Genomic DNA, 56,018 nt, shown 5'->3' on the forward strand with positions numbered 1-56,018 from the left:
CGAAGATGACGGCTCGTTCTTCGAGGCCGAACATCTGGAAGGCTCCACCGATATGGCCGCGGTGATCCTGGCGCTGATGAAGGAAGAGGTGTGCCGGCGCAAGGAAGGCAGGAGCGACTGGCGCATTCCCATGCGTCCGGACCATGGCCATCTGCTTGCCGACGACATCGGCAAGACCAGGATAAACCCCGGCTATTCCCTGATCGGCCGCCTCAAGGGCCTCGCTGAACTGCGCGGCATCATGCGGGCCGTGGAGCGCTTCGGGCTGGCTTGAAGAAGAAAATCGGCAGAACTTTCAATATTTTATAACGCGACGCTCAACGAGAACGACGATTGCGAACAGCGCGATCGACAGCGATGACGACAGCACGATCGCCGCATAGAGCCGGTCCGACTGGTAGTTGAAGCTTGCCTGGATGATGAGCGCGCCAAGCCCTTTGTCCGAGCCGATCCATTCGCCGACGATGGCGCCGATGACGGCGGTGGCCGACGCGATCCGCAGCGAGGAGAACAGCATCGGCAGCGCCCGCGGCAGTCGCAGGCTCCAGAAGACCTCCGAGCGTGTCGCCGACAGCACCCGGAACAGCTCATGCTCGTTGCTGCTCGCCGAATCCAGTCCGCGGATCATGTTGACCAGCGTCGGGAAGAAGCAAATCACTGCTGCAATGACGATCTTCGGTGTCATGCCCAACCCGAAGATCAGGATGATGATCGGCGACAGCGCCAGGATCGGGATCGTGTTGAAGAACAGCACGATCGGAAAATAGGCGGCGTGCAGCACGCGGCTGTGCACGAAGACCACCGCCAGCAGCACACCGGCGAGGTTGCCGATGACGAAGCCGGCCAGCGCTTCGACCAGCGTCGGCCAGAGGTTGCTGAGCAGCAGCGCAAGGCTCTTCTGGAACACGCCGAATATGGCTGTCGGCGTCGGCACGATGTAGCGCGGCACGCCGAGCCATGGCAGCAGAAACTGCCAGGTGAACAGGATAGAGACCGCACCCAGGACGGGCAGGGCGATCGCCAGCCCCGGCGGCAGGGGCGCCTGTCTCATGAGGCCCGCTCCAGCGCGCCGCGCAGTTCGGCCATGGCGGCGACGATCGCGGCATCCTCGCGTGAACAGCGGTTGCCGTCCTGCTTGAACGGCCGCATGTCCAGGTCCTTGACCAGGCGTCCGGGATTGGCGGCGAGCACGATGACGCGTTCGCCAAGATAGGCGGCTTCGGCGATCGAGTGGGTGACGAAGAGGATCGTCGTGCCGGTGCGCCGCCACAGCGCCAGCAATTCGTCGTTGAGGCGGTCGCGCGTGATCTCGTCCAGCGCGCCGAACGGCTCGTCCATCAAAAGCAACTTCGGTTGTCCCAGCAGCGCCCGGGCGATCGCCACGCGTTGCCGCTGGCCGCCCGAAAGCTGATGCGGCAGTCGCTCGCTGAGGCCGCCAAGCCCCATCAACTCGAGCAATTCGTCGCTGCGATCCTCGATCTCGCGGGTCAGACTGCCTTGCCCGACACCAAGCGGCAGGCGGACATTGTCGCGCACGCTGCGCCAGGGCAGCAGGGTCGAATCCTGGAAGACGAAGCCGACATCGCGGCGCGAGCGCACTGCATGCGGCGTGTCGCCGAGCACGTTGATCGTGCCGCCGAGTGGGTCGAGCAGGTCGGCGACCACCCTGAGCAACGTCGACTTGCCGCAGCCCGACGGTCCGAGGATCGACAGGAAGGAGCCGGCCGCAACCGTGAGGTCGAGGCCGGAGAGCACTTTCACCGCCGTCTGCCGGCCGCCATAGCCGACATCCAGTCTGCTTGCCTCGATCGCGTTCGCCATCAGGCGGCGGGCGCGTCGAGTTTGGGCCGGTCGGCGGCCGAGAGTTCGAGGATCTTGGTGGTGTAGACATCCGCCGCCGCCGGCCGGCCGTTGGGGTATTGGCCGACCTTGTCGAGCAGCGCCAATTGCTCCTCGATCGAGGCGGGGTCGAACGTCCCCCAGCCATCCTTTGCAGTCGCGCCGTCGAAGGAGAGTTTCAGCACCAGATTGACGGTCTTCTCTTCCCAGCCGAGATCCATTTCCGGATAGGCGGCGACCATCTTCTTCACCGCTTCCTGCGGGTTGGCATGCACCCAGCCCCAGCCCTTGGCGACGGCGCCGATGAACTTGGCCAGCGTGTCGGGATCCTTTTCGATCGCTACATCGGTGGCGAAATAGACATCGGCATAGGAACTCAGCCCGAGGTCGCGCACCAGAAGGTCGATGCGGTCGTCGCCGACGACGCTCAGCGCCTGCGTATTGGTGATCCAGCCGCCGATGGCGTCGACGTCGCCACGCACCAGCGGCGCCTTGTCGAAGCCGACATTGACGATGGTGACCTCGGACGGATCGATGCCGTTCTTGGCCAGGATCTCGTCGATGACAAAGCGTGCCGTCGGCTGGATGCCGATCTTCTTGCCCTTGAGGTCGGCGACGCCGCGGATCGGCTTGGCCGGCTTCGAGGTGAAGGCATAGGGACCAGTGCGGAAACCGCAGGCGATGATCTTCACCGGCACGCCGCTGGCGCGCGCCGCGTAGAGCTGCGGCGTCTCGGAGAACTGGCCAAGTTGGGCAGCACCCGAGACGACCGGCGGCACGGTCGCGGCATTCGGCCCGCCGGGGCTGAATTCCACTTCGAGCCCGGCGTCCTTGAAATAGCCGTTGGCGACGGCGGCGATGTCGCCGATCTGTCCGTTCGACATCAGCCAGTCGTACTGGATGACGACCTTTCCGGCCGCCCTGGCGCCTGGCGTCAACACCAGCTGCATGCCGGCCGAGGCTGCGGCGAGGCCGGCAAAACCGGCTTTCACGAAGCTGCGGCGGTTCATGTCGTATTCTCTGTTCCCACTCATTTGTCGCTCCTGTTGCAAGACTTCTTGTTTCTTCTTCAGGCGCCGCTCCCACGGCGCGGCGTCGTCTACGGCTGTTCGTCGTGGTAGTCGCCGGGGCCGCCGTCGAGCCAGGCGTATAATTCCCAAAGCGTGTCGTCGGGATCGGTGAAGTAGGCGCAGCGCGCATTCCAGACATAGTCTTCGGGCGGGCCGTAGAAGGGCACGCCTTTGGCGCTCAGCTCGCCATGCAGCCGGTCGATCTCCGCGGGCGTGTCGACCCGTACCGCCACGCAGACCTTGTGCGCCTGGCGCGGCGATCTCAGCTTCGACACGCCGGTGTGGCGGTTGATGTGGTCGATCTCCCACGCCGCAAGTGTGACGCCCTCGCCATGGAAATCGGCAAAACCTTCGGCGCGCCGGCGCAGCCGAAAGCCGAGTTTCTCGACATAGAAGTCGACCGTCCGCCCGATATCCTCGACGAGCAGGCAGATATCCGAAATCGCGTATGCGCCTCCGATCGGCATGGTCATTTCCCCTTGCCTAAGTGCTTGGCGCGCGCGGCGGGCAGCTTGACGCCGACACGCTCGGCGGCGCCGATGATGTGGGCGCGCATCGCGGCTTCCGCCGCCGCCGGATCGCCCGCCACCAGCGCCTCGTAGATGCGCACATGCTCGCCGACATTAACGTCGACCAGGTCGTGCAGCGGGTTGGTCAGGCGGGCGTAATGGATCGAGCGGCGGATCTGTTCGCAGACGAAGGAGATGAACGTGTGGATGTAGCTGTTGCCGGTGGCGCGTGCGATCTCGCGATGGAACAGAAGATCGGCGTCGATGCTGCCTTCTTCCCAGCGTTCCTCGCCGCTCATGCGATCAAGCGCTGCCTTGATGGCGTCGAGGTGCTCTTGTCCACGCCGCTCGGCGGCAAGCGCTGCCGACTCTGCCTCGAGGATGCAGCGCAGCTCGAACAGCCGCTCCATATTCTCGGTGTCTTTCAACGCTTCGCCGTCGATGCGGATCGAGGCGCGCTGCTCCGGCGCCAGCACGAAGGCGCCGACGCCTTGCCGCGCCTCGATCATGCCGTCGGCGCGGAGCTGCGCGATTGCTTCGCGCACCACGTTGCGGCTGACACCGAATTTTTCCGAAAGCTGCAGTTCCGTCGGCAGCCTTGTGCCCGGATTGAGCTCGCCGGAGTCGATCTCGCGGCTGAGGAAGGCGGCGACACGGTGCGGCAGCGCTTCTATGGTGCCGATGGCGGCCAGTCTTTGCTTCATGAAGAGGTCTCCGTCAAAGGCAGAAGGCAGCCGGGGTTCATCAGCCCTTGCGGGTCGAGCGCATCCTTCAGCGCGCTGACGAGCCGGCGATGGGTCGGCGCCAGGCCGGCCCAGAAGGCGCGGTGGCGGGTGCGGCCGATGCCGTGCTCGGCGCTGATCGAGCCGCCGAGCGCGCCGGCGATCCGGTATAGCCCGGCGGTAATGTCGGCGCCCCTGGCACGCGCCTCGCTTTCGGCAAGGCCTGCTGGCGGCAGGACGTTGAAATGGATGTTGCCGTCGCCGGCATGGCCGTAGGCCTGCGGCAGCCAGCCGGGATGGTTCAGCGCAACGAAGCGGCGGGCTTGATCGACGAGGGCAGGGACGTCCGATATCCTGACTGCAAGGTCGGTGCGTACATGATAGCCGCGTTTTGCCTGGCCCTCGACCAGCCCTTCGCGGATCGCCCAGAAGGACCGGGCTTGCGCGCCGCTCTCGGCAAGCACGGCTGCCGTGACCAGACCGCTCTCCATGGCGCCGGACAGGAAGTCGACCAGCAGGGCGCGCAGATCGACCGCGGCACTTGCGGACAGTTCGATCAGCACATGGACTGGAGCTTCGACCGGTGAGGCGATATCGGCGTCGATCAGGCGCGCCAGCGCGATGCACTCCGAACCGATGATCTCGAAGGCCGACATCAGGTCGGCCGAGGCCCGGCGCGCCTGCCGGAACAGCGCGACGGCTGCTTCGAACGAGGCAAGACCGAGATAGGCCGTTTCGACCCGAATGGGTTTTGGAAACAGTTTCAGCTCGACGCCGGTGATGATGCCGAGCGTCCCCTCGCTGCCGATGAAAAGCTGCTTCAAGTCATAGCCGCGATTGTCCTTGCGCAGACCGGAAAAGCCGCTCCACAGCTCGCCGTCCGGCAGCACGACTTCGAGGCCGAGGATGAGATCGCGCGCCATGCCGTAGCGCAGAACATTGATGCCGCCGGCATTGCTGGCCGCATTGCCGCCGATCTGGCAGCTGCCCTGGGCGCCGAGCGCCAGCGGAAACAGGCAGTCCTGCGCCTCGCTCGCGTTCTTGATGTCCTGCAGGATGCAGCCAGCATCGGCCTGCAGGACGAAATTTTCGGCGTCGACGAGGCGGATGGCGTTCAGCCGTTCCAGACTGACGACAACGGCGCCACGCGTCTCGATGTCGATCGCTCCCGCCACCAGCCCGGTATTGCCGCCTTGCGGGATGATGCCCAGCCCAAGCGCGCCGCACAGCCGCACCACCGCCTGAACCTCGGCAACCGAAGCCGGCTTCAGCACGGCAAGGGCGCCGCCATGGTGATCGCCCGACCAGTCGCCAAGGTATTTCGCCATGTCGCCGGCATCGACGGCGACATGGCTTTGCCCGACAGCGCCTTCCATGGCGCTGAGGATTTTTGGCGAAAGGCGGTGAACGGTCATGAACAACAATGTCTGGAGATAGGGTGATACATATCATCCTACAACTAAGGTCGAGTCAACGGCTCTTCCCCGAGCGGTGGGGCAAATCACCGACGTCGCTTGGGATGAAGGTATCGGGAGCCGACCATGCCGCCGGCAAAGGGAAAGTCGTGTTTGGACGTATCGGGTTTAGGACCTGCTTATGCGCCGCCTTGGCCGATTGCCGCCAGGTCGAAAGCATTTCAATGGTGAGCGGCGGCTCGCCCGCGACCGTTGATCCAGCAAGGCATGGGGACAAGATGATCGAATTGCCGTTTACGCGCGACGAATACCAGCAGCGGCTTCGAAAGATCCGCACCGAGATGGCAAGGCGCGGCATCGAACTTCTGGTCGTGAACGATGTCGCCAACCAGCACTACATTACCGGCTATGATGGCTGGTCATTCTACACGCCCCAAATGGTGCTCGTTCCGATCGAAGAGGTCGAGCCGGTCTGGATTGGCCGCGCCATGGATGCAGCCGGCGGTCTCCTCACCGCCTGGATGAAGGCCGAGAACGTGGTCGGCTTCCCGGAAGATTATGTTCAACGCGCCGATCGCCATCCCATGGACTGGATAGCAGGCTGGATCGTCGCGAAGGGCTGGGGCAATCGTCACATCGGCATCGAGCTCGAAGCCTACTATTTCTCGCCGAAAGGGCATGCCCGGCTTGTCGCCGGATTGCCCAATGCCAAACTGCATGACGCCGATCTTCTGGTGAACTGGATTCGCGCGGTCAAATCGGCGCCCGAGATCGATTATTTGCGAAAGGCATCGTCACTGGCTGAAGCGGCGGTCGCGCGAGCCTTCGAAATTATTGCACCAGGCGTTCGCGAATGCGATGCGATCGCCGCCATCCAGGCGGCGCAGATCGCCGGCAGCCCGGACTTCGCGGGCGATATCACCGCCCTGCCTCCGACGATTCTCGGTGGCGAGAATGCCTCCGCCCCGCACATCATGTGGAGCGACAGGCGGTTCGGGGAGAACGAGACGATTGCCCTGGAACTCGCCGGGGTTTGCCGTCGTTACGCCGCCGGGCTCGCAAGAACGCTGCAGCTTGGCAAGACGCCGACAAACGTTTCGGACACGGCAAAGGCGGTGATCGAGGGCATGGACGCGGTGCTCGATGCGGCCAGGCCAGGAACGACCGCCGAGGCGGTCGAAGCTGCGTGGCGCAAGGTCATTCAACGCTACGGGCTGAAGAAGGAGTCGCGTATCGGCTATTCCATCGGCGTCGCCTACCCGCCGGATTGGGGCGAACACACGATCAGCCTCAGGCCGGGCGACAAGACGGTGCTTGCGCCTGGCAACGTCGTGCATTCCATTCTTGGCATGTGGATGGATGGTTGGGGCATCGAGATCAGCGAGACCATCCTGGTGACCGAAACCGGCAATGAGACCCTGACCAAGTTCCCGCGAGACATCCATGTCAAAGCCTGATGAACCAAGGGCGGTCGGCGGAGCCGCGGCTCCCGTCCCGATCAATATCGATGCCGGGATTCTCGATCGGATGATCGAGATTCGCCGGCATCTGCATCGCAATCCGGAGCTTTCGAACCACGAGGCGAACACGCAGCGTTACCTGCGGCAGATGCTGGCTGCTCAGGGGATTGCCGACATTCGCGACGTCGCGGGCTTCGGTCTGGCCGTCGATATTGTCGGCACCGGCAAGCCTTCAAATCGCAAACTGGTCATTCGGGCAGACATCGATGCCTTGCCGATCGAGGAGGAGTCCGGTGTCGACTATGCGTCGATAAATCCAGGCGTGATGCACGCATGCGGTCACGACGCGCACGCATCGATGGGCTTTGCGGTTGCCGCGCATCTTCATCGGTCGCGGGATGACTTTGGCGGAACCGTGCGCCTCATCTTCCAGCCCGCGGAGGAAGACGAACCGTCGGGCGGGAGACGGGTGGTGGAAGAGGGGCTACTCGACGATGTCGACGCCGCCATCTGCGTTCACGTCGATCCGTACACGCAGTCCGGCAGGATCGCCGTCCGCTCCGGTCCGTACACCCTGGCTTGCGATACGTTCGATGCGATCGTCACGGGCTCGGCCGCGCATGCGGCAAAGCCGTATGAAGGGATCGATGCGATAGCCGTGGCATGTTCGATGGTCACGGAACTGCAGAAGATCGTCTCGCGCGAGACCGACCCCTACGACCCGTTGGTCATATCCGTTACCACCATCAACGGCGGTAGCGCCTACAATGTGATCGCCGGCAAGGTCACATTGAAAGGGACCATTCGCAGCGGCAGCGACGCAACCCGCGAGTGGGCCTGGCGCCGCGTTCGTGCGATACTCGAGGGGATAGCAGCGAGCCATGGAGCGAGTGTTGAGGTCGACATCCATAAGGGTGAGCCGGGGGTCGTCAACGATGTCGAGATGACTGAGCTGGTTGTCGCCAGCGCCAAGGCCTGCGTCGGGGCCGACAATGTTCTCAACACGCCCGGATGGACCATCGCCGACGACTTTGGCTACTACAGCGAGAAACGCCCGTCGGTCTATTTCCGGCTCGGAATCCGCAATGAAGAGATCGGATCGGTCTTTCCACTCCACCATGCCAGGTTCCGCATCGACGAGGCCGCCCTGAAAGTCGGGGCGGCCACTCTGGCCTCGGCAGCGACGATGTTTCTGTCGACGCGGCGGGAAAATCCCGACGCACAGTGAAATCCTAGAGGTACTGCTCGACCTTCTTGCCGACGGTGAGAAAACGCAGCGGGTCGACCGCCTCGCCATTGTGGCGCACCTCGTAGTGCAGATGCGGGCCGGTCGAGCGGCCGCTGCTGCCGGTCTTGCCGATGACGTCGCCGGCCGCGAGCTTCTGGCCGACGGTGACGTCGATTTCGCTGAGGTGCCCGTAGCGCGTGGCAAAGCCATTGCCGTGATCGACCTCGACCATGCGGCCATAGCCGCCGTTCCAGCTGGCCTTGACGACGACACCAGGCGCCGTGACCTTGGCCGCCATGCCGATCGGGGCCCTGAAATCCATGCCTGAATGCAGCGCCGCGGTGCCGAGGATCGGGTCGGTGCGCACGCCGAACGGGCTGGTGACGGAATGGCCGGGGGCGGGGTTGGCGAGCGGCAGCTTCCGCGCTTCCTTCTTCAGATGGTCGAGCGCGTCCAGCGCCTCGTCCAGTTCCTTGACCTTGCTGTCGAAGATCATCGAGCCATCGACCGGGATCAGCGGGCCGCCGGCATCGCTCTTGCCGAAGTCGCTGTCGACCGGCAGCCCGGCTGCCTGCAGCGCCTGGGTTATGGCATCGGCACTCTTGTAGGCGTTGTCGGCAAGCGTGGCGACGCGGGTAAGCTGTTCGGTTTCGATGGCCTTGAGCGACAGGTTGATCGACACGAACAGCTTGTCGGCACGGTCGGCGGCCGAATCGCTGGGCAGCGGGTCGGAGCGCGTCGACCACAGCGAGAACGGCCTGGTGTCGCCGATGCCCGGATTGGCGGCAAGGCTTGCGACTGAATAGGTACCTGGCTGATCGATGCTGCCGGTCACATCGGCATGTTCGTCGGGCTTGGCGACGGCATCGCTTGCTGAGGGCGCGGTGCCGACTTCGCTCTCGGCGCGTTCGAGGATCGGACCGAGGCGGCCGTGGCGCTGGCTGAGCTGGGTCTGCCGCTCGAGAAGCTCGCTCACCTTGGTTTCCATGAGCTGCTGGTCGAGAAGCTGACGGCTGGTGATGCGATCGACCTGGGCGCGAAGCGCCGAGATGCGGTCCTCATAGGCCTGCTGCATGCGTGCCTGGCGTGCCGTGGTGGCGCCAATGAGATCGTCGCGCAGCACCAGATAGGAGGTCGCCAGCAGGTAGCCGATGGCGATCGCCGCCAGCGCCGAGCCGATGAAGGCGGCAAGCCAGGGGCGGATGGTGAAATGTCTTATCTCATTGCCCCGGGCGATGATGACCGTGTGGGGCTCTTTGCGCCTGCCGAAGACCGCTGACTGACCGGTTAGGTTCACGGGACCAAGCTTTCGTTACGACATCAACGACGAGCCTGATTACACATTATTAGGGTTAACAAAGCTTTGCCGGACCGAGGGTGCCGGTAACGAATGCCCGCAGGACGCGCATCGGGTTGCGGGGAAGGGAACAGCCTGCGCTTGCGTGCGCCTCAAAGCGCGCGCACCGCCTCCAGCACCTCTTCGGCATGGCCCTTGACCCGGACCTTTCGCCAGATCCTGGCGATCCGTCCGTCCTTGCCGATCAGGAACGTCGCGCGCTCGACGCCCATATAGTTGCGGCCGTACATCGTCTTTTCGACCCACAGATTGTAGGCCTCGATCACCTTGCGCTCCTCGTCGGCTACGAGGTCGACGGTCAGATCGTATTTTTGCTTGAACTTGTCGTGCTTCCTGATGCTGTCCGGCGACAGCCCGATCACCACCGCGCCGGCCTTCTCGAATTGCGGTTTCAGCTGCGAGAAGCTGATCGCCTCGGTGGTGCAGCTTGAGGTGTCGTCCTGCGGGTAGAAGTAGAGTACAACAGGCTTTCCGGAATACGCGGCGAGGCTGAGCGACCCGCCACCGTCGCGCGGAAGGTCGAATTGCGGCGCATGGTCGCCCACGTCGAGATCAGCCATATCGATGCCCTTGTTTGCGGTTACGCGCCAAGCCGCATCGATATAGTGTCGAGCGGGGATTCGTCCACGATCGAATTCGCTACAACGGAATATTGCGTGGATCAGGAAGAACCGCAGCACGAGAAGATCAGGTTCAGGCGTGACGAGATCACCGACCTGGGGGCTTTTCCGTCTGCATGCAAGGTACCGCCGCTCGGCCGCGCCAAGATCGGCCGCGGCTTTCGAATTCTTGGGCGGCTGGTTGCCGGCCTTTGCGTGCTGGTGCTGCTGGCCGCGGCCGGCGTCTATGTGCTCGGTTCGTCGGGCTTCGGCACCGAACGGCTTCGGGCCGAGGCCGAGACGGCAATCGAGAAACTGGCCGGCGTCGATGTCGATGTCGCGGTCGGGCCGGCACGACTGACTCTCGATGGTTCGAGCTTCATCGCCTTGCAGGTGAGCGACGTCGTCTTGAAGACCGCCGACGGCAAGCCGATGGCCGATGCCGGGCGTGTACGTTTCGGCATAAGGCTGATCCCGCTGCTTTCGGGCGAGGTGCGGCTGACCAGCGCCAGGATTTCCGACGCGCACATCATGGCTGCGACGATGCCGTCGGGTGGCGGCGACTGGACGGCAGCGCTGCGCAACGAAGACGGGCTCGTCGATCCGGAGAAGCTCGCCGACGCGGTGTTCGCCAACGTCAACCACGCGCTCGACGCCGTGCGCGAGGATTCGATGCGTCAGATCGACCTCAGGAATGTCGAGTTCGTGCTGCCGGACACCGGCTCCGTCACGCGGGTCACCGTCGCCGACGCCTCGGTTCTGCAGACAGGGCCGGGCAGCATGCAGTTTTCAGCCAAGGCCGATATCGACGGCAGGGCGCTCACCGTCGCCGCCACGGCCACGCGCGACACCACGACACGGCGCGTTAGCGCGCTGGACGCCAGCGTGGAACTGGCCCAGGCTGAAGGTGCCGCCACGGCCGCCGGCGGAAAGCTGGGCACGGTGGCGCTGAAATTGACGGGATCGGAAGGAGCGGGCGAGACCGCCTCACGGCTTGTGGCTTCCCTGTCACTTGCCGGTTCCGTACTCGATCTCGGCACGCGCGGCCTGCTTCCGGCCGACGTCGATGCCAATGCCACGCTCATCTCCGGCTCGAACAAGGTCCAGGTCGACAGGCTGCTGCTCAAGACCGGTCGCTCGACCTTCGACTTCGCCGGTTCGATCGGACCGAAGCCGGCCACCGGCACGGCGGGCGAGGAGCCATCCTACCGCTACGACCTGACCAGCGACCGTTCGATCTTGTCGCCTTCCGAGTCGCCGGAGCCGGCGCTCAACTTCGTCGCGCGCGTTGCCGGCGTCTACCAGACCAGAAGCCACAAGCTCGTCGCCGAGCAGATCGGGGTCCGGTCGGGATCCACGAGCGAGGTCATGGGCACGGCCTCGGTTACCTTTGTCGACGGCAAGGCGCCGGGCATATCCGTCTCCCTCAACATCCACGACATGCCGGTCTCGCATGTCAAGCAATTGTGGCCCTGGTTCTCCGCCCGCAACGCCCGTCTGTGGGTGCTGAAGAATTTGTTTGGCGGCCGTGTCGTCAACGCCAGCATGGGATTCCAGGTCGTGCCGGATCGTCTCGGCAACGGCGTTCCGCTTTCCGCCAATGAGGTGTTCGGCCGCTTCCAGATCGAAGGGTCGCGCTTCGACACCGCCGGCCGCATTCCGCCGATCCGCGATGCCGTGGGCGAGGTTTCGTTCCATGGCAACGACGTCGACGTCGCACTCACCTCCGGCAGCGTCTTCATGCCGAGCGGCCGCACCGTGGCGGCCAGCAACGGTACGCTAACGGTCAAGCAGGCCAACCGCCCGCCAGTGATCGGCGCGCTCGACATCGACGTCGCCGGCGAGGCGCCGGCGATCGCGGAACTCGCATCCTACGAGCCGATCAACGCCATGCGCCATGTCGGCCTTGCGCCGGAGGATCTGTCCGGCGAGATAACCGGCCACGTCAAGGCGGACATTCCGCTGCAGTCGGGTGTCGACACCTCGAAACTGGATTGGCTGGTATCGCTCGACTACACGGACCTGTCGCTCGCCAAGCCGTTCGAGGACCAGACGGTGACCGAGGCCGACGGGTCGATCACGGTCAGGCCCGATCAGGCGGTGATCTCCGCCAAGGCGCTGCTCAACGGCATCCCGGCCGAACTCGACCTCGTCGAGCCGCTCAAGGACGATGGCCCTCCGCGCAGCCGCAAGGTCGCGCTGGTGCTCGACGACAAGATACGCGCAGCCGCCATGCCCGGCCTGTCGCCGCTGCTTTCGGGAACCATAAAGGTGGCGATCGACAAAAGCGGCGCCGGCGAGCAGAACGTCTCGGCCGACCTCACAAATGCCAGGCTGGATATCCCCTGGGCAGGTTGGAGCAAGGGTGCTGGCGTTCCCGCCAAGGTCACCTTCGTCATGGCGAAGTCCGGCAGCACCACGACGCTGTCGGATTTCGATCTCGACGGAAAGAGTTTTTCCGTCAATGGCAACGTGACGCTGGTCAACGGCGCTCTGTCGTCGGCCCGCTTCAGCAACGTCGCCCTGAACAGGGGCGACGATGTCGCCGTCTCGGTCAAGCGGTCAGGCAGGGGCTACGCCGTCGACGTCAGCGGCGAGGCGCTCGACGCCCGGTCGCTGATCAAGCAATTCACCTCCGACGTCGACACCGCCACCAAGACCACCGGCTCCGATGCGATTTCGGTCAGCGCCGATGTCAACTCCCTGACCGGCTTCCATAACGAGGTGCTGTCCAATCTCAAGCTGGACTACAGCGCCGCCGGTTCCAGGGTGAACGGGCTGAAAGTGAGCGCAACGGCAAGTTCGGGCGCCGCGATAACCATCAGCAACACGGCCGGCGACGGCCAGCGCATGCTCAACATGAAGTCGGCCGATGCCGGCGCCATCCTGCGCTTCCTCAACATCTACGAGCACATGGAAGGCGGCTCGATCGCGCTGTCGATGGCAGGCGCGAGCGACGGGCCGATGAAGGGCCAGGTCGATTCCAGCAACTTTTTCATCGTCAATGAGCCGAAGCTTGCCTCGATCGTCTCGACGACGCCGGCCGGCGACAGCCGCAATTTGAGCCAGGCGGTCAAGGCCGACATCGATACGTCACGGGTCAAGTTCGAGCGCGGCTTCGCCGAGATCGACAAGGGCGCCGGCTATCTGAAACTGGCGAACGGCGTGCTGCGCGGCCCGCGCATCGGCACCACCTTCCAGGGCACGCTCTACGACCAGAGCAACAATATGGACATGACCGGCACCTTCATGCCGGTCTATGGCCTCAACCGCATCTTCGGCGAGTTGCCGCTGTTCGGCCCCCTGCTCGGCAATGGCCGGGATCGCGGCCTGATCGGCGTCACCTACCGGCTGAAGGGCAACGCCAACAAGCCGGTGCTGGACATCAACCCGCTGTCGGTGATCGCGCCCGGCATATTCAGGTCGATCTTCGAATATCGCTGAGGTCAAACCCCGATCAGTTTGAGCGACTGAATTCGATCCTAAGCGGCTACGCGTTTGCCTCGAGCATGTTCACGCCCATGGCACGATGCTGACGTTCGCCTTGTCCATTCCCCTGCCGGACGACGCTCAAGAATCACCAGCCGCCGCATCGGTCGCCGCATGACGAAGGAGATAATGCGCACCAGGCTTCCCATCAGATGGTTGCGTCGCACCTTCGCAGGCGCCGCCCGCGTCTCGATTTGTTCAAAACCCCATCGTGAATAGGCGCCGACATTGGGCTCGGCTGTGATCAGCCAAACGGGCTCCCGATCTTCGGCAAGCAGCGTATCGATCAGCCGCGAAGCAATCCCACGGCCTCGCGCCTCCTTCGCCACGACAAGCGATCCGAGTTCGCGCGAGCCGTCCGTATGTTTGCGCATCTGCACCGCACCGATGATGCTGCCTCCGGTTAACGCAACCAGGAAGTTCGGCCAATTGAGGCCGTTTGGGTTCAGACGCTCAGAACGCACCAACGCGCGAATGGCTTGCTGATCCCGCTCCGTCGCGCGACGAACGACAATAGCCAACTGATCCATGCAATACGCCTCCTGCACCGCGATCTGATCGCATTTCGGCGGCAGGAAGTAGCACGACGTGTGTTTCTACCAAATGTCGTTACAACCGAGCTTATGTTTCCGCGGGCAGTTGATCGCCTCAGGTCGGTCGCGCCAGGACGTGTTTTTTCTTGCCGAGTGAAAGCTTTATGACGTTTTCCGGACTCAAATCCTGAGGTGTCACCATGCGGCGGTCGTCCGAGATCGGCTGGTCGTTCAGGCGCACGGCGCCGCCCTGTATGTGCCGCCGCGCCTCGCCGTTGGAGGCCGCCAACCCGGCGGTGACCAGCAGCGACAATATGCCGACGCCGGTTTCCAGCGCCGCCTTGTCCACGTCCACGCTCGGCAATGTGTCGGCGAGCGCACCTTCCTCGAAGGTCTTGCGCGCGGTCTCGCTCGCTGTCTCCGCGGCTTCCCGGCCATGCAGCATGGCGGTGATCTCGGTGGCGAGGATCTTCTTCGCCTCGTTGATCTCCGAGCCGCCGAGTTGTTGGAGCCGCGCCACCTCGGCGAGCGGCAGCGTCGTGTAGAGTTTCAGGAAGCGGCCGACATCGGCGTCCTCGGTGTTGCGCCAGTATTGCCAGAACTCGTATGGCGACAGCATCTCGGCATCGAGCCAGACCGCGCCAGAAGCCGACTTGCCCATCTTGGCGCCCGACGACGTGGTGAGCAGCGGCGTGGTCAGCGCATAAAGCTGCGCACCTTCCATGCGATGGCCGAGATCGATGCCGTTGACGATGTTGCCCCACTGGTCGGAGCCGCCCATCTGCAGCCGGCAGCCGACGCGCTTGTAGAGTTCGACGAAGTCGTAGGCCTGCAGGATCATGTAGTTGAATTCGAGGAACGACAGCGACTGCTCGCGGTCGAGCCTGAGCTTGACGGAATCGAAAGCCAGCATGCGGTTGACGGAAAAATGCCGGCCGACATCGCGCAGGAAGTTGACGTAGTTGATCTCCATCAGCCAGTCGGCGTTGTTGACCATGACCGCGTCGTGCGCGCCGCTGCCGAATCTGAGGTAGGGCGCGAAGTTGCGGCGGATGCCGACGAGATTGTCCTCGATATCCTGCGGCGTCAAAAGCTTGCGCGCCTCGTCCTTGAAGGACGGGTCGCCGATCATCGAGGTGCCGCCGCCCATCAGCGCGATCGGCCGGTGGCCGGTCTGCTGCAGCCAGTGCAGCATCATGATCTGGATCAGCGAGCCGGCATGCAGGCTCCTGGCGGTCGCGTCGAAGCCGATATAGGCGCTCACCGTTTCCGTGGCGAAAAGCTGGTCGAGGCCGGCATCATCCGAGGTCTGGTGGATGAAACCGCGCTCGCTCATCGTGCGCAGGAAATCGGATTTGAAGGCGAACATTGTTTCTTTCCCGAAAGCACCCGGCGGCGGCCGCCGGGCGTGATATGAACGCGGGCGTTTAGCATCCGCGGGCGATCAGCAAAAGTGGTTTCCGGTTTTGCGTCCGATCGCCCGCCAACAAAAGACCGGCGATCAGCAAAAGTGGTTTCCGGTTTTGCGTCCGATCGCCCGCCAACAAAAGACCGGCGATCAGCAAAAGTGGTTTCCGGTTTTGCGTCCGATCGCCCGCCAACAAAAGACCGGCGATCAGCAAAAGTGGTTTCCGGTTTTGCGTCCGATCGCGCTTCATCTGGCAAGCGCGATCAGCAAAAAGTGGAATCCGGTTCGCGGCCCGCGCGGATGCCATTTGCGAATCCTTGCCTCATCGTTTTGGCTGGCGTAATGAGGCGCCGCGCAACGGCTTCGCCCGAAGCGCCGCGACGAGGCCAATCGACCGCCCCGCAGATCAAGTCAGGAATCCGGCCTCCCGCACATGAACAGGAACTACCTCATCCTCTTTCTGTTCAGCCTGCTGATGACGGTCGGCGGGTTGATGAGCCTTCCGCCCGTCGATCGCGACGAGTCCCGCTTCGTCCAGGCCACCAAGCAGATGGTCGAGACCGGCGACTATGTCGATATCCGGTTTCAGGATGTCTCCCGCTACAAGAAGCCGATCGGCATCTACTGGCTGCAATCGGCGGCGGTCGCGCTGAGCGGGCAGGGGGCCGAAGCCCCGATCTGGGTCTATCGCCTGGTGTCGGCCCTGGGTATCGCCCTGGCCGTCGTCGGCATGGCCTGGACGGGCACAAAACTCTTCGGCGCCAAGGCCGGTCTCGCCGCCGGCCTGATGATGGCCGCGATCTTTGCCACTGCCTTCGAGGGCCGCGACGCCAAGACAGACGCCATGCTTCTGGCCTGCTGCGTGGCTGCGCAGGGTGCGCTGGCGCAGATCTACCTGGCCTCGCGCCGGAACGAACCGGTTGCCGGCCATCTGCCGTGGGTCTTCTGGATCGCCCAGGGCGCGGGAATCCTGATCAAAGGCCCCGTGAGCCCGCTACTGTCGGTCCTGACGGTCGCAGCGCTGTTCGCCTTCGAGCGTGACTGGCGCTGGCTGTTGAAGCTGAAGCTTGTGCGCGGTGTTACGCTTGTTCTGCTGATGGTGCTGCCTTGGGTCGCGCTCATCACCTGGAAGAGCGGCGGCGCCTTTCTGCAGGAGGCCGTCGGCAAGGACATGATAGCCAAGGTCGCGCAGGGCGAGGAGTCGCACGGGCTTCCGCCCGGCTTCTACATGCTGACCTATTCGTTGTTCATGTGGCCGTTCGGCCTGATTGCGGTTGGCGCCGGGTTGCAGGCAATCAACCGCTTCTGGGACGACCCGCGCCTGCGCTTCTGCCTCGCCTGGTACATCCCGTTCTGGCTGGTGTTCGAGTTGATCCCGACCAAACTGCCGCATTATGTCATGCCGGCCTATCCGGGCATGGCGCTGCTGATCGGCTGGCTGCTCACCTTGCCGGCCGAGGAGGCGAATGCGCCGCTCCGGCGCTGGCAGTCCTGGCTGTGGTGGTCGACCGCCTTTGGGCTTGTCGTGGTCTCCATAGGCCTGGCAGTCGTCTGCATCGGCGCGCCGCTCTATCTGGCCAAGGCATTCTCCTGGTGGAGCATCCCGACGGCCCTTGCCGCACTCGCCGCCGGCTATCTCGCCTTCCCGCGCCAATTGCAGGTGCCGCTCGCCCGTATCGGCGCCATCGCCGTTTGCGCCGGCATCACCTTCTCCCTGCTGTTCGGCGTCATCGCCCCATCCTTGAAGCCGATCTGGCTGAGCCCGGCGATCAAGGCTGCCGTCGAGGCAAACCGCCCGTGCGAGACGAGCGTGCTCGCCTCCGCGCCGTATCATGAGCCGAGCCTGGTCTTCCTGGTCGGCACGAAGACGATCCTGACCGATGTCGATGGCGTCGGAAAGCACTTGCTCGACGACCCGGCTTGCGCGCTCGGACTGGCGCCTGTCGGTGACGAGAAGAAACTGAACGACGCTCTGGCCGGACAAGGCAAATCTGCGCGCCGGCTGGCCGAGATCGACGGCCTTAACTACTCGTCGGGAGACAAGCTGGCGCTCGGCCTCTACCGGGTGGACCAGTGAAGACGTCGATGGCCCCGCCCGCGGTGTTCCGCCGGTCGCTCGGCAACTTTCTCGACACGATGCGGATCGTGCGAAGGCGCTTTGCCGTGCGCAAGGCCGACTATCCGCGCATAGCGTGGCCGGTCTGGCTGCTCGCCTGGATCATGCTCACGGCGGCAGTCTTCTTCCGCCTTGACCATGCGGCAGGGACGCTTTGGGGGGAATGGCCTCACGGGCTTGCCCGCTTCACCGAGTTTTTCACCGACTTCGGCCTGGGCGGCTGGTATCTCATCCCGGCCGCACTCTGCCTTGTCGCCGCCAACCTCACCGACTGGCGAAGCCTTTCCCGGCGCGCGCGGATGCTCGTCTACAACTGGACCTGCTTTGCCTTTCTGGTGCTCGGCGCGGTCGGTCTTTCGGGCATTGCCGTCAATCTGCTGAAATACGGCATCGGGCGGGCGCGTCCGCGCTATTTCGACGATTTCGGGGTGTTGTCGTTGCATCCCTTCGCCATGGATGCGCGCTTTGCCGGCTTCCCGTCCGGCCACGCCACCACCATGGGCGCCGTGTTCGGCGTCGCGCTGCTCTTGTTTCCGAGACGCTGGTACATCGCGCTGGCAATCACCGCGTGTATCTCCTCGACGCGGGTGTTCGTCGGCGCGCACTATCCCAGCGACACCGTCGCCGGCTTCGGCCTCGGCTGCGCCAGTGCGATCCTGTGCGGACTGGTCTTTGCCCGGCTCGGCTTCATCTTCCGCCGGACGTCGGCCAAGCTGCCCATACGCAAGACGACCTTTCGGCTCGCAGGCTATGGCGGGGCAGGCAACAGTCGAGTGGCGTCCAGACAGGGCGAAGATCGCGTCGCCGCGGACCGACCTTAGGGTCAAAACTCAATCGTCAGGGTCGCCAATGGCCGGGATGGGTGGGAAGTTGCCGTTCGGCTCAATAGCCAGAATGCGCAGGTTGCGCCAGAAACGGTCATCCACCGCCGTTTCTCGAATGACCGCAGTTTGGCCGGAAGCGGACTTTCCGTTTTCGGGTGACTGGGCTAGAAAGCGGACTGGGTCCAGGGTGTCGCGAACCGGCTTTGCCCGGTCAGTTAAAGCCTGCCTGGCAACACGTCTTTGGTCCTTCGTTGATCCGTCGTAGGGTTCGTGGCCAAGCGGAGGGTCCAGACGATGTCCAGTGCCGACTATTTGCTGTCGGACAGCGCTTCAGAGCTTGAGCGCCTGCGCCTCCAGGCGCGCGTATGGGAGCCGGAGACAGAGGCGTGGCTTGACAGCCTTGGCCCGATGGAGGGCTGGCACTGCTTGGATCTCGGTTGCGGGGCCATGGGCATCCTTGGGTCTCTGGCGCGGCGCGCCGGGGCTTCAGGGCGCATCGTAGGTGTCGACATCGATGCCATGCAGCTTCGCGCCGCCCGCGCCTTTATCGCCGAAAACAATCTGCCGAAGGTTGAGATCCTGGAAGCTGACGCCTACGCCTCCCCGCTTCCCGCCAACTCGTTTGACCTCGCGCACGTCCGTTTCCTCTTTGCGCCGGTCGGCCGGGATGCGCAGCTGATGGACGAGCTTTGGCGGTTGACGAAGCCTGGCGGCATCATTGCGATCCAGGAGCCGGACAGCGCGGCGTGGCGCTGCTACCCGCCGTCTGACGCGTGGGACCGGCTGAAGGCCGCAATTCTCGAAGCATTCCGCCGCGGCGGAGGTGATTTCGACGCAGGCCGACGTACTCACAAGATGCTGCGCGAGCGGGGAGCTGAGGACTTGCGCGTGCGCGCGGCCGTTGTTGCCCTAGCGCCCGGTCACCCGTACCTGCGGCTGCCTATCCAGTTCGCGACGTCGCTAAGGAACCGAATTCTGGACGCTGGCCTGATGACCAAATCCGAGCTGGATGAGGCGATCGTTGAATGCGAGCAAGTTGCAGGTGATCCGCAAACCACGGGCCTGACATTCGTCGTCACTCAAGTGTGGGGTCGCAAGCCGGTCTGAAATCGCGCCCAAACGACACTTAGCTGCGCTCGCTTGCCGACAACAAAGTGCCTCCAACCCGGCGCTGGGCTTGGTTCGAGGGGCAGATCGATCTCGACCCTGACCGGATGGTGTTCAGTTCGGCGCCTATGGTCCAGCGACGACTAAGGGTTGCCCGGTAATCTCCATATCGAATTGGGCCGCGATCGCTTTGACTTCTACGAGATCGCGCGGAATCTCCAACCCCTGTGCGGCAACCGTCGGGAAAAAGCTTTCGAGACCACCCGGGGACAGAACGGGCGATCCATCGTGCACGCTCAACGACGACGAACGTGTGCTCAACGCCAGCGGGAATGTAGAATAGTTCTCCGGCGGTACGTTCGGAAGCTTCCCCGGCACACCAGAAGCGTAGCCGCCCTTGGAGAATGACGAAGACTTCGTCGGACTTGGGATGGCGGTGGCGCGGCGGTCCATCGCCCGGACCAGCACCGGATGCAAATGCCCCAAACTTTCCGCCGGTCTCGCGCGGCGTCAGAAGCACTTCGTAGTGCGTACCATTCCAATCGGCTTGAGTACCAGGTGCTACTCGCGCGCCCGCGGCGAAAGCCGTTGACGGCGTATAGGTGGAGGGCAAGCCGGCATCGGAGGTGCCCCGCGACTAAAATCTCAATACCCAGGCTTCCACTTTTCCCTTGCCTTTGACTTCGATAGCGCCGCGCGGCTCGAAGACGAATTGGTCCTTGAGCTGTTCGTAGACGGGGCGCGTCACCTGAACGGAGTCGGGAATTCCGCCAGACTCCATGCGGCTCGCCAGGTTCACTGTGTCACCCCATAAATCATAGATGTACTTACTCTTCCCAATGACGCCGGCGACCACTGGCCCGCTGTTGACGCCAACCCTGAGCTTCATCGAGACGTTGTGTTCCATCGCGTGCTCGCGGGTAATGTGGACCATGCGGATGGCCATGCGGACCATGCGCTCGGCGTGGTTGGCCACCGGCACGGGTAGGCCGCACACCGCCATATAGGCGTCGCCCACCGTCTTGATCTTCTCGATACCGAGATCATTGGCGGCAACGTCAAAGCGCGTGAAGAGTCCGTTGAGAAACGTCACGACATCGTGCGGCGGCATCTCCGATGTCAGCGCCGTGAACCCGACCAGGTCTGCGAAGGCGACCGTGACCTCGGCGAAGCCGTCGGCGATCCCCTCCTCGCCACTGCGCAGCCGATTGGCGATCGGTGCCGGCAGGACGTTGAGCAGCAGCAGCTCGTTCTCGCGGTTCTTGTTCTCGATCACGACATTCTTTTGGTGCAGATCCTCAACCATGCCATTGAAGGCTGAGCAGAGCTCGCCAATCTCGTCGCGCGTGCGGACCGGCACGCTGACCGCATAGTCGCCAGCAGAGAAGCGTTTCACCCCGGCAGTGAGATCGCGGAGCGGTCCGAGCAGCGCGCGCGAAAGCCAGGCGGCGGTGGCGGCCACCACGAGCAGCGCCAGTCCCCCGACGAGCAGCAGATCCCGGCGGAGTTCGGCGATCGGTGCGAAGGCCTCGGCGCTGTCGATCTTGGCGACGAGAGCCCACTTGACATCGGAAATCGCGAGCGGTCCCCATGAAGCGAGCGTCGGGACGCCACGGTATCCGATGATCTCGCCCGTGCCCTCGACACCGGCGAGCGCGGCACGGGTGGCCTTGGTGTCGATGCGCTGATGCAGCACTGGTGTCCGGTAACGCTGAATGGCGGCGATCTCCTCGTCCGAAGCGCCGACGGATTTGAGGTCGGCGAAGTAGTTTTCCCGGTTCTCGTAGAACGCCCGCGGGCCAGAGCGCACCAGATAATCGGGTCCGACGAGATAGGCCTCACCCGTGTCGCCGAACCCTTCCTGCCGCCAGCGGCGATCGCCGGTGACAACGTTGTCGATCTCATCATTCGACAATTGCGCGACCAGCACGCCGATGACGACGCCCTGGGCGATCACCGGTGCTGCCATGAAGGCGATCGGTGCGCCGCCTGATGGCGCATAGGAGGCGAAATCTTCGAGGCAGATGGCTGACGGGTCTGCGATCTGCGAGCAGCGGGCGACGGCGGCCGCGACGTTGGTGCGGCGGTACGGACCGAACTGAAGAGACGTGGTGAAATCCAGCTCCTTCTCGACCGTATAGATCAGGCGACCTGATTTGGGATCGGCAATCATGAAATCGAAAAAGCCGACCGTGGTAGCCGCAGCGCGCATCAATGGATGATATATGGCATGAAGCCTGGAGTATTCGCTTCGGTCGCCGGCGTCGTCGACAAGCTTGCGCCGCTCCGCCGGGTTGGGATTTTCCACAATGTAGTGATACTGCAGATAGTAGGGGGCACCACCGACCGGCAGGTAGTCCGACAGGGCTGGTTCCCTGCCCAGGGTGCGCGTCATTCCGGGGATGAAGTTCTCAGCGTACCAATCGCCGACCTTCTGCCGCAGTTCAGGCGGCGCGCCTGCCCGGTCGAGCTGGTCGACCGCGATCCGGAACTCGCGTGTCGCATCGACTACCATCTTGGAAGTGGCAAGCAGGCGCAGCTCCGCCTGGATCGTGCGGAAGTAGTTTTCAACCTGGCGCGTCTTGGTCTGACGGGCGGCCGTGAGTTGGTCGAAGACTGCTTTTTCGAGAGCGTCGCGGGCGCGGAAGTAACCGAGCGCCCCGGTCACCAAGACCGCGATCGCGCCAAGAAGGACGAGGGTTGTAAACAGCTTTGCGGCCAAGCCCCAGCCCGCGGGGCGGGATGAGCCGGTCACACCTGGAGAAGACATGAGATCTGACTTTGCTTTTGCATCACGTCTTCGGAAACAGGAGCGTCGGCGTCGCGTCGGACGGTTGCGGCAAGCCGAGATTGTGTTTCATCTGTTACCCTCTCCTCGCATATGCATACCAACTTTACTGCGAGACGTGTGCGGGAATGCGTTGTCGATTTGCCCGTGGGACCGCACGGCGCAGAAGCGTCGCGGTCTCACGGACACAGTCCCCTCGTTTAATCGCTAGGGCTACCAGCTATACGCACCAACTGCATAGCGCCGCACCGTGCGCCGCGCCACCCCGGCGAGCAAACGGTTACGGCCGTGGCCTCGCGCTTCGGCGACTTTTCCGCCGAGTACAAGCGCCAGTTTGCGGAACTGGCCTCCATCACGCTCGCCATGGCGCTCGGGACGAGTCAGCCCGTCGCGAAACCCCACTGAGCACCACGCTTTTAGCGACGACTTGTCCAACGTCCGAAATGACTTGGAAAGTTGCCGTTCCCGGAGCGGTAAATGGGTCAAACCCGGACTTCATCCCGCCTGAGCCGACCGTCTGCTTTCGGGAAACGACCAAGGAGACCTCAATGTGGGATATGCGGCGCAAAGCTGCCGTTCGCGTCGTGGGAGACGTACGCCGGCTTCGGGTCGAACTCGGTTGTTCAGAGTGATTGGGTTTGACCCAAGAGCCTCGGCCTCAGTTATTCGCGCTCGATACCGCCATAGGATCTGACCAGTTCGGCCATGTCCGGCGCGCTTGCGCTCGGCGCCTCGCTCTCCAGCCCCTCGGCGACGCCGACGCGGTCGGCGACCGGCCGGTTCTGGCTGACCTTCCACTTGCCGCTGATGTCGGTGATCTCGATTTCGAGCCCGACAATACCCTTGATCTGCGACTGGATGAAGCTGTCTGGCGCGTCGGTCACAGCCCAGGGCGCCTTGCGGCTGCCTTCCTGCGACGCCGTCAGTTCGACGATCTGCTGCGCCAGCCAGGCTTGGTCCTCGATCACCTTGACCTTGCCGCGCACCTGGACGATGGCGTAGTTCCAGGTCGGCACGACCTTGCCGGTCTCGCGCTTGGTCTCGTACCAGGACGGCGTCACATAGGCGTCGGCGCCCTGGAAGACGACCAGCACCGGCGAAGCGGGGCTCTCGGCCAGCAGCCGCCATTGCGGGTTGGCCTTCGCCAGATGGGCGCGCAACCTGCCCTTCGGGCCAATATCGGCGTCGAGCAGGAACGGGATTGCGTTCGCGACCGGGCCCTCGTCGCCGTTCGAGACCAGCAGGCCCAGCGGATGCGCTCGTATCAGCCCGTGCAGGATGTCCTGCCGCGTTTCCTGGAAATGAGGAGGCTGATACATGGCGATCCTGTCCCTACCTCAGCCGCTTCGGCCGCGGGTCCGACAACTCGCCGGCCAGCCGCCGGTCGAGGTAATCAGCGCATTCCTGCAGCAGCAGGTCCGCGTCATTGGCGAAGAAATGGTTGGCGCCAGGCAGGGTCTTCTGGGTGATGGTGATGCCCTTTTGCGTGTGCAGCTTGTCGACCAGCGCCTGCACGTCCTTGGGCGGCGCCACCTTGTCGGCGTCGCCATGGATGATCAGGCCCGACGACGGGCAGGGCGCCAGGAACGAGAAATCATAGGTGTTGGGCTGCGGTGCGATCGAGATGAAGCCCTCGATCTCGGGGCGACGCATCAGAAGCTGCATGCCGATCCACGAGCCGAACGAATAGCCGGCGACCCAGCAGCTCTTGGAATCCGGGTGCAGCGACTGCACCCAGTCGAGCGCGGCGGCCGCATCCGACAACTCGCCGGTGCCGTGGTCGAATTCGCCCTGGCTGCGGCCGATGCCGCGGAAATTGAAGCGAAGCGTGGTGAAATCCCGCTTCTGGAACATGTAGAAGAGGTCGTAGACGATCTTGTTGTTCATCGTGCCGCCGAACTGCGGGTGCGGGTGCAGCACAATGGCGATCGGCGCGCTCTTTTCCTTGGAAGGCTGGTAGCGACCCTCAAGGCGGCCGGCCGGACCGGTAAAAATGACCTCAGGCATAAAATACTCCACATGGCATAAGAATGCGCGGCGCCCGGAACACTCTTTCCTCTGGCCTTGACGCAGGGCGAGCGTCTTCTTAGAAGCTAGTTTAGAATTGTTCAAAACTGGGTGGCCAAAACCTGCCGGCCAGGCCGCCCTCGCCGCAAGCCGGGTAAATAGGACGGCTTGCCTTGCGATTTCAAGGAAATAACGCGCTATCCTCGCCGAATGGCTTTTGACGGGACCAATTGAAGGAAAATGGCCGCAACTCGCGCCTATCTCGACTACAATGCCAGCGCGCCACTCACTGCAGAGGCGCGCGCGGCCATGGTTGGCGCGCTCGATGTCGGCGCCAATCCGTCGTCGGTCCATGCCGAGGGCCGCGCCGCGCGGAGGTTGATCGAGGATGCGAGGCGCGAAGTCGCCCGCCTGGTCAACGCCAAGCCGGAGCATGTCGTGTTCACCTCGGGCGCGACGGAAGCCGCCTCGACGCTTCTTTCGCCCGACTGGCAGATGGGACGCGGCACTGTCCGAATGAGCTGGCTCTACGTGTCCGAGGCCGATCACCCGTGCTTGCTCAATGGCGGCCGCTTCCCGGCGGCGCAACTGACCCGGATCGGCGTCGACGCCAACGGCATCGCCGATCTCGGCGCATTGGCGGCGGCCCTTGCCGCCCATGACAAGGCCGATGGCCTGCCGCTGGTGGCAATCCATGCCGCCAACAACGAGACCGGCGTCATCCAGCCCATCGACCGCATTGCCGAAATCGTCAAGGCGGCGGGCGGAATACTCGTCGTCGACGCGGTGCAGGCGGCCGGCCGTATCCCCATAGACATGTCGGCGCCTTACACCGACTATCTGATCCTGTCCTCGCACAAGATCGGCGGCCCCAAGGGCGTCGGCGCCATGATTGCGGCGTCTGACCTGATGATGCCGAAGTCTCTGGTCAATGGCGGCGGCCAGGAAAAGGGCCACCGCGGCGGCACCGAAAACCTGGCGGCCATCGCCGGGTTTGGCGCCGCGGCACGACAGGCGCTGGCCGCACTGAACGACGTCGATACGCTCGCCCACCGCCGTGATGAGGTCGAAACGATCGTCAAAACACTGGTTCCGGACGTGGAAATCTTCGGAACCGGCGCTCCAAGGCTTGCCAACACGACATTCTTCGCTATTCCCGGCATCAAGGCCGAGACGGCGCAGATCGCCTTCGATCTGGCGGGCGTCGCCCTGTCGGCGGGATCGGCCTGTTCGTCGGGCAAGGTCGGTCCGAGCCATGTGCTGAAGGCCATGGGCTATGGCGACGGTCTTGGTGCCTTGCGCGTGTCCATCGGCCACGCAACGAGCGCCGAGGACATTGAACTGTTCCGCGCAGCGCTGGCAGCTATCGCCGCGCGCCGGGCGGGCAGGGAAAAGGCCGCTTGAGGGCGGCAAAAGGAATGCTGGCCGCAAAGGCCTGGTAGAGCCGTGCGTTTCAAAGTGGCCGGGTGAATTCCCGGTCGGGACGCACTATATGGAACTTACGCCGCCTCGGGTGCCCTGCGGGTGCTCGTTGGCGATGCCATAGTTTGAAAACTGTCGGGCCTTGACCCCGGCGTGGATGGAGAACGCTTATGCCTGCTGTGCAGGACACGATCGATCGGGTCCGAAAGATCGACGTCGACCAGTATAAATACGGATTCCAGACAGAGATCGCGATGGACAAGGCCCCCAAGGGCCTGAGCGAAGACATTATTCGCTTCATCTCGGCCAAGAAGGACGAACCGTCCTGGATGCTGGAATGGCGTCTGGAGGCCTATCGCCGCTGGCTGACGCTGGACGAGCCGACCTGGGCGCGCGTCGAGTATCCGAAGATCGATTTCCAGGACATCTACTATTACGCGGCGCCGAAGAGCACGCCCGGCCCGACCTCGCTCAGCGACGTCGATCCGGAACTCTTGAAGGTCTACGAAAAACTCGGCATTCCGCTCAGGGAGCAGGAAATCCTCGCCGGCGTGCAGAAGACCGACGTGTCGGAATTCGAGGAAGCCAGCGACAATGTCTACAAGTCGGGCCGCGTCGCCGTCGACGCGGTGTTCGATTCCGTGTCCGTCGTCACCACTTTCAAGAAGGAACTGGCGCAGGCCGGTGTCATCTTCTGCTCGATCTCGGAAGCGATCCGCGAGCATCCGGAGCTGGTGAAGAAATACCTCGGCTCGGTCGTGCCGACCTCCGACAATTTCTACGCCACGCTGAACACCGCCGTGTTCACCGACGGCTCCTTCGTCTTCGTGCCCAAGGGCGTGCGCTGCCCGATGGAGCTGTCGACCTATTTCCGCATGAACGAGAAGAACACCGGCCAGTTCGAGCGCACGCTGATCATCGCCGAGGAAGGGGCTTACGTCTCCTATCTCGAAGGCTGCACGGCGCCGCAACGCGACGAGAACCAGCTGCATGCCGCGGTGGTCGAGCTGGTCGCGCTCGACGATGCCGAGATCAAATATTCGACGGTGCAGAACTGGTACCCCGGCGATGCCGAGGGCAAGGGCGGCATCTACAATTTCGTCACCAAGCGCGGCGATTGCCGTGGCCACCGTTCGAAGATCTCGTGGACGCAGGTCGAGACCGGCTCGGCCATCACCTGGAAATATCCGAGCTGCATCCTGCGCGGCGACGATTCCAGCGGCGAGTTCTATTCGATCGCGGTGTCGAACGGCTACCAGCAGGTCGACAGCGGCACCAAGATGATCCATCTCGGCAAGAACACGTCGAGCCGCATCATCTCCAAGGGCATCGCGGCCGGCTTCTCGCAGAACACCTATCGCGGCCAGGTCTCGGCGCACCGCAAGGCGACCAACGCCCGCAACTTTACCAACTGCGACTCGCTGCTGATCGGCGACCAGTGCGGCGCCCACACCGTGCCTTACATGGAAGCCAAGAACTCGACCGCACAGTTCGAGCATGAAGCGACCACCTCGAAGATTTCCGAGGACCAGAAATTCTACGTCATGCAGCGCGGCATTCCCGAGGAGGAGGCGATCGCGCTGATCGTCAACGGCTTCGTCAAGGACGTCATCCAGCAACTGCCGATGGAATTCGCCGTCGAGGCGCAGAAGCTGATCGGGATCTCGCTCGAGGGCTCGGTCGGCTGACCGGACAGATATTCAGGAAACAAAAGAATGCTTGAAATCAGAAACCTGCATGCCCGCATCGTCGATGACGGCACCGAGATCATCCGCGGCCTGAACCTGACGGTGCAAGCCGGCGAGGTCGCCGCCATCATGGGCCCGAACGGCTCGGGCAAGTCGACGCTGTCCTACATACTCGCCGGCCGCGAGGACTATGAGGTCACCGAAGGCGACATCCTCTACAACGGCCAGTCGATCATGGAAATGGATCCGGCCGAGCGTGCCACCGCGGGCATCTTCCTGGCTTTCCAATACCCGATGGAGATACCGGGTGTGGCGACGATGGAATTCCTGAAAGTGGCGATGAACGAGCAGCGCAAGGCGCGTGGCGAGGAGCCGCTGAAAATTCCGGAATTCTTGAAGCGCGTGAAGGACGCCGCCGGCTCGCTCAACATGGACATGGCGATGCTGAAGCGGCCGCTCAATGTCGGCTTTTCCGGCGGCGAGAAGAAGCGCGCCGAGATCCTGCAGATGAAGCTGCTCGAACCAAAACTTTGCGTGCTCGACGAGACCGATTCCGGCCTCGACATCGATGCGCTGAAGATCGTCTCGGACGGCGTCAACGCGCTGCGCTCGCCGGAGCGCGCCATCGTCGTCATCACCCACTACCAGCGCCTGCTCGAGCACATCGTGCCGGACTCGGTGCACGTGCTCTACAAGGGCCAGGTCATCAAGTCGGGCGACAAGTCGCTGGCGCTCGACCTCGAAGCCAATGGCTATGCCGGTGTGATCGGCGAAGCCGCGTGAGATGCCAGGGGCGGAACTGATGAACATGCACGCACAACCGCAGCGGACCCCGGCCGAAACGGCGTTGATCGACGCCTTCGGCGAGCGGCTGTCGCTGCTGCCCGGCGACGGCGCGGTGATGGTGAAGCGCGACGACGCCATCGAGGCGATCAAGCACGGCCTGCCGACGCGGCGCGTCGAGTCCTGGCACTATACGGATTTGCGCCGCTTGCTGACCTCGGTGCCGGCCTTCGATCCGGCAGCCGCCACCAAAGCCATCGCGCCGGTGATTGAAGGCTCTGCCGTCCTGCCGGTGCTGAACGGCGTGTCCAGCACGAAGCTGCCCGAGATCGACGGTGTGACTGTGCAGCGCCTGTCGGAAAAGCTGACCGACGGCAGCGTCGCACCGGGGCTCGACTCCTACGGTTCCGATGATGCTATCGGTGCGCTGAACACCGCTTTCGTCGCTGACGGCTATTTCGTCGACATCGCCGACGGTGCCGGGCTGGACAGGCCGCTCGAACTGCAGAACCTGCAGTCCGCTGGCCAGACGCATGTGCGTCTGCTGACGCGCGTGGGCGACGGAGCCAAGGCGACCATCGTCGAACGCCAGACCGGCGAGGGCGCAGCCTTGGTCAGCTCGGTCAGCCAGCTCGTGCTCGGCGAGGGCGCCGAGGTGACATGGCTGATCGTGCAGGAGCAGCCGGATACGGCGACGCACCTGGCGCAGTTCAAGGCGCATCTCGGCAAGAATTCGAAGCTGACGCTGTTTGTCATGAACGCCGGCGGCAAGCTCGTGCGCCAGGAGATTGTGGTCAGGACGACGGGCGAAGGGGCCGACTTCAAACTGCGCGGCATCAACCTGCTTGCCGGCGATACCCATACCGACGTGACCATGGTGCTCGACCATGCCGTGCCGCACACCACCTCGACGGAAGTGATCCGCAACGTGGTGACCGGCAAGGCGCGCGGCGTGTTCCAGGGCCGCATCAACGTCCACCAGTATGCGCAGAAGACCAACGCCAAGATGACCTGCAATACGCTGCTTCTGTCCGACGATGGCGAGTTCTCGACCAAGCCCGAGCTGGAAATCTTCGCCGACGACGTCGTCTGCGGCCACGGCGCCACCGTCACCGAGATCGATCACGACCATCTGTTCTACCTGATGGCGCGCGGCATCGACGAGAAGAGCGCGCGGGGCCTGCTGGTGAAAGCCTTCATCGCCGAGGTGATCGAGGAACTGGACGACGAGGCGATCGTCGACGCGCTGGAAGCAAGGCTCGACGACTGGTTCGTCGCGCACGGGTGAAGTGATGAACGCACCAGGCAAGATCGGAGATTTCTACGACGTCGAGGCGATCCGCCGCGATTTCCCGATCCTGTCGCGGGAAGTCTACGGCAAGCCGCTGGTCTATCTCGATAACGGCGCCTCGGCACAGAAGCCGCAGGCGGTGCTCGACGCCATCCAGCACGCCTACAGCCAGGAATATGCCAACGTCCATCGCGGCCTGCATTTCCTGTCCAATGCCGCGACCGACGCCTATGAGAAGGCGCGCGAGACGGTGCGCCGTTTCCTCAACGCGCCGAGTACCGACAACATCGTCTTCACCTCGAACACCACCTCGGCGATCAACACCGTCGCCTATGGCTACGGCATGCCCAATATCGGCGAGGGCGACGAGATCGTGCTGTCGATCATGGAGCACCATTCCAACATCGTGCCGTGGCATTTCATCCGCGAGCGGCAGGGCGCCAAGCTGGTCTGGGTGCCGGTCGACGATCTCGGTGTCTTCCACATCGAGGAATTCGAGAAGCGCCTGACGAACAGGACGAAGCTTGTCGCCATTACCCAGATGTCGAACGCGCTGGGCACCGTGACGCCGATCAAGGAGATCGTCCGCATCGCGCACGCGAAAAACATTCCGGTGCTGGTCGACGGCAGCCAGAGCGCCGTGCACATGCCGATCGACGTGCAGGACCTCGACTGCGATTTCTTCGTCTTCACCGGCCACAAGGTCTACGGCCCCTCGGGCATCGGCGTGCTCTACGGCAAGAAGGATATTCTCGAGCGCATGCGCCCCTTCATGGGTGGCGGCGAGATGATCGAGGAGGTGACGGAAGACATCGTCACCTACAACGAGCCGCCGCACCGTTTCGAGGCCGGCACGCCGCCGATCGTGCAGGCGATCGGCCTGGGCGCGGCACTCGACTATATGGACAAAATCGGCCGCGAGCGCATCGCCGCCCACGAGGCCGATCTGAAGGACTATGCGCATGAGCGCCTGCGCGCCATCAATTCGCTGCGCATCTTCGGCGACGCGCCCGGCAAGGGCGCCATCATCTCGTTCGAGTTGCAGGGCATCCATGCCCATGACGTATCGATGGTGATCGACAGGCAAGGCGTGGCAGTGCGGGCGGGCACGCATTGCGCCCAGCCGCTGTTGAAACGCTTTGGCGTAACCTCCACATGCAGGGCATCGTTCGGCATGTATAATACCAGGGCCGAAGTCGACGCTTTGGCCGATGCGCTGGAAAAAGCGCGCAAGTTCTTCGGGTGACGATCATGGATGACGCTAGCCACACCACCGAGACCGCACCGGAAGCAGCCATTAACCCGCTGGTTTCCGCCTCGGCCATTCCCGCCGACGAACTGGCGCGCCTGACCGACGACATCGTCTCGGCGCTGAAGACGGTCTACGACCCGGAAATCCCGGCCGACATCTACGAACTCGGCCTGATCTACAAGATCGATATCGAGGACGACCGCTCGGTCAAGATCGACATGACGCTGACCGCGCCCGGCTGCCCGGTGGCGGGCGAAATGCCCGGCTGGGTGGAGAATGCCGTCGGCGCCGTCGAAGGCGTTTCCGGCGTCGAGGTCAGCATGACCTTCGACCCGCCCTGGTCGCCCGACCGCATGTCGGAAGAGGCGCAGGTGGCGGTCGGCTGGTATTAGCATCGGTCGGACAATGGGTTGGCGCACTTGCGCCTGGCATAAAACTTCACCATTTTAGGTGAAGAATCATTCGGCAGGCCTTGAACCTGCATGGAATGGAGAGAGAGAAAAGATGGGACGCTTCGCCGTCATCACGATGACCGAAAAGGCCGCCGACCGGGTGCGCGAGATCGTCGCCACCCGTGAAAACGCGCATGGCATTCGCCTCGGCATCAAGAAGGGCGGCTGCGCCGGCATGGAATACACCGTCGATCTGGTGACCGAGCCCATCACCAAGGACGACCATATCGAGCGCGACGGCGCCCATGTCTATGTCGCGCCGGAGGCGGCACTTTTCCTGTTCGGCACCGAGATGGATTTCGAGCAGACGACCCTGCGCACCGGCTTCACCTTCCGCAACCCGAACCAGAGCTCGGCCTGCGGCTGCGGGGAATCGGTCGAACTGAAGCCGGCCGATCTGAAGGCACTCGCCGAGGCGCGCGCTTCGGCCTGAGACCTCTCCCTTCGTCCCGTTCACGGGGAGAAGGTGGCCCGAAGGGCCGGATGAGGGGCAGAGCCAGCCTCTCTAAAGTATGCGCCGCCCCTCATCTGCCTGCCGGCATCTTCTCCCCGCAAACGGGGAGAAGACAATCACTCCACCCACATCCCTGTCCGCTTGTGCCAGTCGGCGATCGATTCCGCGGGGTAGAGGTCGAACACCTTGTCGTTCCTGCCGATCTCCGGCTCGACCCAGTTCGCCCTGTATTTCAGCATCAGATGCACCTTCTCCGGCGGCTTGGGCAGATCGGTGTCGACCGCCGAGGCGAAGGGATGGACCAGGTCCGGCCAGGTAGGGTCATACACCCAGAGCGCTGTACCGCATTTTCGGCAGAAGTTGCGCTCAGCCGTTGAAGTCTCGCACTGCGGATGTTCGTCATCCTCGATCTCGGCCCGGTAGACGCCGAGATTGCGCTTGCCGGTGATCTTAAGCGTGTCGTAGTCGGCGCCGAGATTGATGGCGAAGCCGCCACCGCCCTGCTGCTTGCGGCAGATCGAGCAGTAGCAGAGCATGAACGGTACCGGCGTGTGGCTTTCCACCTCGAAACGGATGGCATTGCAGCGACAGGACCCTTTGAGCAGCAGCGGCATATTGGAACTCCGATGTGTTTTTCCCTCAACCTTGTCAGCATGGTTTTGGTTGCGGCGATGACAAGGCCGGATGCGGCTGACATGATCGCCGCATGGAGAACGAACGCATAGAAGAACTTTTTGAAAGCCTTGGTCCGGTCAGCATCCGAAAACTGTTCGGCGGCAAGGGCATCTATTGCGACGGCGTCATCGTCGCCATCGTGGTGCGCGGCGAATTGATGCTGAAGGCCGACGAACAAAGTGCGCCCGACTTCGAGGCCGCCGGCTGCCGGCAGTGGACCTATACCGGCTCGCGGCACGGCAAGCAGGTTTCGATGCCCTACTGGAGCGTCCCCGACAGCGCCTTCGACGATCCAGACGAGATGGCGGTCTGGGCGCGCCGGGCCCATGAGGCGGGAAGGCGGGCGGGGAAGTAGGCCTAAAGCGCCTTCGCAATCCTCGCCGCCAGCCGCGCATTGTTCTCGACCAGCGCGATGTTGGTCTTCAGGCTCCGGCCGCCGGTCAGCTCGAGGATTTTCGACAGCAGGAACGGCGTCACCGCCTTGCCGGTGACGTTCAGCGCCTCGGCGGCCTTTTGCGCGGCCTGGATATGGCCGTCCATTTCGCTGGCCGGAATCTCGTGATCTTCCGGCACCGGATTGGCGATCAATATGCCGCCGCTCAAGCCGAGCGCCAGTCGCGTCCGGTAGAAATGCGCGATGTCTTCCGGCGCATGCAAGGTTAGCGGCGCCCGGAACGGCGAATGCCGCGACCAGAAGGCCGGCATCGTCTCGCAGCCATGGCCGACGACCGGCACGCCGCGCGTCTCCAGCACCTCCAGCGTCTTTTCGATGTCGAGGATCGCCTTGGCGCCGGCCGACACCACGATGACCGGCGTGCGCGCCAGTTCGTCGAGATCGGCCGAGATATCAAAACTCTTTTCAGCCCCCTTGTGCACGCCGCCAATGCCGCCGGTGGCGAACACGTTTATCCCGGCCATATGCGCCGCGATCATGGTGGCGGCGACCGTGGTGCCGCCGGTGCGGCCTTGAGCGACCGCAAAGCCGAGATCGGCGCGCGACAGCTTCATGGCGTCGCCCGTCATCGCCAGCGATTCGCGCTCGCCGTCTGACAGCCCGATCTTGATGCGGCCGGAAACCACGGCGATCGTCGCCGGCACCGCGCCATTGTCCTGGATGATCTTCTCGACATTGGCCGCCATGGCGCCATTGTCGGGATAGGGCATGCCATGGGTGATGATGGTGCTTTCCAGCGCCACCACCGGCCGGCCGCCAGCCAGCGCTTCAGCCACCGGCGGGTGGATGTCGATGAAGGGGCGGGCGGTTTCCGGCGTCATGTCTGTCTCCGATCCGGCAAGCTGATCTGGCCGACCTCATGCCACTTCCCGCGCCTCCGGCACAAGGGCCAGCATCTGGGCGAAGCTTGCCGCCGTGAAGCCTGGCACGGCATCGCTGCTCTCGATGGCAAGCGTTGCCGCGGCGACACCTTCTCGAAGGGCGGCGCGCAGCGACACTCCGCGCAGCAGGGCGGCGATCGTTGCGCCCGCCAGCGCATCGCCGGCGCCGGTGACGTCGGCGATCCGTCGGGGGGCAGGGGGAGCGACGGCGAAAATCCCATCGCCGTCGAAAGCCAGCACCGGCGCCCCGCCCGCTGTCACCACGGCACTTTTGAGGCCGGCGCGCCGCAACGCGTCGACGAGGCCCTGGTCCGTGGCATCGGCGCTTGCTCCGGCCAGCGCGACAGCCTCGCGCCGGTTCATGAACAGCAGCGCCAGGCTGCCCAGCACCGGCACCAGCCGCACCACCTTGGCCGGCGAGATGGCGATGGCGAACACCGGCTTCACGCTGGCCAGCGCCACCAGCCGCTCGAGTGCCGTGGTCGGCAGATTTGCGTCGCACAGGATTGCGTCGGTGTCAGCAATCACCTCGCGCACCTTGGCGCGGCGGATCTGCTTGGGGAAGGCGAGATCGTACAGCGCCATGTCGGCAAAGCCGACAATCAACTCGCCGTCACGGTCGATCAGCGCAGTGTAGCTCGGCGTGGTGCGGTCGAGGAACACTGCCGACAGGTCGGCAATGCCCGACGCGGCAATGGCGCGCGACACCGTCTCGCCCGAGGCATCGCCGCCACGCAGCGAAAGCAGCGAGGCCGAAGCCCCGCGCCGCACCAGGCTGCGCAGGGCGTTGAAGACGCCGCCGCCGACATCCTCGCGCATCGTGCCGGGGTTGGACGCGGCCGGCACGTACGGACCCGACACCTGGCCGCGCCGGTCGATATGGGCGCCGCCCACGGCCAGGATTTTTGGGGATGTCATCATGCGGGCGATATGACCTTTGTTATTCCAGCCGCACAAGCGCTAGGTTGTGTGGCTGAGCTTCGCAGGCAAGGCAGCGATTCGGTGGATCGATACAATCGAACCGGCTGACCGAATGCGGGATACATCCGGGAACGAAATCGCGAGACAAAAAAAGAACAAATCCGGAAAAAGATTATTTTTCAGAAAGTTGACGCCCCTTGCCAAACGAGAACAAATAAGGTACAAATGAATGAGGATTACGGATTGTCCGGCCTTCATTGACGACCAAGGGGTGATGTATCATGGCTCAGAATACTTTGCGGCTTGTAGAGGATAAGGCAGTGGACAAATCAAAGGCCCTGGATGCGGCGCTGTCGCAGATCGAGCGCGCTTTCGGCAAGGGCTCGATCATGCGGCTTGGCGCCAACGAGCAGGTCGTCGAGATCGAAACCGTGCCGACAGGCTCGCTTGGCCTCGACATTGCGCTTGGCGTCGGTGGCCTGCCGCGCGGCCGTATCATCGAGATCTACGGGCCGGAAAGCTCGGGCAAGACGACGCTGGCGCTGCACACGGTGGCGGAGGCCCAGAAGAAGGGCGGCATCTGCGCCTTCGTCGATGCCGAGCACGCGCTCGATCCGGTCTATGCCCGCAAGCTCGGCGTCGACCTTGAAAACCTGCTGATCTCGCAGCCCGACACCGGCGAGCAGGCGTTGGAAATCTGCGACACGCTGGTGCGTTCCGGCGCCATCGACGTGCTGGTGGTCGATTCGGTCGCCGCGCTGACGCCGCGCGCCGAAATCGAGGGCGAGATGGGCGATTCGCTGCCCGGCCTGCAGGCCCGCCTGATGAGCCAGGCGCTGCGCAAGCTGACTGCTTCGATTTCGCGCTCCAACACCATGGTCATCTTCATCAACCAGATCCGCATGAAGATCGGCGTCATGTTCGGCTCGCCCGAAACCACGACCGGCGGCAACGCGCTGAAATTCTACGCCTCGGTCCGTCTCGACATTCGCCGCATCGGCTCGGTCAAGGACCGCGACGAGGTCGTCGGCAACCAGACCCGCGTCAAGGTGGTCAAGAACAAGCTGGCGCCGCCCTTCAAAGTGGTCGAGTTCGACATCATGTATGGCGAGGGCGTCTCCAAGACCGGCGAGCTTGTCGACCTCGGCGTCAAGGCCGGCGTGGTCGAGAAGTCGGGCGCCTGGTTCTCGTACAATTCGCAGCGCCTCGGCCAGGGCCGCGAGAACGCCAAGCTGTTCCTGCGCGACAATCCCGACACGGCGCGCGAGATCGAATTGGCGCTCAGGCAGAATGCCGGGCTGATCGCCGAGAAATTCCTCGAAAATGGCGGTTCCGAAGGTGGAGACGACGGTTTCGAGGACGAAGCCGGCGCGATGTAGGGCACTGGCCAGAGTTCGGCCATAAACCCGGCTTATAACCTGATGCTTAAGTAACCGAGTTCTACAGTATCGCGTTCCGAACCGCCGGCCTCGAGCCGGCGGTTTTTGTTTTTGGGCGGCATGGATTGGCCCAATTCCCTGTTTCTGGACAGGGTGGAGCGTGCCCGCTAAAAGGCCAAGTCTATCTTCTGAAAAGCAGAGAACCAGTTTCCGCCGGGTTGCCGGCGGTTTTCGCGAAAAGGCAGCACTCATGAGTGGCGTGAACGAGATCCGGTCGACATTTCTCGACTATTTCCGCAAGGAGGGCCACGAGGTCGTCGCGTCGAGCCCGCTGGTGCCGCGCAACGACCCGACACTGATGTTCACCAATGCCGGCATGGTGCAGTTCAAGAACGTCTTCACCGGTCTGGAGAAGCGGCCCTATTCGCGTGCCACGACCGCGCAGAAGAGTGTGCGCGCCGGCGGCAAGCACAACGACCTCGACAATGTCGGCTACACGGCGCGGCACCTGACCTTCTTCGAGATGCTCGGCAATTTCTCCTTTGGCGACTATTTCAAGGAGCGCGCCATCGAGCTTGCCTGGAACCTGATCACCAAGGAGTTCGGGCTGAACAAGGACAAGCTGCTGGTAACCGTCTATCACACGGACGACGAAGCTGCCGGCTTCTGGAAGAAGATCGCCGGCTTCTCCGACGATCGCATCATCCGCATCCCGACCTCCGACAATTTCTGGGCGATGGGCGACACCGGTCCGTGCGGTCCGTGCTCGGAGATCTTCATTGATCGTGGCGAGCATATCTGGGGCGGTCCTCCGGGCACCCCCGAGGAGGACGGCGACCGCTTCCTCGAATTCTGGAACCTGGTGTTCATGCAGTATGAGCAGGTGACCAAGGAGGAGCGCATCGACCTGCCGCGACCGTCGATCGACACCGGCATGGGCCTGGAGCGCATGGCCTCCATCCTGCAAGGGGTGGAAAGCGTTTTCGAAACCGATCTGTTCCGTCACCTGATCGATGCTGCGTCGTCCGCGCTCGTCCGCGGTCCGGATGCCGACACTGTCGGGTCGTTCCGCGTCATCGCCGACCATCTGCGGTCCTCCTGTTTCCTGGTGGCCGATGGCGTGCTGCCGTCCAATGAAGGCCGCGGCTATGTGCTGCGTCGCATCATGCGCCGTGCCATGCGCCATGCGCAGCTGCTTGGCGCGAATGAGCCGCTGATGTGGAAGCTGGTGCCGGCGCTGGTCCGCGAGATGGCCCAGGCCTATCCGGAGCTGGGGCGCGGCGAAGCGCTCATCACCGAAACGCTGAAGCTGGAAGAGACCCGCTTCCGCAAGACGCTGGCGCGTGGCCTCGGCCTGCTTTCGGACGCAACGGAAACGCTCGGCGCCGGCGACATGCTGGATGGCGAGACGGCCTTCAGGCTCTACGACACCTACGGCTTCCCGCTTGACCTGACGCAGGACGCGTTGCGCCAGCGTAGCATATCGGTCGATCTAGCCGGCTTCACCGATGCGATGGAGCGGCAGAAGGCCGAGGCGCGCAAGAGTTGGGCTGGTTCCGGCGACGCTGCGACCGAGACCGTCTGGTTCGCCGTGCGTGAAAAGTCCGGCGCCACCGAGTTCCTCGGCTACGAGACCGAGCAGGCGGAAGGCCTCATCCTGGCGCTGGTGAGCGACGGCAAGACCGTCGACAGCGCGGACAAGGGCGACGCGGTTGCCGTGGTCGTCAACCAGACGCCGTTCTACGGCGAGTCCGGCGGCCAGATGGGCGACACCGGCGTCATCTCAGGCGAAGGGTTCTCGATCGAGATCTCCGACACGCAAAAGAAGGCCGACGGCCTGTTCGTGCATCTCGGCAAGGTGGCCAACGGTACGGTCAAGACCGGCGCTGCCGTCGAGCTGAAGGTCGACCGTGCGCGCCGCTCCAGGCTGCGCGCCAACCATTCGGCGACGCATCTGATCCACGAGGCGCTGCGCGAGGTGCTGGGCACCCATGTGGCGCAGAAGGGCTCGCTGGTCGCGCCCGAGCGTTTGCGCTTCGACATCTCGCACAACAAGCCGATTTCGCCAGAAGACCTCGAAGAGGTTGAGCGCATGGCGAACGAGATCGTTGTCCAGAACAGCCCGGTGACGACGCGCCTGATGTCGGTCGACGACGCCATCGCCGAGGGCGCCATGGCGCTGTTCGGCGAGAAATACGGCGATGAGGTGCGCGTCGTGTCGATGGGCACCGGCCTGCATGGCGCCAAGGCCAACCGGCCCTATTCGGTCGAGCTCTGCGGCGGCACGCATGTCAGGGCGACCGGCGACATCGGCCTGGTGCGCGTTGTTTCGGACAGCGCGGTCGCTGCCGGCGTGCGCCGCATCGAGGCACTGACCGGCGAGGCCGCCAGAAGACATCTCGACGAGCAGGACAGACGACTGAAGACGGTTGCCGCGGCGCTGAAGATTGCGCCGGCCGACGTGCCGGCGCGCGTCGAGGCGCTGCTCGACGAGCGCAAGAAGCTCGAGAAGGAACTGACCGAAGCGCGCAAGAAACTGGCGCTGGGCGGCGGCGCGGCCGCCGGTGCGCCGGCCGAGAACGAGACCGTCGCCGGCGTCGGCTTCCTCGGCAAGGCCGTCTCCGGTGTGGCGCCGAAGGATCTGAAGCCGCTGGCTGACGCCGGCAAGTCGTCGCTCGGCTCCGGCGTCGTCGTCTTCGTCGGTGCCGGCGAGGACAACAAGGCCAGCGTCGTGGTCGCCGTGACGGACGATTTGCTCGGCCGCTTCAGCGCCGTCGACCTGGTGCGCGTGGCGTCCGCGGCACTCGGCGGGCAGGGCGGCGGCGGCCGCCCGGACATGGCCCAGGCCGGCGGTCCCGACGCCTCGAAGGCCGGCGACGCGATTGCAGCGGTAAGGGCGGCGCTCGAGGCAGCCTGAAAGCCACCACATGAAGGTTCTTGTTCTCGGCGGCTATGGTCCTTCTGCGTCGCCGACTAGGCCTGCCTTGCCGATTTCAGCGCGTGCGTCATTCTGCTGGAGTCACCCAGGTGGACAGCCAGATCAGGCAATCCGTGGCGATTGAAATCATCGCTCGCAGAAGGTTCAACAACGGGCCGGGCGATTTCAGCTGCTCTTCGGCGTGATGGAGATGGGCGAACTCTTCCTCCCGGATTGCCAAGATGATGCCGTGCAACTCACGATCACGGTCCATCAGAAAGAACAACTGGTCGTCCAGATGGCGATGCACCGCCGCTTCCACAGCGGCCGTGCAGGCCCAGATGCCTTGCGGTCCGAGCAGAGCCGTCACAAAACCCAGCAGCCATCCGCCCCAACTCCAGAATTGCATCACCCGGCACGGTCGCGAATGCCGCGGCGGCATGGCGGCACGGAAGGCAGCACAGTGATTGCGCTCGTGCCCGAGCATCTCCGACAGGGACGGCACGCAATCCGGCCAGAAACGTTTCGCGACAAGAATCTGCGCCGAATAGATTCTGATCGCCCCGAACTCGCCGGCGTGGTTGACCCTGACTATTCTGGCCACGGTGAGTGCGTCCTGGTGAGAAAGGTCAGCCATGGACGCGCCCGGACCTATGTCAGCCTGTTGGCAAAGCCTGGACGCGCCGCGATGTGTGTCCACCACGCCTGGATATCGGGGAACTCGGCCAGCAGCTTTTGCCCTTCGGCGACCTTGACGAAATAGCCGATGACCGGCGCCGCGTGCAGGTCGGCCAGCGTCAAATCGCTGCCCAGCAGCCATGGGCCCGGAGCCTTGAGTGAAGTGAGCACCCGTAGCACCGTCTCCGCCTGCCCCAGCCCGGTGGCGATCACGGCCTCGTCCGGCGGCGTATTCTCCAGCCGTTCGACGGCGACATCCCAGACCATCGACCGATAGCCATAGGCATCGAAGATGCCGATGATCTGGTTCATCCGCGCCCGGTCGCGCGCGTCTTTCGGCTGCAGCGTCGGACCCTCGAAGGTCTCGTCCACAAAACGCGCGATCGCGCTCGCCTCGAACAGGCGAAACCCGTCATGCTCGAAGGCCGGGACGCGGCCGAACGGATGGTGCTCGAGATACCAGGCCGGAATGCCTTCCGACGCAAAAACATCGACCGGCACGAGCTCGTAGTCGACGCCCTTTTCCTCGAGTGTGAGGCAGACGATGCGCACATAGACGCTGTAGTCCGCCCCGTAGACGATGGGCTTGCCCATGTCGATTGCCGGTTACGCCATCGCCTTCTGCAGGTTCTCGTCGATCTTGTCGAGGAAACCGGTGGTCGATAGCCAGGGCTGGTCGGGGCCGATCAGCAGCGACAGGTCCTTGGTCATGAAGCCGGACTCGACCGTCTGGATGCAGACTTTTTCCAGCGTCTCGGCAAAGCGCTTCAGCTCGGCATTGTCGTCGAGCTTGGCGCGGTGTGCGAGGCCTCGCGTCCAGGCGAAGATCGAGGCGATCGAGTTGGTCGAGGTCTCCTCGCCCTTCTGGTGCTGGCGATAGTGGCGGGTGACGGTGCCGTGCGCGGCTTCCGCCTCCACCGTCTTGCCGTCCGGCGTCATCAGCACCGAGGTCATCAGGCCGAGCGACCCGAAACCCTGCGCCACCGTGTCGGACTGCACGTCGCCGTCATAGTTCTTGCAGGCCCAGACATAGCCGCCCGACCATTTCAGGCTGGATGCCACCATGTCGTCGATCAGCCGGTGCTCGTACCACAGCTTCTTCGCCTTGAACTCGGCTTCGAACTCGGCCTCGTAGACCTCCTGAAAAATGTCCTTGAAGCGGCCGTCATAGGCCTTGAGGATGGTGTTCTTGGTCGACAGATAGACCGGATAGTTGCGCAGCAGGCCGTAATTCAGCGAGGCGCGGGCGAACTCACGGATCGACTCGTCGAGATTGTACATGGCCATGGCGACGCCGGCCGCCGGCGCGTCGAACACGTCGTGCTCGATCACCGTGCCGTCCTCGCCGACGAACTTGATCGTCAGCTTGCCCTTGCCGGGGAAGCGGAAATCGGTGGCGCGGTATTGGTCGCCGAAAGCGTGACGGCCGACGATGATCGGCTTGGTCCAGCCCGGCACCAGGCGCGGCACGTTCTTCATGATGATCGGCTCGCGGAAGATGGTGCCGCCGAGGATGTTGCGGATGGTGCCGTTCGGCGACTTCCACATCTTCTTCAGCTTGAATTCCTCGACGCGCTGTTCGTCGGGCGTGATCGTCGCGCATTTCACGCCGACGCCGTATTTCTTGATGGCGTTGGCCGAGTCGATGGTCACCTGGTCATTGGTGGCGTCACGGTGCTCGACGCCGAGGTCGTAATAGTCGAGCGTGAGGTCGAGATAGGGGTGGATCAGCTTGTCCTTGATGAACTGCCAGATGATGCGGGTCATCTCGTCGCCGTCGAGTTCGACGACCGGGTTCGCCACCTTGATCTTCGCCATGGAAAGAATGCCTCGTTGCTGGGGGATATCGGAACGGCCTGCCCGCATGGCTTTCGGCCGGGGATGCGGCCCGTATATCAAAGCATTTTTGGCCGCGCAAACGGCGATCCGCACCGGCCGGCTCGATCGGGGCATCGGCCGTTCCTTGCGAGAGCTTCATTTTCGCGGCTGAATATGGCAGGGGACGCTGAAATGCCGCAAACAGCAGTTCATTGACGACGATGTCAGCCGACGAAAATCCCAGCAACACCGCCGCCGCCGGCCCGGCGATCATCCTCGTCGAGCCGCAGCTCGGCGAGAATATCGGCATGGTCGCACGCGCCATGGCGAATTTCGGCCTTGCCGAGCTGCGTCTGGTCAATCCGCGCGACGGCTGGCCGAGCGAGAAGGCGCGCGCTGCCGCGAGCCGCGCCGACCATGTCATCGATGCCGTCAAAGTGTTCGACGATCTCGCCTCGGCGGTCGCCGATCTCAATTTCGTCTTCGCCACCACGGCGCGCGAACGCGACGGCTTCAAACCCGTGCGCGGCCCGGTCGAAGCGGGCAGGGCGCTGCGGGCACGTCACACCGCCGGCCAGCGCACCGGCATCCTGTTCGGCCGCGAGCGTTTTGGGCTCTACAATGACGAGGTGGGTCTGGCCGACGAGATCGTCACCTTTCCCGTCGATCCCGCCTTCTCCTCGCTCAACATCGCCCAGGCAGCACTTTTGATGTCCTATGAATGGATGAAGTCCGGCCTCGAGGACGAGACGAAGACCAACTTCGCCAGCCCCGAAATGCTGCCGGCGACCAAGGAGCAATTGCACGGCCTGTTCGCCTATCTGGAAGGCGCGCTCGAAGCGCGCGGCTATTTCCGCCCGGCGCCGAAGAAGCCGAAGATGGTCGACAATTTGCGCGCGGTGCTGACGCGTGCCGGTTTCGCCGAGCCGGAACTCAAGGTGCTGCGCGGCATCATCTCGTCGCTGGACAGGTTTTCACCGGCGATGCCGCGCGGAGACGGTTCGCCGGGAGACGATCCAAGACGGCTTCCTGCAGCAGCGGCGCGAATCCAGTCGCCGGACAAGGAAGAATAGAACCGGTTAAACGTGAGGCTCGCCAGTAACCGATTCTTATTCGGTTTCGTCCATCGTTCTCAAAACTGGGGGTGTTGGATGTTTACGTCCAGTATCGGTCGTTTGCGCTTCTTTCTTTACTCTCTCGCCGCGACGGTGGCGGAGATAGTGGTGATCGTCGTCTGCATCGCGGGAACAATCGGCTTCGACGGGCTGATCAATTCGACACCTGGCCCGTCGCGGCAAGGGATGGCCGGCGTCATCCTGGTTATGTCCCTGGCGTTTGTGCTGCTGCGCGGCAACATCGCCTGGCGCCGCAGCCGCGACGCCAACGGACGCAGTTGGATCTTGTGGGCCTACATCGTGTTCTCGGCCATCTATGCGGTCCTGCAGGTTGGTACGCTGCTGGTCATCGATTTCGGCAATCCGGAGAGTGTTCCCGGCGGCCTGAACCTGCTCGGCCTCTCCATATTTGGCCTCTGGGTAACGATCCTGGTGGCGAAACCGGCAGGCGGCGTCGATATTGACGAACTGACATCCGTTTTCGATTTCGATGGCGCCGTTCCCGCGCCTGCGGGCGGCGGCAGGATGGCCGCGAGCGCGGCACCGTCTGCCCCGCGCACCGCCGCGCCGGTCGCCCAGCCGATCGGTCGGCCACGGCCCGCCGGCTTCGGCAAGCGTGGACTCTAGGCAGCTCCAGGAAGATTGGTTCTTCGCCCGGAACTGCGCAAAACTTGCTGGCATTCGCCACTTCAAGATCATGATCGTTCGCGATAGAAGCACCATTGGCCGCATCACGGGCCAGCCTCTTCTTGTGGTCCCCAGCCTTCTTGTGATCCGATGACAATGAGCGATCGATCAAGCCACCGCCCGATCCTGATGTTCGATTCCGGCGTAGGCGGCCTCACCGTGCTGCGCGAGGCGCGCGTGCTGATGCCCGATCGCCGCTTCGTCTATGTCGCCGACGATGCGGCTTTCCCCTATGGCGCCTGGGAGGAGCCGGCGCTCAGGGCCCATGTACTGGAACTGTTCGCAAGGCTGCTCGACCGGTTTGCGCCGGCCATTTCGGTGATCGCCTGCAACACGGCGTCGACGCTGGTCATCGAAGCCTTGCGCGAGCGATTCCCCGGCCATCCTTTCGTCGGCATGGTGCCGGCGATCAAGCCGGCGGCGGAGCGCACGCGCTCGGGCCTGGTCTCGGTGCTGGCCACGCCCGGCACCGTCAAGCGCCAATATACGCGCGACCTGATCAGCAAATGGGCCTCGAAATGCCATGTGCGGCTGGTTGGCTCCGACCGCCTGGCACCATTGGCTGAAATCTACATGCGCGACGGCTTCGTCGACGAAGAGGCCGTGCGCGCCGAGATCGCGCCGTGTTTCGTCGAGCGCGACGAGCTGCGCACCGACATCGTCGTGCTTGCCTGCACCCACTATCCCTTTCTGGCGAACCGCATGCGCAAGACGGCACCTTGGCCGGTCGATTGGCTCGATCCCGCCGAAGCGATCGCGCGCCGCGCGGTTTCGCTTCTCGCCGACATTGATCCCAACGGGCGCGGCGAGATATTGCCGGAAGGCGCCGACCTTGCCGTCTTCACCTCGAACAGAACCGATTTCCCGACCCGCCGGTTGCTGCAGGGCTTCGGGCTGGCGATGTCTTGATCGCCGGCACCGGGAACATCATCGGGGACGGCTGCGTTTTCCTCCTATAGCAAACGGGAGAACCGATCATGCCAGCCACCTCGAAAGCCCAGCAAATGGCTGCCGGTGCGGCACTGTCCGCCAAGCGCGGCGAGACGAAGAAGAGCGAGCTCAAAGGCGCATCGAAGGAAATGTTCGAATCGATGAGCGAGAAGCAGCTCGAGGAATTCGCCGAGACCCGGCGCAAGGGGCTGCCCGCGAAGAAATCGAAGCATTGAAGGACTTCAGACGTTGTGCGTCCGAATGGACGCACGTCGCTCAAATGCCGGCGGTGCAACCTCCCGCCACATTCGGCACTGCACTCAACCCTGAGACGCTATATCGTCGCCACCGCCGGCGCCAGTCGCGAGCTTGACACCGGTTAAATCTCCGTTTAACCAGCGCCCCAACACCGGGCCGCAATGCCCGGTCGTTTATTTTGCATGGCAAGACCTCAGGGAAATCAGGTTTTTCGTTTCCTTGGTCTTGTTTGAACTGACGTGTCCCGTGGGTTTTCCGTCGCGTTGCGTGGAAAACCCTGTCAGGTCTCGAAAACGGAGGCCAGAGGAGGGCGCGTTTCCTTCACCCGGACCATGAGGTTCCGGGTGGTTTGTTTTGAAAGGGAATGCGATGAGCAAGCGCGAATCCGCGAAGTACAAGATCGACCGCCGTCTCGGCGAAAACATCTGGGGCCGCCCGAAGTCCCCGGTGAACAAGCGTGAATACGGCCCCGGCCAGCACGGCCAGCGCCGCAAGGGCAAGCTTTCCGATTTCGGCCTGCAGCTGCGCGCCAAGCAGAAGCTGAAGGGTCACTATGGCGACGTTTCGGAAAAGCAGTTCCGCAAGGTCTATGAAGAGGCCGATCGCCGCAAGGGCGACACCTCGGAGAATCTGATCGGCCTGCTCGAGTCGCGTCTCGACGCGGTCGTCTACCGCGCCAAGTTCGTGCCGACCATTTTCGCAGCCCGCCAGTTCGTCAACCACGGCCACGTCAACGTCAACGGCAAGCGCGTCAACATCGGCTCGTACCGCTGCAAGCCGGGCGACGTCGTGGAAGTGCGCGAGAAGTCGAAGCAGCTGGTGATCGTGCTGGAATCGGTTGGCCTCGCCGAGCGCGACGTGCCCGATTACATCGAAGCCGACCACAACAAGATGGTCGCGACCTTCGCGCGCATCCCCGGCCTGTCGGACGTTCCGTTCGCCGTGCAGATGGAACCGAACCTGGTCGTCGAATTCTATTCGCGCTGATCGAACGCATTTAGCGGAACCATCGAAGGCCGCCCGTTGAGGCGGCCTTTTCTTTTGTGCATCGCGCTTTGCGAACCGAGGGCCAAAAACCGATTTCGATTTCCGGGCCGATGCGCTAATCCGGGCGCAGCAGAGATTTGGACCGATGCGTCATGAACATGTTGCCAGACGCCGCTTCACTTGAACCGGTTGCCGACGCCGAGGGCGGCTTTCATCCGCTGTTTGCCGACGTGCCGTCTTCCGTCGAGTTCAACAAGCTGCGCAAGCGGCTGCTGCGGCTCACCCGCCAGGCGATCGAGGATTACGCCATGGTCAGGCCCGGCGACCGCTGGCTGGTAGCGCTATCCGGCGGCAAGGATTCCTACGGCCTACTCGCCGTGCTGCTCGATCTCAAATGGCGCGGGCTGCTGCCGGTCGAGCTTCTGGCCTGCAATCTGGACCAGGGCCAGCCGAATTTCCCGAAGCACATATTGCCGGACTATCTCGACAGAAACGGCATCCCGCACCGCATCGAGTACCAAGACACCTATTCGGTGGTCACCGACAAGCTGCCCGAGGGCAGCACCTACTGCTCGCTGTGCTCGCGGCTGCGGCGCGGCCATCTCTATCGCATCGCGCGCGAGGAGGGCTGCGCAGCACTTGTGCTCGGCCACCACCGCGAGGACATTCTGGAAACCTTCTTCATGAACCTCTTCCATGGCGGCCGCCTTGCCGCCATGCCGCCAAAATTGCTCAACGACGACGGCGACGTCATGGTGCTGCGGCCGCTAGCCTATAACGCCGAGGCCGATCTCGAGAAATTCGCAGCCGCCATGAAGTTCCCGATCATCCCTTGCGACCTCTGCGGCAGCCAGGAAGGCCTGCAGCGCAACGCCATGAAGGCGATGCTGGACGACCTGGAAAAGCGCATGCCTGGCCGCAAGGACACGATGATCCGCGCCATGGCCAATGTGCGGCCCTCGCATCTGCTCGACCGAAAACTGTTCGATTTCGCCGCTCTCAACGAAACTCCAGATCTCCGGCAAGACAATCCCGATGACATTTGACGACAATGCGATCGACCGGCTCGCCGACCTGCTGTCCGACGTCGCCAAAGCCGAGATCATGCCGCGCTTTCGCAGGCTGGGTGAGGGCGACATCCGCCAGAAGACCTCGGCCGCCGACCTGGTCACCGAAGCCGACGTCAATGCCGAGCGGCTGATCACCGCCAGGCTGCATGAGCGCTATCCTGAGGCCATGATCGTCGGCGAGGAAGCCTGCTCCGACAATCCGGCGCTGCTTGGCGGCCTCGGCGATGCCGATCTCGCCTTCGTCATCGATCCGGTCGACGGCACTTTCAACTTCGCCTCCGGCGTGCCGCTGTTCGGCGTCATGCTGGCTGTCGTGGTCAAGGGCGAGACCGTCGCCGGCATCATACACGACCCGGTCGGCAAGGACTGGCTGATCGGCGCCCGAGGCGCCGGCAGCCATATTCGTCACGCCCATGGCAGCCTGGAAAAGGTGCATGTCGCGGAACCGGTGCCGACTCGGGAATGACCGGTGCGGTGTCATGGCAGTACATGCCGGAGCCGGAACGCTCGCGACTGGCGCGCAACCAGACCAAGTCGCTCTCGCAATTCGGCTATCGCTGCGCGGCGCACGAATACCGCCTGCTGGCCAGCGGCCACGCCCATTTCGTCGTCTACAACAAGCTGATGCCGTGGGACCATCTTGCCGGCGCGCTGATCCACACCGAGGCCGGCGGCCATGCCGCGCGCTTCGACGGCAGCCCCTACCGGCCTTCGCATCTCGACGGTGGCTTGCTCGTCGCACCCGACAGGGAAAGCTGGCAAGAGTTGCGCCGCGAACTCTGGGCCGAATAGGCGATGAAATCTCGGTCCGCACTTGTCGCAGCGGCCCTTGCCATCGCCCTGGTTGCCGGTTCCAGCGAAGCAGGCGCGCAACAGCGCACCTGTCGCGGTCCTGATCCCGTCGACACCTTGAAGGAGATGTCGGCCGCTATCTATGCTTGCTGGAAGCCGCCGCGCGGAACAGCGGGCATGTCCCTGACATTGCGGTTCTCGCTTCGCCGGGATGGCACACTCGTCGGCAAGCCGCGCGCGACCTTTTCCGATCTGGGAACCGACAGCGCGTTGAACCGGGCCTTCGTGGCCTCCATCCTCAAGGCACTCGACGAGGCTCTGCCATTGCCCTTTTCGGACAGCATGGGTGGAGCAATCGCAGGGCGCATGCTTGCCCCTCGCTTCACGGCAACCTTTGAAAGGGCCTCTTGAAGCGTGTCGCCCAAAAGTGGGCAGCGGTTTTGAGACAACGACACGCGCAAAACAAAGCGCGCCCGCGCGCGCATCAAACGGGTGGGTTGTGCGGCTGGAACATCTTGCCGCGCTCGGCGATGAAGATCATCAGCAACGCTGCGACCGAGACGCTGCAGAAGCCGGCGGCTAAAGGCGTCACCGTACCGTTGAAAGCCTGGCCGATCAGCGTGCCGAGGATGCCGCCGAGGAAGGTCTGCATGAAACCCAGAATGGACGACGCCGTGCCGGCCAACTGCCCGAGCGGCTCCATGGCCAAAGCGTTGAAATTGGCGCCGAGCGCTCCGAACGGCACCATCGCGCAAGCAAAGAAGGCGATGAACAGCCAAAGCGGCATCTGCATTTCCAGCGACACGACCAGCCATGCAAGACTGATCACCAGGAACAAGAGCAGCGCGCTCTGCGACAGCCGGCGCATGCCGATGCGGCCGACAAGACGCGAGTTCAGGTAATTGGAGAAGGCGAGCACGGCCGCGACGCCGGCGAAGATGACCGGAAACATCTCGCCGACATTGAACACGTCGACATAGATCTGCTGGGCCGAGGCGATGAAGCCGAACATGGCGCCGAAGATGAAGGTGCTGGCAAAGGCATAGCAGAGCGCGATGCGGTTGGTCAGAACGATGCGGAAACCGCCGACGATCGATGCGGCCGTCAGCGGCCGGCGATATTCGGGATGCAGCGTTTCGGGCAGGCGCAGCAGCGACCATGCGGACACGATCAGCGCGCCGGCCGCCATGGTGATGAAGATCCAGTGCCAGGAGGCAAACAGCATGATGAACTGGCCGATGCCCGGCGCCACCACGGGAATGGCCATGAACACCATGAAGATCAGCGACATCACCTCGGCCATGCGCCTGCCGTCGAACGTATCGCGCACGATCGAGACGGCGATGACGCGCGTGGCGGCCGCACCGATGCCTTGCACCATCCTGAGCAGGAGCAGCGTCGCGAAAGACGGGGCGATTGCCGCCGCGCCGGCCGCCAGCACATAGATGATCAGCCCGGCGACAAGTGGAGGGCGGCGCCCGAAACGGTCGGAGACCGGCCCGAAGAAAAGCTGTCCGCCGCCAAAGCCGAGAATGTAGGCGGTGATGACGTATTGGCGGTGGTTTTCGTTGACGACGCCGAGCGAGGCGCCGATCTGCTGCAGCGCCGGCAGCATGATGTCGATGGCCAAGGAGTTGAGCGCCATCAGCGCCGCGCACAGCGCGATGAATTCCCAGCGCGGAATAGGCAGGCTGCTTGTCTGCTGCGGCGCCTGTACGTGCTGTTCCACGGCAAGTCCGATCTTGAAACGAAGATGCGCCGGCGAACCGGCGCATGGATTCGTCTTTGCCCCTTGGCGGGGAGATGAAAGTTTGCCGAGGTGGGGGCTGCCCCGGCGCCTCAAACCCTAATGCATGTCGCCCAAAGGTGTGCGCGGTTTCGGGGCTACGACATGCGCAAAAGAATCAGGCGGCGCCTTTGACGCTGACGCCCTTTTCGACGAGGAACGTCTGCAGTTCACCCGCCTGGAACATCTCGCGCACGATGTCGCAACCACCGACGAACTCGCCCTTGACGTAGAGCTGCGGAATGGTCGGCCAGTTGGAATATTCCTTGATGCCCTGGCGCAGTTCCGCCGAGTCGAGCACGTTGACGCCTTTGTAGTCGGCCCCGATATAGTCGAGGATCTGGACCACCTGGCCGGAGAAACCGCACTGCGGAAAACCGGGCGTGCCCTTCATGAAGAGCACCACGTCGTTGCTCTTCACTTCGCTGTCGATGTAGTCGTTGATACCGCTCATGGAGGATCCTTTCACGCCTGTGGGAGTCAGGCTCGAAACATAGCCATCAAATAAACCCATAGGTTGACCGAAACAAGATGTTTGCGCCGCCGCCGCGGAAATGGCGCAAAGGATCGCCGATGTTGGGCCAAGCATCTGAGCCAACTGCCTTCTCCGGGACATGATGAAAAGACGATATGGCGCCGCGATCCTGATCGCCATCCTGCTGGCCAGTATCGCTCTGGTCTGGTGGCCGAGACGCCCCGCGCCGCCGTCCCTGGTCGTCGGCGAGTTGCCGGCACCCTGCCGGGATGTCGGGTTCGAGGCCGTGTCCTATGTCGTCTGCGAGATCGACCTTCGTGCCCAGAGCATTGAGATCTTGCATGCCGGCGCGGACGCAAAGCCCTTCGGCTCGCTGGAGGCTTTCGACAAGGCGATGGCGAGTGAGGGCAGGCCGGTGCTGCTCGCCATGAATGCCGGCATGTATCACCAAGACCTGACGCCGGTCGGCCTTCTGGTCGAGGACGGTATCCAGAAGTCGCCACTCAACCTCGCCGACGGCGAGGGCAATTTCTTCCTGAAACCGAACGGCGTGTTCCTGGTCGGCAAGGACGGCAAGGCGGCGGTCATGGAGACGAACGCCTATGCCGCCGTCCGGCCGGACGTGGCATTCGCCACGCAGTCCGGGCCGATGCTGGTCATCGACGGCCAGAATCACCCGCGCTTCGAACCGAACGGCACGTCGCGCTACATCCGCAACGGTGTCGGCGTGCGTGACGCGAATACGGTCGTGCTGGCGATCTCGCGCTCGGCGGTCAGCCTGGGCCGCTTCGCGCGGCTGTTCCGTGACGCGCTCGGCTGCTCCAGCGCGCTGTTTCTCGACGGGGCGGTCTCGGCGCTGTCGGACGGCGAGAGGATGATCGTCGGCGGGAAATATCCGGCGGGGCCGATCATCGCCGTGTCGGCAAAAAGGCCTGCGGCCGAGTAGCCCCCGAAGAACGCCTTCGTCCGCCTTGTCCGGCATTCCGAAATATAGCTATAGCTAAATCTTGAAGCATACGCTATCCTCGCCCGCGATCTGGAGGAATGCAGGCATGAGCGAGACGAAATCCTTGCTGGAGCGAAAGCTCGATCGAAGGCTGCTTCTGGCCGGTGGCCTTATGGCTGCCGGCGGCACGGCAGTCGCGGCGAGTGCCGCCCGCGGGCAGACAAGCCATGCCGGTCACGAGATGCCGGCGGCCGCCGCCGCTGAAGCGCAGCCGGCGCATCTCTCGGCCCATGGCGCGATGATCACGGTCGGCGAGGTCGACGATGCCCGCAACGGCTTCGATCCATCGAAGCTGCTGAGCGACTGGTACACCGGGACGGTGTCGATGTTGCCGGACGGGCGGACGCTGCGCACTTTCGAGGTCACGGCCGAGGACAAGGAGATCGAGATCGCGCCCGGCATGATGTTCCCGGCCTGGACCTACAATGGCCGTGTGCCGGGACCGACTTTACGTGCGACCGAGGGCGAGCGCCTGAGGATCGTCTTCCGCAACCAGGGCTCGCATCCGCATTCGATGCATTTTCACGGCATCCATGCCGCGCGCATGGACGGGGTTCCGGGCGCCGGCCTGATCGGGCCGGGCGAGGAGTTCGTCTACGAGTTCGACGCCAGGCCGTTCGGCTGTCATCTCTACCACTGCCACGCCCTGCCGCTGAAGCGGCACATCCAGAAGGGCATGTACGGCGCCTTCGTGATCGATCCCGATCCGGCCAGGCATCCGGAGCACGAAGCGGTCGCCCGCTCGCGCCTGCTCGGCACGCCCGAAAATGCCGGCTGGCAGGAATTCGTGATGGTCATGAATGCCTTCGACACCAACTTCGACAACGAGAACGAGGTCTACGCCGTCAACACGGTCGCCCATGCCTATGCGAAGAAGCCGATCCGGGTGCTGAAGGACAAGCCGGTCCGCATCTATCTCGTCAATGTCGTCGAGTTCGATCCGATCAACTCCTTCCACCTGCACGCCAATTTCTTCGACTACTACAATCAGGGCACGACGCTCACGCCCACGCTCAAGACCGTCGACCTGATTACCCAGTGCCAGGCCGAGCGCGGCATCCTCGAGTTCCATTTCCGGGAGCACGAACCGGGCCTCTACATGTTCCATCCTCACCAGTCGGAATTCACCGAACTCGGCTGGTCCGGCATGTTCGACGTCGTGGAGGCCGTGTCGTGACCGATCTGAGCCGGACTTCCGCCGACACACGCGGAGGCCGTCCAAGGTCGGCCTATCTGCTCTGGGTCGCGCTGCCGCTCGTCGTGCTCGGGCTGGCCATCGCCTGGCTGGTCTCCTCGGACCCGCTGTCGAGCTTCCGCAATGGCGCGCCGGCGGTCGAGAACCTCACCTTCGAGCGGACGATCCTGGGGGCGGATGGCATCCGCGTCCTCGTCCGGGCCGGCGGATCGGAACCGATGACCATTGCGCAGGTCCAGGTCGACGATGCCTACTGGCAGTTCACGCAGGATCCGCCGGGACCGATCGCGCGCGGCGCCACCGCCTGGATCAGCCTGCCATATCCCTGGGTGCTGGGGGAGGCGCATGCGATCAACGTCGTGACCAGCACCGGGACGACATTCGGGCACGAGATCGCCGTCGCCGTGCCGACGCCGACGCGCGATTCGCTGAGCTTTGCCGCGCAGGCGGTGCTTGGCGCCTTCGTCGGCATCCTGCCTGTGGCGATCGGCCTGATGTTCTATCCCGCGCTCCGCGGCGTCGGACGGAACGGCATGGACTTTCTTCTGTCGCTGACCGTCGGGCTGCTCGCCTTCCTGTTCGTCGATGCCCTGGAGGATGCGTTCGAACTGGCGGGCGAAGCCGCCGCCCTGTTCCAGGGTCCGACGATGATCGTGCTTGCCGCCGCCGCCAGTTTCCTGCTGCTGATGGCGGCAGGCCGGCGAAGCGGGACGCCGACCGGTCTGGCTTTGGCCACCTTCATCGCGCTTGGCATCGGCCTGCACAATCTCGGTGAAGGTCTGGCGATCGGCGCTGCCTTCGCCTCGGGTGCTGCGGGGCTCGGCACCTTCCTCGTGCTCGGCTTCACATTGCACAACATCACCGAGGGTATCGGCATCGCCGCCCCGATCCTGAAGCAGCGGCCGCCATTGCGGACGTTCGCCGCGCTGACGCTGCTCGCGGGCGGCCCCGCGGTCATCGGCCTGTGGATCGGCAGCCTCGCCTATGCCCCGCAATGGTCGGCGCTGGCGCTGGCGGTCGGCGCCGGGGCAATCCTGCAGGTGATCGTCGAACTGGTCTCGATGCAGCTTCGTGAGCGGGGTGACGGCACGCGTGCATTGTTTGCACCGAGCGCGATGGCTGGTTTGGCAGCCGGAGTTGGCTTCATGTACCTCACGGCGATGCTGGTGAAGATCTAAGCAGCGCCGGTGTCGAGGTTCAGTCGGGCACGCTGGTCTGCAAGGCCAGCGCATGCAGCACGCCGCCCATGTTGCCCTTCAGCGCGTCATAGACCATCTGGTGCTGCTGGACGCGGCTCTTGCCGCGAAAACTCTCGGCCACCACTTCGGCCGCATAGTGGTCGCCGTCGCCGGCGAGGTCGCGAATCGTCACCTTGGCGTCCGGGATGCCTTCCTTGATCAGCCGTTCGATGTCGTGCGCGTCCATTGCCATGGCAAAATCCTAGTGAGAGTCGGGGTGAGCCTAAAGCCTTTCTCGTTCGGATTGAAGCAGTTCCGTCCGCTAGCGCCAAAGACAAATGAAGACTCACGTAATGTCCTGGTCCGGAGGAACTGCTTCATCCGCGGGCGCATCCTCGCGTGTCGAGAAGGCACGGCCAAGGCTGAAAGTCAGCACATAAAGCGGAACGTTGATCACAACATTGACGATGGGAAGGTAGCTCGTCCACTGCCAGAGCGGGGAGAAAAACGCCTGGCCGTAGCCGTCGCAGACGAGCGAGGAACCATACGCCCACAGCACGCCGATGACGACGGCAGCGGCAAAGAGCTTGATGCAGGTGACGATGTGCCGTGCCCGCGCCGGCTCCGGTGCAAGCCGGTCCCAGAGGACCAGGCACAGGATCGGAACCGCATAGACGAGGCTCTGGACGGCCAGCATCAATAGGGTGCCGTTGGCGGCGGCAAGAAACTCCGCCCGCGTTTCCAGGCGGGGGCAAACTTCGCTTCCGGTCGTCGACAGCAGGAAAAAGACGAACGGCCCGAGAAACCAGAAGAAGAACAGCGCGGCCAGAAAACGACTGCAAGCAGCGCCCGGGCAGCCAGCTTTGTCAAATGGCCTGATCCATGAAGCGCGGGAACCAGCCTTCATGGGCAGCGGTCAGTTCGCTGATCGCGATCGCGCGTGCTTCGCCGAGTTTCAATTCGCTACCGCCAGTCGAGCCGATCCACGGCGCGAAGATGCCGAGCTTGCCCTGTTCTTCGCGAATAGCGTCCCATTCGCCACTTTGCGGATCGATCGACAGAGTCAGCAGATAGCGGCCCTGGTCCTCGCCGAACCAGACCGGGATAGGGTCGGTGCCGGTCAGCCCGGGAACGGTGGCGCCGATGCCCGACGCCATCGCCATTTCGGCCAGCGCCACGGCGATGCCGCCATCGGAGACGTCATGCGCCGAGGTCACCACGCCGGAGGCGATCAGCGAGCGCACATGGTCGCCGACGCGCTTTTCATGCTCGAGGTCGACCGGCGGCGGCGGGCCGTCGCTGCGGCCGTGGATGTCGCGCATATAGGCGGACTGGCCAAGATGCGTTCCCCATGTCGGGGGCGCGCCGACCAGCACGATCATCTGACCCTCGGCGGCAGAGCCGATCCGCGCCATCTTCGACCAGTCGGCGATCAGACCGACGCCGCCGATGGTCGGCGTCGGCAGGATGCCGCGACCGTTGGTTTCGTTGTAGAGCGAGACATTGCCGGAGACGATCGGGAAACCCAGTGCGCGGCAGGCGTCACCAATGCCCTTCACCGCGCCGACCAGCTGGCCCATGATCTCGGGCCGTTCCGGATTGCCGAAATTGAGATTGTCGGTGGCCGCCAGCGGCAGCGCGCCGGTGGCGGTGAGGTTGCGCCAGCATTCGGCCACCGCCTGCTTGCCGCCTTCATACGGGTCGGCCTCGCAATAGCGCGGCGTCACGTCGGAGGAGAAGGCCAGCGCCTTGGTCGGATGGCCCTCGACGCGCACCACGCCAGCGTCGCCGCCGGGAAGCTGCAGCGAATTGCCCTGGATCAGCGTGTCGTATTGCTCCCACACCCAGCGGCGCGAGGAGAGGTCCGGTCCGCCGAGCATCGTGAGCAGAGCGTCTGCGACATCGGCCTTTGGCGCGTCACCGGTAAGCGGCGCCGGCTTCTTCGGCTCGACCCACGGACGGTCGTATTCGGGCGCCTGGTCGCCCAGGTCCTTGATCGGCAGATTGGCGACTTCGTCGCCCTGGTGCAGTACGCGGAAACGCAAATCGTCGGTGGTCTTGCCAACGATGGCGAAGTCGAGGCCCCATTTGTGGAAGATCGCCTCGGCTTCCTTCTCTTTCTCCGGGCGCAGCACCATCAGCATGCGCTCCTGGCTCTCCGACAGCATCATCTCATAGGCGCTCATGCGCTCCTCGCGCACCGGCACTCTGTCGAGGTCGAGCTCGATGCCGAGGTCACCCTTGGCGCCCATCTCGACCGCCGAGCAGGTGAGGCCGGCCGCCCCCATGTCCTGGATGGCGATGACCGCACCCGAGGCCATCAGCTCGAGGCAGGCCTCAAGCAGGCACTTTTCGGTGAAGGGATCGCCGACCTGCACGGTCGGCCGCTTCTCCTCGATCTTGTCGTCGAATTCGGCCGACGCCATGGTGGCGCCGCCGACGCCGTCGCGCCCGGTCTTGGCGCCGAGGTAGACGACCGGCAGGCCGACGCCCTTGGCCTCGGACAGGAAAATGGCGTCGGTCTTGGCGAGGCCAGCAGCGAAGGCATTGACCAGGATGTTGCCATTGTAGCGGGCGTCGAAATTGACCTCGCCGCCGACCGTCGGCACGCCGAAGGAATTGCCGTAGCCGCCGACGCCGGAAACCACGCCGGCGACCAGGTGCCTGGTCTTGGGATGATCCGGTGCGCCGAAGCGCAGCGCGTTCATGGCAGCTACCGGCCGCGCACCCATGGTGAAGACGTCGCGCAAAATGCCGCCGACGCCGGTCGCAGCACCTTGATAGGGCTCGATGTAGGAGGGGTGGTTGTGGCTCTCCATCTTGAAGACGACGCAGTCGCCGTCGCCGATGTCGACCACGCCGGCATTCTCGCCCGGCCCCTGGATCACCTGCGGCCCGGTGGTGGGCAGGGTGCGCAGCCACTTCTTCGAGGATTTGTAGGAGCAGTGCTCGTTCCACATCGCCGAGAAGATGCCGAGTTCGGTGAAGCTCGGCTCGCGCCCG

General features: G+C 63.8%; 52 protein-coding genes and 2 pseudogenes (2 of these 54 cut by a window edge). 28 read left to right on the forward strand and 26 right to left on the reverse strand.

Annotation, left to right across the window (positions count from 1 at the left end; all coding sequences use genetic code 11):
- Positions 1–274, forward strand: the 3' end of a protein-coding gene (uxuA, locus tag ACSQ3Z_RS29060) for a mannonate dehydratase (protein ID WP_436174691.1). 911 nt of this gene lie to the left of the window's left edge; 274 of the gene's 1,185 nt are visible here — the last part of the coding sequence; its start codon lies off the left edge, out of view; its stop codon occupies positions 272–274.
- 21 nt (positions 275–295) lie between these two features.
- Here the strand turns inward: uxuA and ACSQ3Z_RS29065 are convergent, their stop codons facing one another.
- The 6 genes from ACSQ3Z_RS29065 to ACSQ3Z_RS29090 form a co-directional block, all read right to left on the reverse strand.
- A complete protein-coding gene (locus ACSQ3Z_RS29065; protein ID WP_436174692.1) occupies positions 296–1,051 on the reverse strand; it encodes an ABC transporter permease in 756 nt (251 codons plus the stop codon).
- The gene (locus tag ACSQ3Z_RS29070) at positions 1,048–1,821 is read right to left on the reverse strand and encodes an ABC transporter ATP-binding protein (protein ID WP_436174693.1); all 774 of its coding nucleotides are present in this window, start codon (positions 1,819–1,821) and stop codon (positions 1,048–1,050) included. Before ACSQ3Z_RS29070 ends, ACSQ3Z_RS29065 begins: the two co-directional genes overlap by 4 nt.
- Positions 1,821–2,849 (reverse strand): ABC transporter substrate-binding protein, encoded by a 1,029-nt coding sequence (locus ACSQ3Z_RS29075; RefSeq protein ID WP_436175181.1) that lies wholly within the window; start codon positions 2,847–2,849, stop codon positions 1,821–1,823. Before ACSQ3Z_RS29075 ends, ACSQ3Z_RS29070 begins: the two co-directional genes overlap by 1 nt.
- 89 nt (positions 2,850–2,938) lie before the next feature.
- Complete coding sequence (locus tag ACSQ3Z_RS29080; RefSeq protein WP_436174694.1) at positions 2,939–3,376, reverse strand: VOC family protein; 438 nt, start codon at positions 3,374–3,376, stop codon at positions 2,939–2,941.
- Between the two features lie 2 nt (positions 3,377–3,378).
- Complete coding sequence (locus tag ACSQ3Z_RS29085) at positions 3,379–4,122, reverse strand: FadR/GntR family transcriptional regulator (RefSeq protein WP_436174695.1); 744 nt, start codon at positions 4,120–4,122, stop codon at positions 3,379–3,381.
- Complete coding sequence (locus ACSQ3Z_RS29090) at positions 4,119–5,555, reverse strand: FAD-binding oxidoreductase (protein WP_436174696.1); 1,437 nt, start codon at positions 5,553–5,555, stop codon at positions 4,119–4,121. Before ACSQ3Z_RS29090 ends, ACSQ3Z_RS29085 begins: the two co-directional genes overlap by 4 nt.
- Positions 5,556–5,833: 278 nt before the next feature.
- Between ACSQ3Z_RS29090 and ACSQ3Z_RS29095 the strand changes: the two genes are divergently transcribed.
- Both ACSQ3Z_RS29095 and ACSQ3Z_RS29100 read left to right on the forward strand, forming a co-directional pair.
- A complete protein-coding gene (locus ACSQ3Z_RS29095; protein ID WP_436174697.1) occupies positions 5,834–7,012 on the forward strand; it encodes a M24 family metallopeptidase in 1,179 nt (392 codons plus the stop codon).
- Positions 6,999–8,243: a M20 metallopeptidase family protein gene (locus ACSQ3Z_RS29100; RefSeq protein WP_436174698.1), complete on the forward strand. Its 1,245-nt coding sequence runs from the start codon at positions 6,999–7,001 to the stop codon at positions 8,241–8,243. The genes ACSQ3Z_RS29095 and ACSQ3Z_RS29100 overlap by 14 nt, the downstream gene beginning before the upstream one ends.
- A 4-nt stretch (positions 8,244–8,247) precedes the next feature.
- On the opposite strand, the gene ACSQ3Z_RS29105 is transcribed toward ACSQ3Z_RS29100, so the two are convergent.
- Both ACSQ3Z_RS29105 and ACSQ3Z_RS29110 read right to left on the reverse strand, forming a co-directional pair.
- On the reverse strand, positions 8,248–9,540 hold the full coding sequence (locus ACSQ3Z_RS29105) for a M23 family metallopeptidase (RefSeq protein ID WP_436174699.1): 1,293 nt from the start codon (positions 9,538–9,540) through the stop codon (positions 8,248–8,250).
- A 152-nt stretch (positions 9,541–9,692) separates the two neighbouring features.
- Entirely contained in the window at positions 9,693–10,160 is a 468-nt protein-coding gene (locus ACSQ3Z_RS29110; protein WP_436174700.1) for a peroxiredoxin, read from the reverse strand.
- Positions 10,161–10,256: 96 nt separating this feature from the next.
- Between ACSQ3Z_RS29110 and ACSQ3Z_RS29115 the strand changes: the two genes are divergently transcribed.
- Positions 10,257–13,643 (forward strand): hypothetical protein, encoded by a 3,387-nt coding sequence (locus ACSQ3Z_RS29115; protein ID WP_436174701.1) that lies wholly within the window; start codon positions 10,257–10,259, stop codon positions 13,641–13,643.
- A gap of 38 nt (positions 13,644–13,681) precedes the next feature.
- Here the strand turns inward: ACSQ3Z_RS29115 and ACSQ3Z_RS29120 are convergent, their stop codons facing one another.
- From ACSQ3Z_RS29120 to ACSQ3Z_RS29130, 3 genes are all read right to left on the reverse strand, one after another.
- Complete coding sequence (locus ACSQ3Z_RS29120) at positions 13,682–14,218, reverse strand: GNAT family N-acetyltransferase (protein ID WP_436174702.1); 537 nt, start codon at positions 14,216–14,218, stop codon at positions 13,682–13,684.
- A gap of 118 nt (positions 14,219–14,336) precedes the next feature.
- Positions 14,337–15,590, reverse strand: coding sequence for a tyrosine--tRNA ligase (gene tyrS, locus ACSQ3Z_RS29125; RefSeq protein WP_436174703.1), 1,254 nt, complete (start codon positions 15,588–15,590; stop codon positions 14,337–14,339).
- A gap of 58 nt (positions 15,591–15,648) precedes the next feature.
- Entirely contained in the window at positions 15,649–15,936 is a 288-nt protein-coding gene (locus ACSQ3Z_RS29130) for a hypothetical protein (RefSeq protein WP_436174704.1), read from the reverse strand.
- Positions 15,937–16,062: 126 nt separating this feature from the next.
- On the opposite strand from ACSQ3Z_RS29130, the gene ACSQ3Z_RS29135 reads away from it, so the two are divergent.
- The 3 genes from ACSQ3Z_RS29135 (at position 16,063) to ACSQ3Z_RS29145 (ending at position 19,676) form a co-directional block, all read left to right on the forward strand.
- Positions 16,063–17,706, forward strand: coding sequence for an ArnT family glycosyltransferase (locus ACSQ3Z_RS29135; protein ID WP_436174705.1), 1,644 nt, complete (start codon positions 16,063–16,065; stop codon positions 17,704–17,706).
- 8 nt (positions 17,707–17,714) lie between these two features.
- Positions 17,715–18,566 (forward strand): phosphatase PAP2 family protein, encoded by an 852-nt coding sequence (locus ACSQ3Z_RS29140; protein ID WP_436174706.1) that lies wholly within the window; start codon positions 17,715–17,717, stop codon positions 18,564–18,566.
- Between the two features lie 297 nt (positions 18,567–18,863).
- Positions 18,864–19,676, forward strand: coding sequence for a class I SAM-dependent methyltransferase (locus tag ACSQ3Z_RS29145; protein WP_436174707.1), 813 nt, complete (start codon positions 18,864–18,866; stop codon positions 19,674–19,676).
- A 19-nt stretch (positions 19,677–19,695) separates the two neighbouring features.
- Here ACSQ3Z_RS29145 and ACSQ3Z_RS29150 read toward each other — a convergent pair whose 3' ends face one another.
- From ACSQ3Z_RS29150 to ACSQ3Z_RS29165, 4 genes are all read right to left on the reverse strand, one after another.
- On the reverse strand, positions 19,696–20,196 hold the full coding sequence (locus ACSQ3Z_RS29150; protein WP_436175182.1) for a cupin domain-containing protein: 501 nt from the start codon (positions 20,194–20,196) through the stop codon (positions 19,696–19,698).
- Positions 20,197–20,313: 117 nt separating this feature from the next.
- Positions 20,314–22,398, reverse strand: coding sequence for an adenylate/guanylate cyclase domain-containing protein (locus ACSQ3Z_RS29155; protein ID WP_436174708.1), 2,085 nt, complete (start codon positions 22,396–22,398; stop codon positions 20,314–20,316).
- Positions 22,399–23,126: 728 nt separating this feature from the next.
- Positions 23,127–23,783 (reverse strand): FMN-binding negative transcriptional regulator, encoded by a 657-nt coding sequence (locus tag ACSQ3Z_RS29160; protein ID WP_436174709.1) that lies wholly within the window; start codon positions 23,781–23,783, stop codon positions 23,127–23,129.
- Positions 23,784–23,796: 13 nt separating this feature from the next.
- Positions 23,797–24,471, reverse strand: coding sequence for an alpha/beta hydrolase (locus tag ACSQ3Z_RS29165; protein ID WP_006205994.1), 675 nt, complete (start codon positions 24,469–24,471; stop codon positions 23,797–23,799).
- Between the two features lie 240 nt (positions 24,472–24,711).
- On the opposite strand from ACSQ3Z_RS29165, the gene ACSQ3Z_RS29170 reads away from it, so the two are divergent.
- The 7 genes from ACSQ3Z_RS29170 (at position 24,712) to sufA (ending at position 31,792) form a co-directional block, all read left to right on the forward strand.
- Positions 24,712–25,875 carry a cysteine desulfurase family protein gene (locus tag ACSQ3Z_RS29170; protein WP_436174710.1) on the forward strand — a complete coding sequence of 388 codons (1,164 nt, stop codon included), beginning with the start codon at positions 24,712–24,714 and terminating at the stop codon, positions 25,873–25,875.
- Between the two features lie 188 nt (positions 25,876–26,063).
- On the forward strand, positions 26,064–27,581 hold the full coding sequence (gene sufB / locus ACSQ3Z_RS29175) for a Fe-S cluster assembly protein SufB (RefSeq protein ID WP_436174711.1): 1,518 nt from the start codon (positions 26,064–26,066) through the stop codon (positions 27,579–27,581).
- Positions 27,582–27,608: 27 nt separating this feature from the next.
- Positions 27,609–28,364, forward strand: a complete 756-nt coding sequence (gene sufC, locus ACSQ3Z_RS29180; RefSeq protein ID WP_436174712.1) for a Fe-S cluster assembly ATPase SufC — start codon at positions 27,609–27,611, stop codon at positions 28,362–28,364.
- Between the two features lie 19 nt (positions 28,365–28,383).
- Positions 28,384–29,652: a Fe-S cluster assembly protein SufD gene (gene sufD / locus ACSQ3Z_RS29185; protein WP_436174713.1), complete on the forward strand. Its 1,269-nt coding sequence runs from the start codon at positions 28,384–28,386 to the stop codon at positions 29,650–29,652.
- Between the two features lie 4 nt (positions 29,653–29,656).
- Entirely contained in the window at positions 29,657–30,901 is a 1,245-nt protein-coding gene (locus ACSQ3Z_RS29190; RefSeq protein WP_436174714.1) for a cysteine desulfurase, read from the forward strand.
- A 5-nt stretch (positions 30,902–30,906) separates the two neighbouring features.
- On the forward strand, positions 30,907–31,299 hold the full coding sequence (locus ACSQ3Z_RS29195) for an SUF system Fe-S cluster assembly protein (RefSeq protein ID WP_436174715.1): 393 nt from the start codon (positions 30,907–30,909) through the stop codon (positions 31,297–31,299).
- Between the two features lie 112 nt (positions 31,300–31,411).
- Positions 31,412–31,792, forward strand: coding sequence for a Fe-S cluster assembly scaffold SufA (sufA, locus tag ACSQ3Z_RS29200; protein WP_436174716.1), 381 nt, complete (start codon positions 31,412–31,414; stop codon positions 31,790–31,792).
- A 137-nt stretch (positions 31,793–31,929) separates the two neighbouring features.
- Here the strand turns inward: sufA and ACSQ3Z_RS29205 are convergent, their stop codons facing one another.
- Positions 31,930–32,427, reverse strand: coding sequence for a GFA family protein (locus ACSQ3Z_RS29205; RefSeq protein WP_436174717.1), 498 nt, complete (start codon positions 32,425–32,427; stop codon positions 31,930–31,932).
- 92 nt (positions 32,428–32,519) lie between these two features.
- On the opposite strand from ACSQ3Z_RS29205, the gene ACSQ3Z_RS29210 reads away from it, so the two are divergent.
- Positions 32,520–32,843: a TfoX/Sxy family protein gene (locus ACSQ3Z_RS29210; protein ID WP_436174718.1), complete on the forward strand. Its 324-nt coding sequence runs from the start codon at positions 32,520–32,522 to the stop codon at positions 32,841–32,843.
- A 2-nt stretch (positions 32,844–32,845) separates the two neighbouring features.
- Here the strand turns inward: ACSQ3Z_RS29210 and ACSQ3Z_RS29215 are convergent, their stop codons facing one another.
- Together ACSQ3Z_RS29215 and ACSQ3Z_RS29220 are read right to left on the reverse strand one after the other, a co-directional pair.
- On the reverse strand, positions 32,846–33,763 hold the full coding sequence (locus ACSQ3Z_RS29215) for a pseudouridine-5'-phosphate glycosidase (RefSeq protein WP_436174719.1): 918 nt from the start codon (positions 33,761–33,763) through the stop codon (positions 32,846–32,848).
- 36 nt (positions 33,764–33,799) lie between these two features.
- Entirely contained in the window at positions 33,800–34,744 is a 945-nt protein-coding gene (locus ACSQ3Z_RS29220; protein WP_436174720.1) for a carbohydrate kinase family protein, read from the reverse strand.
- A 281-nt stretch (positions 34,745–35,025) separates the two neighbouring features.
- Here ACSQ3Z_RS29220 and recA point away from each other — a divergent pair, with 281 nt between their 5' ends.
- Together recA and alaS are read left to right on the forward strand one after the other, a co-directional pair.
- Positions 35,026–36,123 (forward strand): recombinase RecA, encoded by a 1,098-nt coding sequence (gene recA / locus ACSQ3Z_RS29225; protein ID WP_027028105.1) that lies wholly within the window; start codon positions 35,026–35,028, stop codon positions 36,121–36,123.
- Positions 36,124–36,373: 250 nt separating this feature from the next.
- Positions 36,374–39,040, forward strand: coding sequence for an alanine--tRNA ligase (gene alaS / locus ACSQ3Z_RS29230; protein ID WP_436174721.1), 2,667 nt, complete (start codon positions 36,374–36,376; stop codon positions 39,038–39,040).
- A gap of 88 nt (positions 39,041–39,128) precedes the next feature.
- On the opposite strand, the gene ACSQ3Z_RS29235 is transcribed toward alaS, so the two are convergent.
- Genes ACSQ3Z_RS29235 through ACSQ3Z_RS29245 form a run of 3 tightly spaced genes read right to left on the reverse strand, consistent with a single transcriptional unit; the run spans position 39,129 to position 41,536 of the window.
- Positions 39,129–39,740, reverse strand: coding sequence for a demethoxyubiquinone hydroxylase family protein (locus ACSQ3Z_RS29235; protein ID WP_436174722.1), 612 nt, complete (start codon positions 39,738–39,740; stop codon positions 39,129–39,131).
- Positions 39,692–40,312 carry a glutathione S-transferase family protein gene (locus ACSQ3Z_RS29240; RefSeq protein ID WP_436174723.1) on the reverse strand — a complete coding sequence of 207 codons (621 nt, stop codon included), beginning with the start codon at positions 40,310–40,312 and terminating at the stop codon, positions 39,692–39,694. The genes ACSQ3Z_RS29235 and ACSQ3Z_RS29240 overlap by 49 nt, the downstream gene beginning before the upstream one ends.
- A 12-nt stretch (positions 40,313–40,324) precedes the next feature.
- Positions 40,325–41,536, reverse strand: coding sequence for an NADP-dependent isocitrate dehydrogenase (locus ACSQ3Z_RS29245; RefSeq protein ID WP_436174724.1), 1,212 nt, complete (start codon positions 41,534–41,536; stop codon positions 40,325–40,327).
- A gap of 221 nt (positions 41,537–41,757) precedes the next feature.
- Between ACSQ3Z_RS29245 and ACSQ3Z_RS29250 the strand changes: the two genes are divergently transcribed.
- The 8 genes and pseudogenes from ACSQ3Z_RS29250 (at position 41,758) to ACSQ3Z_RS29285 (ending at position 47,786) form a co-directional block, all read left to right on the forward strand.
- A complete protein-coding gene (locus ACSQ3Z_RS29250) occupies positions 41,758–42,609 on the forward strand; it encodes an RNA methyltransferase (protein WP_436174725.1) in 852 nt (283 codons plus the stop codon).
- A 78-nt stretch (positions 42,610–42,687) separates the two neighbouring features.
- Positions 42,688–43,278, forward strand: coding sequence for a hypothetical protein (locus tag ACSQ3Z_RS29255; RefSeq protein WP_436174726.1), 591 nt, complete (start codon positions 42,688–42,690; stop codon positions 43,276–43,278).
- Positions 43,279–43,434: 156 nt separating this feature from the next.
- Positions 43,435–44,247, forward strand: a complete 813-nt coding sequence (murI, locus tag ACSQ3Z_RS29260; RefSeq protein ID WP_436174727.1) for a glutamate racemase — start codon at positions 43,435–43,437, stop codon at positions 44,245–44,247.
- A gap of 68 nt (positions 44,248–44,315) precedes the next feature.
- A complete protein-coding gene (locus tag ACSQ3Z_RS29265; protein WP_436174728.1) occupies positions 44,316–44,504 on the forward strand; it encodes a DUF3008 family protein in 189 nt (62 codons plus the stop codon).
- Positions 44,505–44,895: 391 nt separating this feature from the next.
- Complete coding sequence (gene rpsD, locus ACSQ3Z_RS29270; RefSeq protein WP_006206017.1) at positions 44,896–45,513, forward strand: 30S ribosomal protein S4; 618 nt, start codon at positions 44,896–44,898, stop codon at positions 45,511–45,513.
- Between the two features lie 152 nt (positions 45,514–45,665).
- A complete protein-coding gene (ttcA, locus tag ACSQ3Z_RS29275; protein WP_436174729.1) occupies positions 45,666–46,559 on the forward strand; it encodes a tRNA 2-thiocytidine(32) synthetase TtcA in 894 nt (297 codons plus the stop codon).
- Positions 46,549–47,375, forward strand: a pseudogene (locus tag ACSQ3Z_RS29280) (inositol monophosphatase family protein). Before ttcA ends, ACSQ3Z_RS29280 begins: the two are co-directional and overlap by 11 nt.
- Before the next feature lie 3 nt (positions 47,376–47,378).
- Positions 47,379–47,786: a hypothetical protein gene (locus ACSQ3Z_RS29285; protein WP_436174730.1), complete on the forward strand. Its 408-nt coding sequence runs from the start codon at positions 47,379–47,381 to the stop codon at positions 47,784–47,786.
- A 73-nt stretch (positions 47,787–47,859) separates the two neighbouring features.
- On the opposite strand, the gene ACSQ3Z_RS29290 is transcribed toward ACSQ3Z_RS29285, so the two are convergent.
- Positions 47,860–49,020 carry a multidrug effflux MFS transporter gene (locus ACSQ3Z_RS29290; RefSeq protein WP_436175183.1) on the reverse strand — a complete coding sequence of 387 codons (1,161 nt, stop codon included), beginning with the start codon at positions 49,018–49,020 and terminating at the stop codon, positions 47,860–47,862.
- Between the two features lie 259 nt (positions 49,021–49,279).
- Complete coding sequence (grxD, locus tag ACSQ3Z_RS29295; protein ID WP_006206022.1) at positions 49,280–49,615, reverse strand: Grx4 family monothiol glutaredoxin; 336 nt, start codon at positions 49,613–49,615, stop codon at positions 49,280–49,282.
- A gap of 160 nt (positions 49,616–49,775) precedes the next feature.
- Here grxD and ACSQ3Z_RS29300 point away from each other — a divergent pair, with 160 nt between their 5' ends.
- The 3 genes from ACSQ3Z_RS29300 to ACSQ3Z_RS29310 all read left to right on the forward strand — a co-directional run bounded on the left by ACSQ3Z_RS29300 (position 49,776) and on the right by ACSQ3Z_RS29310 (position 53,015).
- Entirely contained in the window at positions 49,776–50,582 is an 807-nt protein-coding gene (locus ACSQ3Z_RS29300) for a phosphodiester glycosidase family protein (RefSeq protein WP_436174731.1), read from the forward strand.
- Positions 50,583–50,688: 106 nt separating this feature from the next.
- Positions 50,689–51,819 carry a multicopper oxidase domain-containing protein gene (locus tag ACSQ3Z_RS29305; RefSeq protein ID WP_436174732.1) on the forward strand — a complete coding sequence of 377 codons (1,131 nt, stop codon included), beginning with the start codon at positions 50,689–50,691 and terminating at the stop codon, positions 51,817–51,819.
- Positions 51,816–53,015 carry a ZIP family metal transporter gene (locus ACSQ3Z_RS29310; protein ID WP_436174733.1) on the forward strand — a complete coding sequence of 400 codons (1,200 nt, stop codon included), beginning with the start codon at positions 51,816–51,818 and terminating at the stop codon, positions 53,013–53,015. The genes ACSQ3Z_RS29305 and ACSQ3Z_RS29310 overlap by 4 nt, the downstream gene beginning before the upstream one ends.
- A gap of 19 nt (positions 53,016–53,034) precedes the next feature.
- Here ACSQ3Z_RS29310 and ACSQ3Z_RS29315 read toward each other — a convergent pair whose 3' ends face one another.
- From ACSQ3Z_RS29315 to purL, 3 genes and pseudogenes are all read right to left on the reverse strand, one after another.
- Positions 53,035–53,268, reverse strand: coding sequence for a BolA/IbaG family iron-sulfur metabolism protein (locus tag ACSQ3Z_RS29315; protein WP_023674714.1), 234 nt, complete (start codon positions 53,266–53,268; stop codon positions 53,035–53,037).
- A 93-nt stretch (positions 53,269–53,361) separates the two neighbouring features.
- A pseudogene (locus ACSQ3Z_RS29320) lies at positions 53,362–53,885 on the reverse strand (hypothetical protein).
- Positions 53,882–56,018 carry the 3' portion of a phosphoribosylformylglycinamidine synthase subunit PurL gene (gene purL / locus ACSQ3Z_RS29325; protein ID WP_436174734.1) on the reverse strand. Its footprint extends 92 nt past the window's final position, so only the last 2,137 of its 2,229 coding nucleotides appear in the window; its start codon lies beyond the right edge, outside the window; it ends in the stop codon at positions 53,882–53,884. Before purL ends, ACSQ3Z_RS29320 begins: the two are co-directional and overlap by 4 nt.

This window comes from Mesorhizobium sp. LjNodule214 (genome assembly GCF_964252735.1).
Lineage (GTDB): Bacteria > Pseudomonadota > Alphaproteobacteria > Rhizobiales > Rhizobiaceae > Mesorhizobium.

Bases quoted from the DNA above. Each gene is read 5' to 3' on its own strand.
- ACSQ3Z_RS29065 (WP_436174692.1), bottom strand. From the start codon at position 1,051: ATGAGACAGGCGCCCCTGCCGCCGGGGCTGGCGATCGCCCTGCCCGTC.
- ACSQ3Z_RS29070 (WP_436174693.1), bottom strand. From the start codon at position 1,821: ATGGCGAACGCGATCGAGGCAAGCAGACTGGATGTCGGCTATGGCGGC.
- ACSQ3Z_RS29075 (WP_436175181.1), bottom strand. From the start codon at position 2,849: ATGAACCGCCGCAGCTTCGTGAAAGCCGGTTTTGCCGGCCTCGCCGCA.
- ACSQ3Z_RS29080 (WP_436174694.1), bottom strand. From the start codon at position 3,376: ATGCCGATCGGAGGCGCATACGCGATTTCGGATATCTGCCTGCTCGTC.
- ACSQ3Z_RS29085 (WP_436174695.1), bottom strand. From the start codon at position 4,122: ATGAAGCAAAGACTGGCCGCCATCGGCACCATAGAAGCGCTGCCGCAC.
- ACSQ3Z_RS29090 (WP_436174696.1), bottom strand. From the start codon at position 5,555: ATGACCGTTCACCGCCTTTCGCCAAAAATCCTCAGCGCCATGGAAGGC.
- ACSQ3Z_RS29095 (WP_436174697.1), top strand. From the start codon at position 5,834: ATGATCGAATTGCCGTTTACGCGCGACGAATACCAGCAGCGGCTTCGA.
- ACSQ3Z_RS29100 (WP_436174698.1), top strand. From the start codon at position 6,999: ATGTCAAAGCCTGATGAACCAAGGGCGGTCGGCGGAGCCGCGGCTCCC.
- ACSQ3Z_RS29110 (WP_436174700.1), bottom strand. From the start codon at position 10,160: ATGGCTGATCTCGACGTGGGCGACCATGCGCCGCAATTCGACCTTCCG.
- ACSQ3Z_RS29120 (WP_436174702.1), bottom strand. From the start codon at position 14,218: ATGGATCAGTTGGCTATTGTCGTTCGTCGCGCGACGGAGCGGGATCAG.
- tyrS (WP_436174703.1), bottom strand. From the start codon at position 15,590: ATGTTCGCCTTCAAATCCGATTTCCTGCGCACGATGAGCGAGCGCGGT.
- ACSQ3Z_RS29130 (WP_436174704.1), bottom strand. From the start codon at position 15,936: ATGGCATCCGCGCGGGCCGCGAACCGGATTCCACTTTTTGCTGATCGC.
- ACSQ3Z_RS29135 (WP_436174705.1), top strand. From the start codon at position 16,063: ATGAACAGGAACTACCTCATCCTCTTTCTGTTCAGCCTGCTGATGACG.
- ACSQ3Z_RS29140 (WP_436174706.1), top strand. From the start codon at position 17,715: ATGGCCCCGCCCGCGGTGTTCCGCCGGTCGCTCGGCAACTTTCTCGAC.
- ACSQ3Z_RS29145 (WP_436174707.1), top strand. From the start codon at position 18,864: ATGTCCAGTGCCGACTATTTGCTGTCGGACAGCGCTTCAGAGCTTGAG.
- ACSQ3Z_RS29160 (WP_436174709.1), bottom strand. From the start codon at position 23,783: ATGTATCAGCCTCCTCATTTCCAGGAAACGCGGCAGGACATCCTGCAC.
- ACSQ3Z_RS29165 (WP_006205994.1), bottom strand. From the start codon at position 24,471: ATGCCTGAGGTCATTTTTACCGGTCCGGCCGGCCGCCTTGAGGGTCGC.
- ACSQ3Z_RS29170 (WP_436174710.1), top strand. From the start codon at position 24,712: ATGGCCGCAACTCGCGCCTATCTCGACTACAATGCCAGCGCGCCACTC.
- sufB (WP_436174711.1), top strand. From the start codon at position 26,064: ATGCCTGCTGTGCAGGACACGATCGATCGGGTCCGAAAGATCGACGTC.
- sufC (WP_436174712.1), top strand. From the start codon at position 27,609: ATGCTTGAAATCAGAAACCTGCATGCCCGCATCGTCGATGACGGCACC.
- sufD (WP_436174713.1), top strand. From the start codon at position 28,384: ATGAACATGCACGCACAACCGCAGCGGACCCCGGCCGAAACGGCGTTG.
- ACSQ3Z_RS29190 (WP_436174714.1), top strand. From the start codon at position 29,657: ATGAACGCACCAGGCAAGATCGGAGATTTCTACGACGTCGAGGCGATC.
- ACSQ3Z_RS29195 (WP_436174715.1), top strand. From the start codon at position 30,907: ATGGATGACGCTAGCCACACCACCGAGACCGCACCGGAAGCAGCCATT.
- sufA (WP_436174716.1), top strand. From the start codon at position 31,412: ATGGGACGCTTCGCCGTCATCACGATGACCGAAAAGGCCGCCGACCGG.
- ACSQ3Z_RS29205 (WP_436174717.1), bottom strand. From the start codon at position 32,427: ATGCCGCTGCTGCTCAAAGGGTCCTGTCGCTGCAATGCCATCCGTTTC.
- ACSQ3Z_RS29210 (WP_436174718.1), top strand. From the start codon at position 32,520: ATGGAGAACGAACGCATAGAAGAACTTTTTGAAAGCCTTGGTCCGGTC.
- ACSQ3Z_RS29215 (WP_436174719.1), bottom strand. From the start codon at position 33,763: ATGACGCCGGAAACCGCCCGCCCCTTCATCGACATCCACCCGCCGGTG.
- ACSQ3Z_RS29220 (WP_436174720.1), bottom strand. From the start codon at position 34,744: ATGATGACATCCCCAAAAATCCTGGCCGTGGGCGGCGCCCATATCGAC.
- recA (WP_027028105.1), top strand. From the start codon at position 35,026: ATGGCTCAGAATACTTTGCGGCTTGTAGAGGATAAGGCAGTGGACAAA.
- alaS (WP_436174721.1), top strand. From the start codon at position 36,374: ATGAGTGGCGTGAACGAGATCCGGTCGACATTTCTCGACTATTTCCGC.
- ACSQ3Z_RS29240 (WP_436174723.1), bottom strand. From the start codon at position 40,312: ATGGGCAAGCCCATCGTCTACGGGGCGGACTACAGCGTCTATGTGCGC.
- ACSQ3Z_RS29245 (WP_436174724.1), bottom strand. From the start codon at position 41,536: ATGGCGAAGATCAAGGTGGCGAACCCGGTCGTCGAACTCGACGGCGAC.
- ACSQ3Z_RS29250 (WP_436174725.1), top strand. From the start codon at position 41,758: ATGTCAGCCGACGAAAATCCCAGCAACACCGCCGCCGCCGGCCCGGCG.
- ACSQ3Z_RS29255 (WP_436174726.1), top strand. From the start codon at position 42,688: ATGTTTACGTCCAGTATCGGTCGTTTGCGCTTCTTTCTTTACTCTCTC.
- murI (WP_436174727.1), top strand. From the start codon at position 43,435: ATGAGCGATCGATCAAGCCACCGCCCGATCCTGATGTTCGATTCCGGC.
- ACSQ3Z_RS29265 (WP_436174728.1), top strand. From the start codon at position 44,316: ATGCCAGCCACCTCGAAAGCCCAGCAAATGGCTGCCGGTGCGGCACTG.
- rpsD (WP_006206017.1), top strand. From the start codon at position 44,896: ATGAGCAAGCGCGAATCCGCGAAGTACAAGATCGACCGCCGTCTCGGC.
- ttcA (WP_436174729.1), top strand. From the start codon at position 45,666: ATGAACATGTTGCCAGACGCCGCTTCACTTGAACCGGTTGCCGACGCC.
- ACSQ3Z_RS29285 (WP_436174730.1), top strand. From the start codon at position 47,379: ATGAAATCTCGGTCCGCACTTGTCGCAGCGGCCCTTGCCATCGCCCTG.
- ACSQ3Z_RS29290 (WP_436175183.1), bottom strand. From the start codon at position 49,020: ATGGCGCTCAACTCCTTGGCCATCGACATCATGCTGCCGGCGCTGCAG.
- grxD (WP_006206022.1), bottom strand. From the start codon at position 49,615: ATGAGCGGTATCAACGACTACATCGACAGCGAAGTGAAGAGCAACGAC.
- ACSQ3Z_RS29300 (WP_436174731.1), top strand. From the start codon at position 49,776: ATGATGAAAAGACGATATGGCGCCGCGATCCTGATCGCCATCCTGCTG.
- ACSQ3Z_RS29305 (WP_436174732.1), top strand. From the start codon at position 50,689: ATGAGCGAGACGAAATCCTTGCTGGAGCGAAAGCTCGATCGAAGGCTG.
- ACSQ3Z_RS29315 (WP_023674714.1), bottom strand. From the start codon at position 53,268: ATGGCAATGGACGCGCACGACATCGAACGGCTGATCAAGGAAGGCATC.